Origin of the sequence: Paenirhizobium selenitireducens ATCC BAA-1503, from assembly GCF_000518785.1 — a bacterium.
GTDB classification, from domain to species: domain Bacteria; phylum Pseudomonadota; class Alphaproteobacteria; order Rhizobiales; family Rhizobiaceae; genus Allorhizobium; species Allorhizobium selenitireducens.
Genome location: NZ_JAEG01000018.1, coordinates 1 through 53,195, shown reverse-complemented (window position 1 = coordinate 53,195; position 53,195 = coordinate 1). Strand labels below are relative to the sequence as shown.

At 65.2% G+C, this 53,195-nt stretch carries 65 protein-coding genes and 1 riboswitch (1 of these 66 running past the window's edge); of the genes, 34 read left to right on the top strand and 31 right to left on the bottom strand.

From position 1 onward, the window contains the following. On the bottom strand, positions 1-988 hold the 5' portion of the coding sequence (locus tag L867_RS0119160; RefSeq protein WP_037173911.1) for an MFS transporter. 302 nt of this gene lie to the left of the window's left edge; 988 of the gene's 1,290 nt are visible here — the first part of the coding sequence; its start codon is at positions 986-988; the stop codon falls past the left edge of the window. A gap of 237 nt (positions 989-1,225) precedes the next feature. Here L867_RS0119160 and L867_RS27765 point away from each other — a divergent pair, with 237 nt between their 5' ends. Continuing rightward, positions 1,226-1,372 carry a hypothetical protein gene (locus tag L867_RS27765; protein WP_169734100.1) on the top strand — a complete coding sequence of 49 codons (147 nt, stop codon included), beginning with the start codon at positions 1,226-1,228 and terminating at the stop codon, positions 1,370-1,372. 122 nt (positions 1,373-1,494) lie between these two features. On the opposite strand, the gene L867_RS0119145 is transcribed toward L867_RS27765, so the two are convergent. Then, positions 1,495-2,556 carry a DMT family transporter gene (locus L867_RS0119145; protein WP_028738364.1) on the bottom strand — a complete coding sequence of 354 codons (1,062 nt, stop codon included), beginning with the start codon at positions 2,554-2,556 and terminating at the stop codon, positions 1,495-1,497. A 291-nt stretch (positions 2,557-2,847) separates the two neighbouring features. On the opposite strand from L867_RS0119145, the gene L867_RS27110 reads away from it, so the two are divergent. From L867_RS27110 to L867_RS0119130, 3 genes are all read left to right on the top strand, one after another. Beyond that, on the top strand, positions 2,848-3,012 hold the full coding sequence (locus L867_RS27110) for a DUF3309 family protein (protein ID WP_084638642.1): 165 nt from the start codon (positions 2,848-2,850) through the stop codon (positions 3,010-3,012). 97 nt (positions 3,013-3,109) lie between these two features. Then, positions 3,110-4,003, top strand: coding sequence for a transglutaminase family protein (locus L867_RS0119135; protein ID WP_028738363.1), 894 nt, complete (start codon positions 3,110-3,112; stop codon positions 4,001-4,003). 86 nt (positions 4,004-4,089) lie between these two features. Beyond that, positions 4,090-4,902: a transglutaminase-like domain-containing protein gene (locus tag L867_RS0119130; protein ID WP_028738362.1), complete on the top strand. Its 813-nt coding sequence runs from the start codon at positions 4,090-4,092 to the stop codon at positions 4,900-4,902. 42 nt (positions 4,903-4,944) lie between these two features. Here L867_RS0119130 and L867_RS25780 read toward each other — a convergent pair whose 3' ends face one another. After that, complete coding sequence (locus L867_RS25780; RefSeq protein ID WP_037173910.1) at positions 4,945-6,054, bottom strand: AraC family transcriptional regulator; 1,110 nt, start codon at positions 6,052-6,054, stop codon at positions 4,945-4,947. Positions 6,055-6,206: 152 nt separating this feature from the next. On the opposite strand from L867_RS25780, the gene L867_RS0119120 reads away from it, so the two are divergent. Further along, complete coding sequence (locus L867_RS0119120; protein ID WP_028738361.1) at positions 6,207-6,944, top strand: hypothetical protein; 738 nt, start codon at positions 6,207-6,209, stop codon at positions 6,942-6,944. A 197-nt stretch (positions 6,945-7,141) separates the two neighbouring features. Beyond that, positions 7,142-7,531: a DUF302 domain-containing protein gene (locus tag L867_RS0119115; protein WP_028738360.1), complete on the top strand. Its 390-nt coding sequence runs from the start codon at positions 7,142-7,144 to the stop codon at positions 7,529-7,531. Positions 7,532-8,044: 513 nt separating this feature from the next. On the opposite strand, the gene L867_RS0119105 is transcribed toward L867_RS0119115, so the two are convergent. Continuing rightward, positions 8,045-8,545, bottom strand: coding sequence for a GNAT family N-acetyltransferase (locus tag L867_RS0119105; RefSeq protein WP_028738359.1), 501 nt, complete (start codon positions 8,543-8,545; stop codon positions 8,045-8,047). Positions 8,546-8,572: 27 nt separating this feature from the next. Here L867_RS0119105 and L867_RS0119100 point away from each other — a divergent pair, with 27 nt between their 5' ends. Next, positions 8,573-9,142 (top strand): helix-turn-helix domain-containing protein, encoded by a 570-nt coding sequence (locus tag L867_RS0119100; protein ID WP_028738358.1) that lies wholly within the window; start codon positions 8,573-8,575, stop codon positions 9,140-9,142. A 25-nt stretch (positions 9,143-9,167) separates the two neighbouring features. Here the strand turns inward: L867_RS0119100 and trhA are convergent, their stop codons facing one another. Continuing rightward, a complete protein-coding gene (gene trhA, locus L867_RS0119095) occupies positions 9,168-9,821 on the bottom strand; it encodes a PAQR family membrane homeostasis protein TrhA (protein WP_028738357.1) in 654 nt (217 codons plus the stop codon). 239 nt (positions 9,822-10,060) lie between these two features. Between trhA and L867_RS0119090 the strand changes: the two genes are divergently transcribed. Continuing rightward, the gene (locus L867_RS0119090) at positions 10,061-10,444 is read left to right on the top strand and encodes an MAPEG family protein (protein WP_028738356.1); all 384 of its coding nucleotides are present in this window, start codon (positions 10,061-10,063) and stop codon (positions 10,442-10,444) included. 3 nt (positions 10,445-10,447) lie between these two features. Further along, positions 10,448-10,729, top strand: a complete 282-nt coding sequence (locus tag L867_RS0119085) for a helix-turn-helix domain-containing protein (protein WP_028738355.1) — start codon at positions 10,448-10,450, stop codon at positions 10,727-10,729. 151 nt (positions 10,730-10,880) lie between these two features. On the opposite strand, the gene L867_RS0119080 is transcribed toward L867_RS0119085, so the two are convergent. From L867_RS0119080 to L867_RS0119035, 10 genes are all read right to left on the bottom strand, one after another. After that, positions 10,881-11,111, bottom strand: coding sequence for a hypothetical protein (locus L867_RS0119080; protein ID WP_028738354.1), 231 nt, complete (start codon positions 11,109-11,111; stop codon positions 10,881-10,883). Between the two features lie 43 nt (positions 11,112-11,154). Continuing rightward, positions 11,155-12,015 (bottom strand): hypothetical protein, encoded by an 861-nt coding sequence (locus L867_RS0119075; protein WP_146086596.1) that lies wholly within the window; start codon positions 12,013-12,015, stop codon positions 11,155-11,157. A gap of 398 nt (positions 12,016-12,413) precedes the next feature. Then, positions 12,414-12,704: a type II toxin-antitoxin system RelE/ParE family toxin gene (locus L867_RS0119070; RefSeq protein ID WP_028738352.1), complete on the bottom strand. Its 291-nt coding sequence runs from the start codon at positions 12,702-12,704 to the stop codon at positions 12,414-12,416. Then, positions 12,701-12,949 carry a type II toxin-antitoxin system ParD family antitoxin gene (locus tag L867_RS0119065; RefSeq protein WP_028738351.1) on the bottom strand — a complete coding sequence of 83 codons (249 nt, stop codon included), beginning with the start codon at positions 12,947-12,949 and terminating at the stop codon, positions 12,701-12,703. Before L867_RS0119065 ends, L867_RS0119070 begins: the two co-directional genes overlap by 4 nt. A gap of 251 nt (positions 12,950-13,200) precedes the next feature. After that, complete coding sequence (locus L867_RS0119060; protein ID WP_028738350.1) at positions 13,201-14,016, bottom strand: class I SAM-dependent methyltransferase; 816 nt, start codon at positions 14,014-14,016, stop codon at positions 13,201-13,203. A 10-nt stretch (positions 14,017-14,026) separates the two neighbouring features. Next, the gene (locus tag L867_RS25770; RefSeq protein WP_051439095.1) at positions 14,027-14,953 is read right to left on the bottom strand and encodes a metal-dependent hydrolase; all 927 of its coding nucleotides are present in this window, start codon (positions 14,951-14,953) and stop codon (positions 14,027-14,029) included. 121 nt (positions 14,954-15,074) lie between these two features. After that, positions 15,075-15,467: an MAPEG family protein gene (locus tag L867_RS0119050; protein WP_028738349.1), complete on the bottom strand. Its 393-nt coding sequence runs from the start codon at positions 15,465-15,467 to the stop codon at positions 15,075-15,077. A gap of 24 nt (positions 15,468-15,491) precedes the next feature. After that, complete coding sequence (locus tag L867_RS0119045; protein ID WP_232363971.1) at positions 15,492-16,304, bottom strand: ArsR/SmtB family transcription factor; 813 nt, start codon at positions 16,302-16,304, stop codon at positions 15,492-15,494. Positions 16,305-16,399: 95 nt separating this feature from the next. Next, positions 16,400-16,720 (bottom strand): TraR/DksA family transcriptional regulator, encoded by a 321-nt coding sequence (locus tag L867_RS0119040; RefSeq protein ID WP_028738347.1) that lies wholly within the window; start codon positions 16,718-16,720, stop codon positions 16,400-16,402. Positions 16,721-16,777: 57 nt separating this feature from the next. After that, positions 16,778-17,188 (bottom strand): universal stress protein, encoded by a 411-nt coding sequence (locus L867_RS0119035; RefSeq protein WP_028738346.1) that lies wholly within the window; start codon positions 17,186-17,188, stop codon positions 16,778-16,780. A 226-nt stretch (positions 17,189-17,414) separates the two neighbouring features. Here L867_RS0119035 and L867_RS0119030 point away from each other — a divergent pair, with 226 nt between their 5' ends. Next, on the top strand, positions 17,415-18,380 hold the full coding sequence (locus tag L867_RS0119030; RefSeq protein ID WP_408605996.1) for a VOC family protein: 966 nt from the start codon (positions 17,415-17,417) through the stop codon (positions 18,378-18,380). Here L867_RS0119030 and L867_RS25765 read toward each other — a convergent pair. Continuing rightward, positions 18,367-19,299, bottom strand: coding sequence for an AraC family transcriptional regulator (locus tag L867_RS25765; protein ID WP_037173905.1), 933 nt, complete (start codon positions 19,297-19,299; stop codon positions 18,367-18,369). The genes L867_RS0119030 and L867_RS25765 overlap by 14 nt on opposite strands. A gap of 94 nt (positions 19,300-19,393) precedes the next feature. Between L867_RS25765 and L867_RS0119020 the strand changes: the two genes are divergently transcribed. After that, positions 19,394-20,242, top strand: coding sequence for an SDR family oxidoreductase (locus L867_RS0119020; RefSeq protein ID WP_028738344.1), 849 nt, complete (start codon positions 19,394-19,396; stop codon positions 20,240-20,242). 46 nt (positions 20,243-20,288) lie between these two features. Here L867_RS0119020 and L867_RS0119015 read toward each other — a convergent pair whose 3' ends face one another. Beyond that, positions 20,289-21,140, bottom strand: a complete 852-nt coding sequence (locus L867_RS0119015; protein ID WP_037173903.1) for a LysR family transcriptional regulator — start codon at positions 21,138-21,140, stop codon at positions 20,289-20,291. A gap of 106 nt (positions 21,141-21,246) precedes the next feature. Here L867_RS0119015 and L867_RS0119010 point away from each other — a divergent pair, with 106 nt between their 5' ends. The 3 genes from L867_RS0119010 to L867_RS0119000 all read left to right on the top strand — a co-directional run bounded on the left by L867_RS0119010 (position 21,247) and on the right by L867_RS0119000 (position 24,984). Then, on the top strand, positions 21,247-22,236 hold the full coding sequence (locus L867_RS0119010) for a zinc-dependent alcohol dehydrogenase family protein (RefSeq protein WP_028738342.1): 990 nt from the start codon (positions 21,247-21,249) through the stop codon (positions 22,234-22,236). 155 nt (positions 22,237-22,391) lie between these two features. Beyond that, complete coding sequence (locus L867_RS25760; protein WP_084638638.1) at positions 22,392-23,534, top strand: AI-2E family transporter; 1,143 nt, start codon at positions 22,392-22,394, stop codon at positions 23,532-23,534. 163 nt (positions 23,535-23,697) lie between these two features. Next, positions 23,698-24,984 carry an NAD(P)/FAD-dependent oxidoreductase gene (locus L867_RS0119000; RefSeq protein WP_028738341.1) on the top strand — a complete coding sequence of 429 codons (1,287 nt, stop codon included), beginning with the start codon at positions 23,698-23,700 and terminating at the stop codon, positions 24,982-24,984. 83 nt (positions 24,985-25,067) lie between these two features. On the opposite strand, the gene L867_RS25755 is transcribed toward L867_RS0119000, so the two are convergent. Then, positions 25,068-27,014: a putative bifunctional diguanylate cyclase/phosphodiesterase gene (locus tag L867_RS25755; RefSeq protein WP_169734099.1), complete on the bottom strand. Its 1,947-nt coding sequence runs from the start codon at positions 27,012-27,014 to the stop codon at positions 25,068-25,070. A gap of 489 nt (positions 27,015-27,503) precedes the next feature. Here L867_RS25755 and L867_RS0118990 point away from each other — a divergent pair, with 489 nt between their 5' ends. The 8 genes from L867_RS0118990 (at position 27,504) to L867_RS0118955 (ending at position 34,232) form a co-directional block, all read left to right on the top strand. Continuing rightward, positions 27,504-28,583 (top strand): ABC transporter substrate-binding protein, encoded by a 1,080-nt coding sequence (locus L867_RS0118990; RefSeq protein ID WP_028738340.1) that lies wholly within the window; start codon positions 27,504-27,506, stop codon positions 28,581-28,583. Further along, positions 28,583-29,635: a FecCD family ABC transporter permease gene (locus L867_RS0118985; protein WP_028738339.1), complete on the top strand. Its 1,053-nt coding sequence runs from the start codon at positions 28,583-28,585 to the stop codon at positions 29,633-29,635. The genes L867_RS0118990 and L867_RS0118985 overlap by 1 nt, the downstream gene beginning before the upstream one ends. Continuing rightward, positions 29,632-30,393 (top strand): ABC transporter ATP-binding protein, encoded by a 762-nt coding sequence (locus tag L867_RS0118980; protein ID WP_028738338.1) that lies wholly within the window; start codon positions 29,632-29,634, stop codon positions 30,391-30,393. The genes L867_RS0118985 and L867_RS0118980 overlap by 4 nt, the downstream gene beginning before the upstream one ends. Then, entirely contained in the window at positions 30,390-31,700 is a 1,311-nt protein-coding gene (locus L867_RS28060) for a hypothetical protein (protein ID WP_028738337.1), read from the top strand. The genes L867_RS0118980 and L867_RS28060 overlap by 4 nt, the downstream gene beginning before the upstream one ends. Next, on the top strand, positions 31,693-32,202 hold the full coding sequence (locus L867_RS0118970) for a hypothetical protein (protein ID WP_028738336.1): 510 nt from the start codon (positions 31,693-31,695) through the stop codon (positions 32,200-32,202). Before L867_RS28060 ends, L867_RS0118970 begins: the two co-directional genes overlap by 8 nt. Positions 32,203-32,468: 266 nt before the next feature. After that, a complete protein-coding gene (locus L867_RS0118965; RefSeq protein ID WP_028738335.1) occupies positions 32,469-32,750 on the top strand; it encodes a type II toxin-antitoxin system RelB/DinJ family antitoxin in 282 nt (93 codons plus the stop codon). Beyond that, a complete protein-coding gene (locus L867_RS28145) occupies positions 32,740-33,075 on the top strand; it encodes a type II toxin-antitoxin system YafQ family toxin (protein WP_028738334.1) in 336 nt (111 codons plus the stop codon). Before L867_RS0118965 ends, L867_RS28145 begins: the two co-directional genes overlap by 11 nt. Positions 33,076-33,383: 308 nt before the next feature. After that, complete coding sequence (locus L867_RS0118955; protein WP_028738333.1) at positions 33,384-34,232, top strand: metallophosphoesterase; 849 nt, start codon at positions 33,384-33,386, stop codon at positions 34,230-34,232. Positions 34,233-34,327: 95 nt separating this feature from the next. On the opposite strand, the gene L867_RS0118950 is transcribed toward L867_RS0118955, so the two are convergent. Next, complete coding sequence (locus tag L867_RS0118950) at positions 34,328-35,032, bottom strand: helix-turn-helix transcriptional regulator (RefSeq protein WP_028738332.1); 705 nt, start codon at positions 35,030-35,032, stop codon at positions 34,328-34,330. 129 nt (positions 35,033-35,161) lie between these two features. Between L867_RS0118950 and L867_RS0118945 the strand changes: the two genes are divergently transcribed. The 9 genes from L867_RS0118945 to L867_RS0118905 all read left to right on the top strand — a co-directional run bounded on the left by L867_RS0118945 (position 35,162) and on the right by L867_RS0118905 (position 40,251). Continuing rightward, positions 35,162-35,797, top strand: coding sequence for a LysE family translocator (locus tag L867_RS0118945; protein ID WP_028738331.1), 636 nt, complete (start codon positions 35,162-35,164; stop codon positions 35,795-35,797). 166 nt (positions 35,798-35,963) lie between these two features. Further along, positions 35,964-36,407: a c-type cytochrome gene (locus tag L867_RS0118940; RefSeq protein WP_028738330.1), complete on the top strand. Its 444-nt coding sequence runs from the start codon at positions 35,964-35,966 to the stop codon at positions 36,405-36,407. Positions 36,408-36,508: 101 nt separating this feature from the next. Beyond that, on the top strand, positions 36,509-37,426 hold the full coding sequence (locus tag L867_RS0118935) for a c-type cytochrome (RefSeq protein ID WP_028738329.1): 918 nt from the start codon (positions 36,509-36,511) through the stop codon (positions 37,424-37,426). Positions 37,427-37,678: 252 nt separating this feature from the next. Further along, the gene (locus L867_RS0118930) at positions 37,679-37,933 is read left to right on the top strand and encodes a type II toxin-antitoxin system HicA family toxin (RefSeq protein ID WP_028738328.1); all 255 of its coding nucleotides are present in this window, start codon (positions 37,679-37,681) and stop codon (positions 37,931-37,933) included. After that, positions 37,930-38,268, top strand: a complete 339-nt coding sequence (locus L867_RS0118925) for a type II toxin-antitoxin system HicB family antitoxin (RefSeq protein ID WP_028738327.1) — start codon at positions 37,930-37,932, stop codon at positions 38,266-38,268. The genes L867_RS0118930 and L867_RS0118925 overlap by 4 nt, the downstream gene beginning before the upstream one ends. Before the next feature lie 110 nt (positions 38,269-38,378). Then, the gene (locus tag L867_RS0118920) at positions 38,379-38,603 is read left to right on the top strand and encodes a hypothetical protein (protein WP_037173893.1); all 225 of its coding nucleotides are present in this window, start codon (positions 38,379-38,381) and stop codon (positions 38,601-38,603) included. A 75-nt stretch (positions 38,604-38,678) separates the two neighbouring features. Next, positions 38,679-38,891, top strand: a riboswitch (cobalamin riboswitch). Positions 38,892-39,019: 128 nt separating this feature from the next. Continuing rightward, positions 39,020-39,196, top strand: coding sequence for a CbtB domain-containing protein (locus tag L867_RS27095; protein ID WP_084638636.1), 177 nt, complete (start codon positions 39,020-39,022; stop codon positions 39,194-39,196). Positions 39,197-39,207: 11 nt separating this feature from the next. Next, on the top strand, positions 39,208-39,966 hold the full coding sequence (locus L867_RS0118910) for a CbtA family protein (protein ID WP_028738325.1): 759 nt from the start codon (positions 39,208-39,210) through the stop codon (positions 39,964-39,966). Between the two features lie 6 nt (positions 39,967-39,972). Continuing rightward, positions 39,973-40,251: a hypothetical protein gene (locus L867_RS0118905; protein ID WP_028738324.1), complete on the top strand. Its 279-nt coding sequence runs from the start codon at positions 39,973-39,975 to the stop codon at positions 40,249-40,251. A gap of 9 nt (positions 40,252-40,260) precedes the next feature. Here L867_RS0118905 and L867_RS0118900 read toward each other — a convergent pair whose 3' ends face one another. After that, entirely contained in the window at positions 40,261-40,827 is a 567-nt protein-coding gene (locus tag L867_RS0118900; protein WP_028738323.1) for a DJ-1/PfpI family protein, read from the bottom strand. A 42-nt stretch (positions 40,828-40,869) separates the two neighbouring features. Further along, a complete protein-coding gene (locus tag L867_RS0118895; protein ID WP_181141530.1) occupies positions 40,870-41,445 on the bottom strand; it encodes a GNAT family N-acetyltransferase in 576 nt (191 codons plus the stop codon). A 152-nt stretch (positions 41,446-41,597) separates the two neighbouring features. Here L867_RS0118895 and L867_RS0118890 point away from each other — a divergent pair, with 152 nt between their 5' ends. Then, a complete protein-coding gene (locus L867_RS0118890; protein WP_028738321.1) occupies positions 41,598-43,133 on the top strand; it encodes a cryptochrome/photolyase family protein in 1,536 nt (511 codons plus the stop codon). 17 nt (positions 43,134-43,150) lie between these two features. Here L867_RS0118890 and L867_RS0118885 read toward each other — a convergent pair whose 3' ends face one another. Next, on the bottom strand, positions 43,151-43,609 hold the full coding sequence (locus tag L867_RS0118885; RefSeq protein WP_028738320.1) for a cupin domain-containing protein: 459 nt from the start codon (positions 43,607-43,609) through the stop codon (positions 43,151-43,153). Positions 43,610-43,623: 14 nt separating this feature from the next. Beyond that, positions 43,624-44,037 carry a MerR family transcriptional regulator gene (locus L867_RS0118880; RefSeq protein WP_028738319.1) on the bottom strand — a complete coding sequence of 138 codons (414 nt, stop codon included), beginning with the start codon at positions 44,035-44,037 and terminating at the stop codon, positions 43,624-43,626. An 85-nt stretch (positions 44,038-44,122) separates the two neighbouring features. Between L867_RS0118880 and L867_RS25745 the strand changes: the two genes are divergently transcribed. Continuing rightward, positions 44,123-44,863 (top strand): cation transporter, encoded by a 741-nt coding sequence (locus tag L867_RS25745; protein WP_051439093.1) that lies wholly within the window; start codon positions 44,123-44,125, stop codon positions 44,861-44,863. Between the two features lie 208 nt (positions 44,864-45,071). On the opposite strand, the gene L867_RS0118870 is transcribed toward L867_RS25745, so the two are convergent. Beyond that, positions 45,072-45,386, bottom strand: a complete 315-nt coding sequence (locus L867_RS0118870; RefSeq protein WP_028738318.1) for a hypothetical protein — start codon at positions 45,384-45,386, stop codon at positions 45,072-45,074. Between the two features lie 274 nt (positions 45,387-45,660). Here L867_RS0118870 and L867_RS0118865 point away from each other — a divergent pair, with 274 nt between their 5' ends. Beyond that, positions 45,661-47,577: an acyltransferase family protein gene (locus L867_RS0118865; RefSeq protein ID WP_028738317.1), complete on the top strand. Its 1,917-nt coding sequence runs from the start codon at positions 45,661-45,663 to the stop codon at positions 47,575-47,577. Between the two features lie 60 nt (positions 47,578-47,637). Here the strand turns inward: L867_RS0118865 and L867_RS0118860 are convergent, their stop codons facing one another. The 7 genes from L867_RS0118860 to L867_RS0118830 form a co-directional block, all read right to left on the bottom strand. Further along, positions 47,638-48,147 (bottom strand): hypothetical protein, encoded by a 510-nt coding sequence (locus L867_RS0118860; RefSeq protein WP_028738316.1) that lies wholly within the window; start codon positions 48,145-48,147, stop codon positions 47,638-47,640. Between the two features lie 7 nt (positions 48,148-48,154). Continuing rightward, positions 48,155-48,691 carry a DUF1697 domain-containing protein gene (locus tag L867_RS0118855; RefSeq protein ID WP_028738315.1) on the bottom strand — a complete coding sequence of 179 codons (537 nt, stop codon included), beginning with the start codon at positions 48,689-48,691 and terminating at the stop codon, positions 48,155-48,157. An 11-nt stretch (positions 48,692-48,702) separates the two neighbouring features. Continuing rightward, a complete protein-coding gene (locus tag L867_RS0118850; protein WP_028738314.1) occupies positions 48,703-49,002 on the bottom strand; it encodes an addiction module antidote protein in 300 nt (99 codons plus the stop codon). 1 nt (position 49,003) lies between these two features. After that, positions 49,004-49,291 carry a type II toxin-antitoxin system RelE/ParE family toxin gene (locus L867_RS0118845; protein WP_028738313.1) on the bottom strand — a complete coding sequence of 96 codons (288 nt, stop codon included), beginning with the start codon at positions 49,289-49,291 and terminating at the stop codon, positions 49,004-49,006. A 70-nt stretch (positions 49,292-49,361) separates the two neighbouring features. After that, on the bottom strand, positions 49,362-51,470 hold the full coding sequence (locus tag L867_RS0118840; protein WP_028738312.1) for a S9 family peptidase: 2,109 nt from the start codon (positions 51,468-51,470) through the stop codon (positions 49,362-49,364). Between the two features lie 96 nt (positions 51,471-51,566). After that, the gene (locus tag L867_RS0118835; RefSeq protein WP_028738311.1) at positions 51,567-52,694 is read right to left on the bottom strand and encodes an NAD(P)/FAD-dependent oxidoreductase; all 1,128 of its coding nucleotides are present in this window, start codon (positions 52,692-52,694) and stop codon (positions 51,567-51,569) included. A gap of 169 nt (positions 52,695-52,863) precedes the next feature. Then, on the bottom strand, positions 52,864-53,195 hold a 332-nt coding region (locus L867_RS0118830; protein WP_028738310.1), incomplete at its 5' end, for a transposase.

The window sequence follows — 53,195 nt, the reverse complement described above, 5'->3', positions numbered from 1 at the left end:
GGGCCACCCAGACGGCAACGGCGGACGGAGCCACAAGCGGCACGACGGCCATCAGCAGGCAGGCGGCGATGGCGAGTTTCAGGCAGGCGGACTGACCGAGCCGGCGAATGAACCACTCGCCGAACAGACCGCCGAGCAGGCCGCCGGCCGCGGCACCCGTCAGCAAGAGGCCGTATTGCGCGGAATTGAGGCCGATCACCTCCTGGGCATAGAGCACCAGGGCGATCAGCAGCATGCTTTCCACCGCATTGAAGGCCCCGAGGCCGATCGCCAGGTCGCGCAGCAGCGGTTGGCGGAAAAGATAGGCAGCCCCTTCCCGCAGCTCGGCGACCCAATGGCGCGGCACGGCCCGCTCGGCGCGGAAGCTGCCGGGAATGGACAGGACCAGCAGACCGGCAAAAGCAAAGGCAAGCCCGTAGAGGCCGAAAGCCAGAGGCAGGGCGAGCCCGATCAGCAGGCCGGCAAGCGGCGGCCCTACCATCATGTTCATCAACACTTCAAGGCTGCCCATGCGGCCGTTGGCGGCCTCCAGCCGGTCATGCGGCACGATCGACGGCAACAGCGTCACGGCGGAGTTGTCGCGCAGCACCTCGGCGAAACCGACCATTGCCGCGGCTGAAAGAAGCAGCCAGTAGAGCGGCGCCGTCGGAAAATCAGGATCCGGGCTCTGCGGCAGGAGGCCGGGGATCAACAGCGCCGATGCGAGGGCTGCCAGAACGACGAAACGCACGAGGTCCATGGCGACCACCAGCCTTCGACGGTCGAGCCGGTCGGTGATCACGCCGGAGGGAAGCGCGAAGAGGAACCAGGGAAGCTTCTGCGCCGCGGCGACCACGGCGATCGCCAAGGGATCGCGGGTGATCAGCGATGCAAGCCAGGGCCAGGCGACCACCCCGACGCCATCGGCGAGATTGGCCAGGCCGCTCGATAGCCACAGGCGATAGAAACTGGCGCCCAGTTGCGGCTTCGGCTTGATCTGTCTGTCCATGAGGCTCCCCTTGCAACCCGCAAGGGAGCATCCGGGCCGTCCTATTGCAAGGGGCGAAAACGCGATCGCCGGTCGCACCTCGGCGCCCGGGTCATATCAGAGTCGGTGTCACCTCAGGGCCGGGTGAACAACCGGACCTGTCCACGGAGAAAAACCGAAGGCGAACCTTTCGCCTCCATCAGGACTTTCTCAACCTCCTCGACTATAAGGTCGGAAAAATCGATCAGGAGCGGCCCCATGAGCAATGTCGTCGAATTCAAGAAGCCGCCGAAGGCGCCCGAGCCGAAGAAGCCGAATCCGGGGCTGCGCACCGCGCTGATCGTGCTCGGCGTGGTTGCCGCCTTCGCTGCCGCCTGGGCCTATTTCCAGTTCATCGGCGGCTGAGGCCTCCGGCCTCCTCCCGAAACCATCCTCGGCCCTGCGCCTGCCCCGTCGCTTTCCGGGTGGCGTTCCCCTTTTGCCCTCCTGAGTCATCGAAGGGCCGTGGCTGTGGTCTCCGCGACCCGTCACCCGTGGCTGTGGCCGTGGTGCAGGTCGGGATAGTGCGGGTGCTTGTGGCTCAAGGGCTCGTGGCGGTGCCAGTGGGAATGCGGCTCGGTGACCGGACCGTCGTGGCCGTGCCGGTGGTGCTCGTCATGCACATGGACGTGGTCGTGTTCCAGCACGCCGTGGCTGTGCTCGTGCTCGTGGCGTTCGCTCAGATGCAGCCAGAGGCCGAGCGCCATCAAGAGGCCGGAAAGAACCAGCTGCAGCGTCACCGCCTCGCCGAAGATCACCACGGCCAGCACCGCGCCGATGAACGGGGCGAGCGAGAAGTAGGCCCCGGTGCGGGCCGTGCCGAGATGACGAAGCCCCAGCATGAACATCACCAGGCTGACGCCGATGCCGAGGAAGCCGACGACGGCGCCTGAGCCGACAAGGGCGGCGCCCGGCCAGGCGGCGCCGAAGGCGAGCGCCAGCGCCAGATTGGTGCAGCCGGCGACAAGGCCCTTGATCATGGCGATCTGCACCGGATCGGCAGAGGAGAGCTTGCGGGTCAGGTTGTTGTCGATGCCCCAGCAGAGGCAGGCGGCGGCGACGAAGAGACCGCCCGCGTCGAGGCTGAGGCCCGCGCCGTTCCACGACAACAGGACGGCGCCGGCCAGGATCGCGGCGGCGCCGAGCAACAGGCGCCGGTCGACGTTTTCGCGAAAGACCAGCCAGGCGATCGCCATGGTGGCCAGCCCCTCGAGATTGAGCAGCAGCGAGGCGGACGAGGCGGAAGTCAGCGACAGGCCGAGCATGAGGAAGAGGGGGCCGAGCACGCCGCCGAAGGCAACGACGGCGGCAAGCCAGGGCAGATCAGCCCGCTTCAGCGGCGCTTCCGTGTTGGGCAGGCCGAGCACGGCGCGGCCCGCATGGAGCAATCCGAGCCCCGCCCCCGCACCCAGATAGAGGATGCCGGCCAGAAGCCAGGGATCGATCGCGCCGATCAGCAGTTTCGACAGCGGCGCGGAAAGCCCGAAGAGTATGGCGGATCCGAGCGCCAGCGGCACGCCGGGCCAGAGATGGGTATGCGATTGCGCCATGATGGCATCCTCCCGAACAGGGGGCCGAGACTAGGGAGAATCGGCGGTGCGTGCAATGCGCACCGCCGGCTCGGCTTTGTCGCGACGATCGAGCCCAGGGCTTCAAGGGCCGGTCTTTCGCCCTTTCGTTGCACGCTGAATCGCTTCGACAACTGTACAAAGACACCGCGCCCCTGTAGTTAATGGGTTCGGAAGCCGATCTTGGCCTCCCCGCCGTGCCGTCATCGATCAAACTCTTGGCCTGCTGCGTCAATGCTCAGGTCTTTGCGAATAGCAACGGAGATCAAGTGCATGTCGCTCGGAACAATTCTCGTCATCATTCTCATCATTGCCCTGCTGGGTGGCTTTAGCGGTCGCTTCGGCGGCTATGGCTACGGCTTCGGCCATGGCGGCGTCGGCGTGCTCGGCGTCGTGCTGATCGTCCTTCTGGTTCTGGTTCTCACCGGCCGGCTCTGATCCCAATCCAATCCTGCACTCGGCCAACCGATCCCTCCGGTGAGGTTTGGTCCGAGTGCGGGAGACATTCCCTCGCTTGCCGGGGGCGGGAAACATCGTGACCATATTCTCGGTTCGCCACATCACGGACTATCAGTACAAGCGGCCTGTGAAGCTCGGCGAGCACCGGATGATGTTCCGTCCACGCGACAGTTTCGACCAGACGCTGCTCAATGTCAGCCTCGTGGTCGAGCCGCCGCATGACCAGACCCGCTGGATCCACGACCCCTTCGGCAATTGCGTCGCACTGCTGAGCTTTACCAAGCCGACCCGCACGCTGCGCTTCGAAAGCAATATCCGGCTCGACCACACGCCGCATGCGGCGCTTGATTTTCCCATCGACAACACGGCGGTCGACTACCCGTTCGCCTATGACGGCGAGGAACTGCCGGATCTGGCACCGACCATTGCCCGGCACTACCCCGATCCGAACGATGTCGTCGGGGCCTTCGCCCGGCAGTTCCTGCACAGCGGCCGGCCGACGCGGACCAGCAGCATGCTGATGAGCCTGTGCTACATGATCCACGACAGCTTCGCCTATGTGCGCCGCTCCGAACACGGCGTGCAGACGCCGCTAGAGACGCTCGAACTGAAAAGCGGGACCTGCCGGGATTTTGCCCTTCTGATGATGGAGGCGGCCCGGTCGCTCGGCCTCGCCGCCCGCTTCGTCACCGGCTACATCTACGTGCCCGACCGGGACGGCTCGACGACACTCGGCGGCGGCTCGACCCATGCCTGGTGCCAGATCTATGTGCCGGGCGCCGGCTGGGTGGAATTCGACCCGACCAACGGCATCGTCGGCAATCGCGACCTGATCCGGGTGGGCGTGGCGCGCGACCCGCGCCAGGCGGTGCCGCTATCCGGCAGCTATGATGGCCGCGCCTCCGATTTCAAGTCGCTGACCGTACAGGTCAACGTCACATCCGACGCAACCGGGGAAATGCCGCCCTGAGCGGCGGCCCCGGAACACCCATGGCTCCAGTGCGTTCACCCGATGCCGGCGCCCCGGCGAAGAGGCTTTCCTCCGAAGGATCAAAGATGAAGATACGTGCCGGCTTCCAGATTGGCTATCAATGCGAGCGCGATACCGCGATGCTGCTCGTTCTCAACATCCACCCGTCGCGCCGGCCTGACCTTCTGACCGAGCAGGTGCTGAGCTTCGACCGGCCGATCGAGGCGCGCGACTATATCGACGGCTTCGGCAATGCCTGCAGCCGGATCACCGCGCCGGCCGGGCTCACCACGATTTCCACGCAGTTCGAGATCTACGACAACGGCCAGCCCGACGTGCTGCCGGAGGGTGCCTTCCAGCACGACATCAGGGACCTGCCGAACGACGTCCTGGTCTTCCTGCTCGGCAGCCGCTACTGCGACACCGACCGGTTGGCCGATTTCGCCTGGGCGACCTTTTCCGATACACCGCTCGGCTGGCCGCGGGTGCAGGCGATCCTCACCTTCGTCCACAACCACATCAAGTTCGACTACATGAAGGCGGATTCGACGCGCTCCGCCCATGACGGCTTCATCGCCCGCACCGGGGTCTGCCGCGACTTTGCCCATCTCGCCATCACGCTCTGCCGCTGCATGAACATCCCGGCGCGCTATTGCACCGGCTATCTCGGCGATATCGGCGTGCCGCCCGACGGCAATCCGATGGATTTCAGCGCCTGGATGCAGGTCTATCTCGGCGGCCACTGGCACACTGTCGACGCCCGCCACAACAGGGCGCGCATCGGCCGCATCCTGATGGCGACCGGCCGCGACGCCACCGATGTGGCGCTGTCGACCGCGTTCGGGCCGGCGCTTCTGGCCCGTTTCGAGGTGGTGACGGACGAGATCCAGGCGGCTTGAGGCGATCCAGCCCGAAACAATGCCAGGAAGGTCGGCAGGCCCTCAGCCTGCCGGCTCGATCATTGACGCGGTCGCGCCGTGCATCGCCCTGAAGGCGGTCGGGCTTGATCCCGTCACCCGCAGGAATTCGCGGTTGAAGTTGGACTTGGTCATGAAGCCCGCCTCGAACACGATGCGGGTCACCGGCATGTCGGTTTCCGCCAGCAGCCGGCAGGCATCGGCCACGCGGAAATTGTTGACATATTGCGAGACGCTCATGCGGTGTACGCGGTTGACCGCCTGCGAAACGGTGCGCGCCGGCAGGCCCATGCGCCGCGCCAGCTTGCCGAGGTTGAGGCCGGTATCGCCATAGAGCCGGCGCTCGGCCATCAGCCGGTCGAGGCTTGTCGCCACCGCCTCGTGCTCACCCGACAAGGCTTGCGGCAGGCGTGAGGCCGACGCGTCGACCGATGCACGCGCGTTCTCTTCCCCAACCTCTTCCTCTTCCTTTTCCCCGACCCCATCCCCTTCCCCGTCGCCTTCCTCGGCGCCGGCCACCACGGCGGCAATGCCGAGCAGCAGCAGGATGGCGGTGGTCGCGGCCGAGACCATCAGCGCCGAATGGCGCCCCTCGCCCCACAGCAGATCGAGGCTGATGGCAATATCGGTGAAGGCCGAGGCGACGAGGGCGAGAGCCGCGAGCAACAGCGAGCGGTGGGACCGCAGCGTGCCGTCGAGGCGCGCGGCGACCAGACCGTCCGGCCCCAGCCGGGCAAGCCAAAGCAGCCGCAATCCATAGGCCAGAAATTCGGCGATGATCAGCAGGTCGATCGGATCGCGCCAGACGAAATGCAGGACGACGATGGCGGCGGTCGGCAGAAGATGCGGCCAGTCGCTGAGCGACAGCCCGACGCCGTCCTCGCGGGCGAGGTCGCGAAAGGCGAGATAGGTCAGCGGCGGGATGGCGGTCGCCAGCAGCGACAGCAGCGGAAGCACCGCCGTCAGGCCATAGCCCCAGCGCAGGCCGACCAGCGTGGTCTGAACCGCATAGAGGCCGATCAGCAGGACGAACAAGTGGTTGCGCATGAGGCTCTCGCGCCCCTGGAGCAGGAGCCGCAGCAGGAAGGCGACGAGAAACAGCGATACGGCGAAGGACAGCGGAATGAAGATCATGGGCGGATTTTTTTGACAAGGGACTGGTGAGGGCTTTGCGCCACCATGACCGCAAGCGCGTTCGAGGTCGACCTGAAACGCGTTCAAGGTCGCGGGTAACCGTATGCCGGTGCTGGATTGCGCCATCGTCATCCAACACCTGGAGCATCCCCATGAAGACCCGCACTATCCTTCTTTCCATCGCCGGCACCATTCTGGCGCTCGGCTTACTCGACGCCGCCGTCGCCTTCGTCGCCACCCGCGACAGCGTGGCGGGTCCGCTCGATTTGAGCCATGTCGCCAGGATAAGGGTCGAGGGAGCCGCAAGCGACATCGTCATCACCGCCCGGGCCGACGCGCCGCTGGTGGCAGAGATGAAGGGCGAGCGGCGCGGCTGGGGTGCGGTGTGGCATTCCGGATGGTTCTCCGGCGGCTGCCCGGCCCAGGGCAGCATGCGCATCGACGGCGATACGCTGATCGTCGACGTCGGCCGGGCCGCACGCTTCTTCGACTGGTCGGACTGCACCATGGAGATTTCCGCCAACCTGAAGCCCGAGGCCGCCGTGATCATCGACCAAAAGGCGGCGCGCGCCCGGCTCGCCGGCGACTTCTCGGTGGTCGACATCCGCAGTGATGCCGGCGACCTTTCCTTCGAGGGCCATGCGACGGACGTCTCGATTTCGGGCGCGGCGCTTCGCGCCCGCCTCACCTATGACCGGGTGATGCAGGACGAGACCATCGCCATCGCCGGCAAGATGCTCGACGCCTCGGTCAAGTTCCTCGTGCCCACACCGGTCAGCTACCTGGTCGAGGCGGTCGCCTCCTATGTCGACAGCGCGCTGCCCAACACGCCGGGGGCAAAACCGGCGATCACCATTCGCGGCGAGATGGTGCGCACGCGGATCGAGTGAGATGCCAGCCGCGTGGGGACGGGCCCTCGAGGGGCCTGTCTGCCGCAGGCGCCACTGCGGCCGCGCATGTTCCCGACGATCCGGACCGCGCCATACGGAAGCCGGGATTGGCGTATCCACTGGAGGGACGGACCGCACAGCCTTGCGGCAGGGTACCGAGCGAACGCAGGGCGGCCGCGAAAACAGGAGAACGGGACATGAGCTACACGATCGACAGGACGTTCGAGGGCACGGATTTCGACAGCGTTGTCGAGAGAACCCGCGCAGCACTCGCCGCCAACGGTTTCGGCGTCTTGACCGAGATCGACGTCAAGGCGACGCTGAAGAAGAAGATCGACCAGGATATCGACGACTACCTGATCCTCGGCGCCTGCAACCCGAAAATGGCGCATCAGGCGATCGGCATCGAGCCGAAGGTGGGCGCCATGCTGCCCTGCAACGTCATCGTGCGCCGGACCGGCGGCCATTCCGTCATGGTCAGCGCCATCGACCCGCAGGCCTCGATGGAGGCCATCCCGAACGATCGACTGACATTGGTGGCCGGCGAGGTGCGCGACATGCTCCGGAAGGCTGTCGAGGCGATCTGAGGGAGAGACAACTGGCCATGGAATGGGATTGGTTGAGGGAGGTTTCCGGCCCGCTGGACGCGGATTTCGTCGCGGCGGCACTGGAGGAATGCGCGGAGCAGCCGCGACCCGAACTGGACTACTTCGAGTGAGGCAACGGGCCGAACCTGCGAGCGCCGGCACGCGGCGCCCGGACCCTGCGAAAAGTCGGGGTTATGAAGACCCGCCCGGCGTGGGCTAAAGTTAAAACGATTTGATTCGTTTGGCCCCTCGGTTTGCACATGGTCCTTTTGCTGCTTGCGCTCTGGCTCTTGCCTGCTTCCCTCTTCATGGGGGCGAGCTTCGTCGAGGGCATGGCCGACGGCAACCGCTGGGACGGCGGACGGATCGTCGGGTTAATCGCCTGCATGCTGTGGCCCGCCACATTGCCGGCGGTGCTGGTGCTGGCGCCGATCCATCACCGGAGAAACAAGGGAAAGCCTCCCGCGCTGCGCCGCCATGACGACCCGCCGGAAACCGCCGGCTTAGACGGCCTCAGAGCTTCAATTCCATCATCGCCAGATCGAGCCAGCGCCCGAACTTGATGCCGACCTCCTGGTGGATGCCGACCAGGCGGAAGCCGAGGCGCTCGTGCAGCGCGATCGACGGCTGGTTCTTGGCCTCGATCGCGGCAATCATCACATGCTTGTCGTTGCCGCGCGCATGGTCGATCAGCGCCTGCATCAACAGCCTGCCGATGCCCGCGCCGCGGCAATCCTTGTCGACATAGACGGAATGCTCGACCGTATGGCGATAGCCGTCGAAGGCGCGCCAGTCGCCATAGGAGGCATAGCCCGCCACCGTGCCGGCGCGCTCCGCCACCAGCACCGGAAAGCCCTTGGCGCGGCGCAGTTCCAGCCAGGCGCGGCGGTTGTCGACGTCGATCAGCACCTCGTTCCAGATCGCTGTCGTATGCTCGACGGCGTGGTTGTAGATGTCGCGGATCGCGGCGAGGTCGGCCTCGGTCGCGTCGCGGATCAGAATCGGTTGCGTCATGGTCAACTGTCCAATATAGTAAACTCTATGTCGAACATATCAGACAATCTCGATCACTGTCTAGGGGAGAGAATCCGTGCGGAGCGGCTGGCGCGCGGCTGGTCGCTCTCCGAGCTCGCCGAACGCGCCGACGTCTCCCGGGCGATGATCCACAAGGTGGAGCGCGGCGAGAGCAGCCCGACGGCCGCCCTTCTCGGCAAGCTCGCCGGCGCGCTGTCGCTCAGCGTTTCGACGCTCGTCGCCCGGGCGGAAGCCTCCGGACGGCGCCTGCTGCGGCGCGGCGAGCAGCCGGTCTGGACCGATCCGGCGACCGGCTACCGGCGACGCCATGTCTCGCCCATCATCGACCTGCCGCTCGAGATCGTCGAGGTCGAGCTGCCGCCGGGGGCGGAGGTGCCCTATGGCGCGGCCGCCTTCGCCTTCCTGCGCCAGCTCGTCTGGGTGATCGAGGGCGCCCTCACCTTCGTCGAGGGCGAGACCATCCATCAGCTCGCCGACGGCGACTGCCTGGCGCTGGGGCCGCCGACCGACTGCTGTTTCAGGAACGAGAGCGACAGGCCCTGCCGCTATGCGGTGGTGCTCGCAAAGGCCGGCTGAGGCCGCGTCCCGGGAAAGGCGCCGTTCAGTGGCCGATGGCGGTGACGACGGCGGAATAGTGTACGGCGGCAGCGGTGACGACGAAGCCGTGCCAGATGGCGTTCTGGAAACGCAGGCGTTCCCAGACATGAAAGACCACGCCGGCCGAATAGATGCAGCCACCGACGATGATCAGAAGCAATGTAATGCTCGGCAGGGTCTGCGAGATCGGCCCGAGCGCCAGCGCGCCGCTCCAGCCCATGGCGAGATAGAGCAGGATGGCCAGCCGGTCGTAGCGGCCGGGATAGCGGCATTTGAGCGTGATGCCGACGGCGGCGGTGACCCAGATGCCGATCAGAAGCGCCAAGATCGTCCAGTCATGCGCGCCCTTGACCAGGAAGGGCGTGTAGGTGGCGGCGATCAGCACGAAGATCGCCGAATGGTCGAAGCGGCGCAGGATCCACTTGGTGCGCGAATGCGGCCACATATTGTAGGTGAACGAGACGGCCAGCGCGATGACGAGGCCGAGGCCGTAGATCCAGGCGGCGGCCATTTCGGCATAGCTCGTCCAGACGGTGGCATAGAAGATCAGCGCGGTGGCGCCGATCAGCGCGAAGACCACGCCGATGCCGTGGACGATGCCATCGGCCACCAGTTCATGGAAATCATAGGGCCGCCCGAAGCGGAACTGGTCGGTCATGTCGGTCGAAAACCCCTGGAAGACGATCGTCGCGGCGATCCTGCACATCATGTGTAAATTTGCCGTCATCTTCAAGGGTGGGCGTGGCGATTGTAGGGCGGCGGCGCCTGACTTGCACGCCTGTCTTGCGCGCTTGCCGCGCGCGGTTGTCTTGCACGGTTGTCTTGCACGCCGGGCGGCCTTCGCCTAGCATCGCGCCCATTGCCGGCCATTGCTGTTTGCCCCCAAGGAATTTTCCGATGCGCTTTACCGTGCTTGCCACCTTCACCGCGCTGATCGCCTATATCTGGTTTCTCCTCAAAGTCGCCCGCGCCCGCCAGCAATTCGGCGTCCAGGCACCGAAGACCACCGGCAATGCCGATTTCGAGCGGATCTTTCGGGTGCAGCAGAATACCGTCGAGCAACTGGTGCTGTTCCTGCCCTCGCTCTGGCTGTTCGGGTTTTACGTCTCCGACGCCATCGCCGGCCTGCTCGGCCTCGGCTGGACGGCATCCCGCGTGCTCTACGCCTCGGAATATTATGCCGACGCCAAGAAGCGCGGGCCAGGGGCCGCGCTGACCTTTCTCATCGGCATCGTGCTGCTGGTGGGGGGCACGATCGGGGCGTTGTTGAAAATGGGGTGAGTGATGAGCGACGAGACCTTTGCAGGCATTTGGGACGCCATCGAAGACCGTCCGGCCGATGCGGAGACCATGAGGCTTCGCGCCTCCCTGATGATGGCGCTGGACCGGCAAATCCGAACCAAGGGCTGGACCCAGGCCGAGGCCGCGCGCCGGCTCGGCGTCACCCAACCGCGCATTTCCGACCTCTTACGCGGCAAGATCACCCTGTTTTCCATCGACACGCTTGTCGGCATGCTGACGGAGGCGGGGTTGCGCGTGGAGATGCGGATTGGGGAGGCGGCCTGAGGATGTGGGTGGTAAAGGCCAGGGAGGCCGTTTCTGGCTGCTATGGGGCCGATACTGGACTGACCCGGTTCCGGCGTCCACCATCGACGGGAATTGCTGAAGCGTTGGTGAGGCGTTGGTGAGGCGGTGAACGCCGCACCACCGCTTGTGCTCACTTGGCGATGGGCTTTGTCGAGCGGACCAGTGTGTGGGTCGCTTCGCCGCCGATTGCAACGCAATCGTCGGCGGACTGAGCCAGAACAACAATGGTCTTTACCTTGCAAACGGTGCCGCCGGCGACGTCTTCAGTGCCCAACCAGGCGTCGGTAATCCACTCTCCGGTGTGGGCAAATGCCGAGGCCGCAGAGGCGGTCAAAAATAGTCCGATCAGAATGGTCTTCATTTCATTTTCTCCTTGGTTTGAAGGTTATAGCTGCCCATTGCGGTCAGTCATGCAGGACTATCCGGGTCAGCAGAGCTTCAGGATCATGCGTCGTCGGCTGCTGCGCGCACGACAGCGGATCCATTCCCGCCTGCTCAAGCGCCGATTTCTGAAGATCGCAGATAGGGATCGCCGCAGTATGTGTTCGCGATGCAGCAAGGTCTGCGGCTTGTTGAAATGTGCCGCGGCCGTCAGCAATCGACTGCGCCAACTGCTGGGAATAAAGGGCGACCGATCGGTCCGCGGTGAAATTGGCAAACTGGGAGGCCGCGGCGGAGACGATGACCGCTTCCGCGCGGTTCGCGTTGTTCTGCGGATGAGCTTCGATGAACAAGGGCGTGACGGCGTCGGAGTCGCAGGCGTCGAGAATGAAGATCACTTCGCCGGCCGCCAAGGCGTGCACCCAGCCGGCGAAATCGCTGGCCATGATCCAGTCTCCCTCAGCGACAGCAAACGGTATCGCGGCCGGCTTTTCCTTCGTCCACAACACGAACACGTCGTTGTCAGGCCCCGCCTCTGCGGTTGGTTCGAGAGCGCCGGCGTGCATGTTTGCATAGATAATCAGCCGGTCGTTGGCGCCAAGGCCGCTCAAGCCCGCAAAAGCCGCCTTCAGACCTTCGGTCGTGGCCGCGGCATTCACAAGGGTGGTCACATTCCTGTCGTCTATGTCGAGACGCTCGGCCAAGGCCGCCTCGATGGCATCCACGCTGCGGCGGCATGCCTGTGTATCCAGCCGTTTCCACGGAGGGCAAATGCCGATCGCCATCAGATGCGTCGTCTTGGTATCTATACCTTCGGCCCGCACCCCAGTCATCGGAATGACTGCTACGGCCGCGCCGACAATTAGGCCGAATACCGCTGCCAATCGAGGGTTCATACCTGAAAAAAGCATTTAAAACATTCTATTTTCTTGCGAATTTCCACATGAACCCTGCGCCGAAAATACTAACAAATCGATTTGCGTCGATTTTTGCCGCTGACCTTTTTTGACGGAGAGAACTCAGGGTGGGGTCGGTGAGCATCGGCCGTTCGATCTCGCCCTAGATCCCTTTCTGATGTTCTCGCCTGATCCCGAACTTCGAGCTGCGCTTAGCTTGGGAACTTATCGAGGCCACCAACCGGATGCTGGAGGCGGCGGCCTGGGGACGGTGTCCGGTTTTGGCGGCCAACCTCAATGGCTGGTAATGACCGACTTGAAGGCGCAAACCAGTCTTTGCCTTCCTCTCGTCATCCGCCTGCCGACACACAATGCCTTCCTCCCACCTATCCGAACAGCCCCTGCCAATCCTGCCGGCCGTGGAGGACGCGCACGATCAGAATGTCGCCATCCCGAACGAGATAGGCGATCAGATGTGCGTGATAGGGATACAGCCGCATCGGCGGGTTCAATTCGCGGCGTTCGCGCGCCATCTGCGGATTTTCGGCAAGCAGTTCAAAACTGTCGAACAACTCATCGACGTATCGCTCGGACTGCGCCACGCCGAACTGCTGTGCACCGAGAACATAGATCTCGATGATGTCGCGATCGGCCTCGACGGTCGTGCGATAGGTCATCGCCGGGTGGCGGCAAGCCGTTCGCGGGCGGCTTGAAGAATGTCGTCCTTCGAGCGGTCGCTGACGCCGCTGTCGAGCCCCTCGGTGACAAGGCCTTGCAGTTGCGCCAGCGAGTCGGCGCGCTCCTGGTCACGGCGGATCAGGGCACGCACATAGTCGCTGGCATTGCTGTAGCGCCCCGTCCGGGTTTGCGCGTCCACCCATTCCTTCATCGGATCGGGCAGGGAAACATTCATCGTCGCCATATCGGTCACCTCGCCGGGATGAAAATGGCATAATTTGGCAAAGTTTGCCAAATTAATTTGAAGGTGGCGACTGCCCCTCATCCGCCTGCCGACACCTTCTCCCCGTGAACGGGGAGAAGGGCGACGGGGTTGTCGCCCTGCCCGGCCCCTGGCTTTGGCGCCGGGTGTTGGTCGTTCGAAGCGGCCATCGGATCGTTTCGTCGGCTGCGCCGACCATGCCTCACCCCCGTGAGAGGGGAGAGGAAGAGCAGTCAGGTCTTCCGATACCGCCGCGCCTGGTAGACCACGCTGCCGCCCGTGAGCGCCTTGTAGAGCACCGAGCCCTTGGAGCCGGAGAATTCGGTCATGAAGCGGCGCAGCAGGAAGGCCTTGCCGATGCGGGCCTGTTTGCGGGCTTCGGCCGCGTTGAGGGCGGCGACGACGTTTTCGGAAATATTGCGCTTGTCGATGAGTTCCAGGCCGGGAGCGGCGAGTTGTTCGTCAAGGGCCGCTAGCTGGCTCTTCGGGCGCATGTCGGCGAAGGTGAAGATGCCGCCGGGTTTCAGCACCCGGGCGACCTCGCGGGCAAAGGCCGGTACGTCGCCATAGCAATGCGACGATTCGATGTTGACGACGATGTCGAAGGCGGCGTCGGGAAAAGGCAGGTTCTCGGCGTCGCCCTGGACGAAGGAAAGCGCCGGCGTATCGGCATTGAGCTTCTGCGCCCGGCGCACGGTTTCCGGCGAATAGTCGAGGCCGGTGACGGCAGCGGGGGCGTGATAGCGGGCGATGTAGCGCGAGCCGCCGCCGCGGCCGGAGCCGACCTCCAGCACGCGGGCGCCCTCGACGGCAAGGCCCTCGACCGCCTGCTGGTAGAGGCCGATGAAGGCGCGCTCGGCCTCGTCCTCGGCTTTCAGCGCAAAGGGCGCGCCGCTCGGCACGTAGCCGTAGTTCATGAAGCGCCAGTCCTTGTCGCCCCAGAAGCGCGACAGCATGTTGTAGATGCGCCGCCAGACCCATTTCTGGGTGCGCGGAAACTTGCCGAGGGTGGCAACGTCGAGGACGTTGGAAAACAGGCGGCTGCTCATCGGGGCTCTTTCACTCGGCGGCCGGGGCGGCCGCGGGGGCGGACTTGGCGGCCTCCAGCGCCATGAATTCATCGTAGAGCCAGGCGCGGCCCTTGTGGATCAGGTCGTGATCGTCCTTGTTCACCGGGTTGAAGCCCGGCAGGTAATATTTCAGCACCAGCGGCGCGCATTTGCGCCAGTAGCCGGGATTGCCGAACAGCACCCAGACGAGGCGCGCCCAGAAGCGCGGGCCGGTCTTGACGCCGTCGGTCCGGGCAAAGCGCATCAGGTTGGCGAGCACGATCTTGAGGAAGGTCCAGGCCACCGCGTTGAACGCCATGGTGCGCAGCATGTAGCGCTTGAAGGGGGAATATTTCGGCGTCGCCGCAGCGAAGACGTCGAGCGCCACCGCCTTGTGTTCCAGCTCCTCCAGCGCATGCCACATCCACAGGCGGCGATAGGCCGGCGAGGCATCGTCGAGAAATTGCGGATTGCGCAGCGTCACCGACGACAGCGTCGCCGTCAGGTGCTCGATGGCGCAGGTGACGGCCAGGCGGAAGATCGGGATCTTGTCGGAGCGCAGCGTCTTGATCACCGGCGCTTCCATGGCCTCGACGTCATAGCCGAGCTTGGCGAGCGCCCGGTTGTAGTCCTCGTGCTCGCGGGTGTGAAAAGCCTCCTGCACCGAATAGCCGTTGATCTCGGCGGCGAGATGCTTGTCCTTCAGCTTCGGCGCGTAATATTTCAGCGAGCGGATGAAATAGCGCTCGCCTTCCGGCAGGAAGATGGACAGGCCGTCGATCAGGGCCGTCTTGTGGAAATCGCCGCCGAGCCAGTGGCGGGTCGGGTTGTCCAGGATGCCGAAACGGATGTCGCGGGGAATGATCTCCTCGTCGTCGGAACCGGGGGCTGCATCCTTCCACCGCGCCGTCTGGCCGGCCGCATCTGCAATCGCCATGTGTCGCACTCCGCCTTGGTGCGCCGCAATGTTGCAGCGCGATCCGTATGGGATGATGTTTAGCCAATTCCGTGCGGCGGGGCAATCGGGCGGAACAATATCGCCCGCCGCCGAAGCCCCGTCAGCGCGCCAAAAGCAGGACGGCGGCCACCGCGATGACGGCCCAGGTGGCGAGCATGGCCGGCGCTCGCAGCGCATATTGCCGGACCGACCCCTCCAGCGCGGTCATGCCGAAGGGATGGGCGAGACGGGCAGCGACCAGCACGGCCAGCAGCGCCTGAACGGTCGTGCCGCCCACGCCCGCCATTTCGGCAAGGCCGATCAGCAGCAGCGCGAAGGGCACGTATTCGGCGAAGTTGGCGTGGGCGCGGATGCGGCGATTGAGCGCGACGTGGCCTCCGTCGCCGTGGTGTACCCGCATCTTCGCCCGCCCCATGGAGACCCAGAGCGACAGGGCGACGAAGATCAGGGCGAGGATCGCCGCATACTGCATCGTGTGGACAGGTAGAACCATGCGTCTTTTCCCCTTGGCAAAGGTTCAGCGGCCGGGTGCGGCGATGTAGAAGGGTTCGCCGGTCTCGGCCAGCGTCTTCAGACGCGACAGTGCTTCCGGCCAGCCGCCGCCGACCGCGCGGCTGGTCGCCGTATCGCCGCCGAAATCGTCGTGGGTGAGGATCAGCTTGCAGGCGCCCTCGCCGACCGGCTCCAGGCTCCAGGTGACGCGCGAGGCCGGATCGACGGCGACATCGGGCGACCACTGCGCGCTGAAGGAATGGACGAAACGATGCGGAGGCTCGATCTCCAGCACTTTGCCGACGATCATCGGCGTGTCGCCGACGAAGAAGGTGATCGCCCCGTCCTTCCGCCATTCGGTGCGCGACGTCATGTTGAAATGCTGCCAGAGCGGCGTCTTCTCGTCGTCGGTGAGGATCGCCCAGACCGCGTCGGGCGTGGCGCGGATATAGGTTTCCCAGACATGTTTCGGCGCGGCATTGCTCATCTTGTCGTTCCTTCCTTCGGCGACGCTTGCAAGATCGCTCAGCGTGCGGGCGAAGGGGGCGGCAAAGCGCGAGATCCACCGGTCCGCCACGTCCTGCAGGGGCAGCGGATTGAGATAATGCAGCTTTTCCCGTCCGACCTTGCGGGTCACGATGAGATGGGCGCCTTCCAGCACGCCGAGATGCTTCATCACGCCGAAGCGGGTCACCGGCTGATCGCGCTCAAGCTCGCTCAGCGTCTGGCCGTCGCGTTGCCGCAGCCGGTCCAGGATTCCGCGTCGAATGGGATGCGCCAGGGCATCGAAGATGTCGTCCATGGCCGGAGAATACGTGACTTTTTTGTCACGTGTCAATAGGGTCACCTATTTATGCGGCGCGCCGGAGTCCGGGCAGCAAAAAGCCCCCTCTCCGCATCAGGAAAGGGGGCCAAGACCTGTGTGGCGGACGGTCAGAGACCGGTGGCGCATTCCTGGCAGAGCGGGGCGTAGGGCACGGCCGCAAGCCGCGCCTCGGAGATCGGCTCGCCGCATTTGGCGCAGGTGCCGTAGGTGCCCTTGGTGATGCGGTCGAGGGCGGCGTCGATCGCCTTCAGCTCCTTCTCGCCGACTTCGCCCAGTTCGTCGAGCACCTCGTCGTTTTCGGCCTCGGTCGCCTGCTCCTCGCTGTCGGCGTTGCGGCCGGTGGCGATGTCGGCATTGATCTTGTGCAGCCGGGCGAAAAGCTCGCGCTGGCGATCCCTGAGGATCTGCTCGTATTTTTCAGTGTTCATCCGGGGTGTATCCTCGTTGTTTCTTCTGTTTGAGCCTGGAGTGTGGTCCGCGCCGGCTCACCGGTCAACGAGAACCGAGCACTTGGCATGGCGCACGACGCGATCGGCGGTGGCGCCGATCAGGTAGTTGCCGAGGTCGGGAACGTGCGAGGCGACCAGGATGAGGTCGGCGCCGTGCTCGTTGGCGGCGGCGAGGATTTCGCGGGCCGGCGCGCCGGTACGCAACTCGACGCGGGCGGCAATGCCGGTCTTTTCCTTGAGCTCGACCAGCTTGGCCTTGCCGTCCTTGATCGCGTCCTCGACGACGTTCACCGGCAGTTCGATGGTGATGTAGCCGGGCATGTCCTCAATCACCGTCATCAGGATGATCTCGCCGCCGGCATCGAGAAGCTGGGCGGCCTTGCGCAGGATCTTCTCGCCCTTGTCGAGCGCGGCGCAATCGACCGGAACCACGATTTTCTTGTACATCTTGCTCTCCTTGTGACGCGGTCTCTGCGGACCCGCCTCCCTAATCCATGGCCTCACAATCGATCCTCGGCGGACGCCCTGCATTGATCAGGATCAATTTTTGCGGCGCCGACCGTCAACATTCAGCGAACGATACATCTCCAAGATCCGATCTTTCGTGAACGATGCGAACGGCGCATATTCTGGCCCTGAAGACAGAAAACCACAAGGACCGACGATGACCCGGATCAGCCGCCGCACCATGCTCGCGCTTGGCGCCAGCCTCGCCGCCGGCGCGACACCGGCCCGCTCGGCCACAGGAGCCCATGCGATGAATTCCACCGGCAAGACAGACACGGCGCAGAGCTTTGCGCTGACCCGGCCGATCCATGTCGGCACCGCCCATCTGGTGGTCTCCGACATCGACCGGGTGCGGCAGTTCTACGAGACCATGCTCGGCCTGAAAGTGATCGAGCAGGGCATGAGCGGCGTGGTGCTGGGGGCCGGCGCCCGCCCGCTTCTGACGCTGACGACCCGCGCCGATGTGCGGCCGGCGCCGCGCAATGCCGCCGGCCTGTTCCACACCGCCTTCCTGATGCCCGACCGCACAGAGCTCGGCCACTGGCTGGCGCATGCCGTGGCGCAGGGCGTGCGGCTCGACGGCGCCTCCGACCATCTGGTGTCCGAGGCGATCTACCTGAGCGACCCGGAAGGCAACGGCATCGAGGTCTACCGCGACCGCGCGCCGGAAGACTGGGATTTCCGCGCCGACGGCACGGTGGAGATGGCAACGCTCGGCCTCGACCTGCAGGGCCTCTACGACAGCGCACCGAAGACCGCCTGGGCCGGCATGAGCGACAAGGCGGCGATCGGCCACATGCATCTGCAGGTCGGCAATATCCCGGAAGCCGACCGCTTCTACGAAGGCGTGCTCGGCCTCAAGAAGATGGCGACCTATCCGGGCGCCAGCTTCTTCGGCGCCGGCACCTATCACCACCACATCGCCGCCAACATCTGGAACAGCCGCGGCGCCACGGCCCGCCAAGGGGCAATGTCGGGCCTCTCCGACTATTCGCTGACCTTCAACGACCAGACGGCCCTCGACACGGCGCTGACCACGCTGGAGAGCCTGGAGATCCCGGTCACCCGCACGGCGGAAGGCCATGCGCTGAAGGACCCCTGGGGCATCGGGCTCACGCTCAAGGCGGCGTGAGGGCGGCCGAGACCGAGACATATTCGCTGGGCGGGCAGCCGACTCGCCGGCTGAAGGCGGTGCTGAACGCGCTGGCCGACCTGTAGCCGACCGCCTCGGCGATTTCGTCCAGCGAACCGCCGCGGCGCAGGAGAGTGTCCTTGGCCAGCGCCATGCGCCAGTTCAGCAGATATTCGACCGGCGCGACACCGACGGCCTCGCAGAAACGCCGCGCGAAGACCGAGCGCGACATGCCGACGCGGCGGGCAAGTTCGCCGACCGTCCAGCCGCGGGCGACGTCGGCATGGATGTGACCGAGCGCCTGGGCGAGCTGCGGATGGGCCAGGCCGCCGAGCAGACCGACCGGCGGCGACCAGGCCGCCGCCGCGCGTCGCAGGATCTCGATCAGCATCACCTCGATGAGACGGCAGAGGATCGCATCGCGACCCGGCCGGCCATCGGCCGCCTCTTCGCGCACGATGGCGACGAGCGTGTGCAGCCGGGAGGCTGCCTGCTCGGTGGCCCTGACGCAGACCAGGCGCGGAAGCAGGCCGATGAGCAGGTCGGCATTGGCCGGGTCGCAGCGGATGAGGCCGCCGAGGATGCGGGTCTGCGGGGCAAGGCCCGGATCGCCGACCCGCACTTCGCCATCCACCCAATGGGCCGCCTTGAAGGCATCGTCCGACAGTTCCGTCCTGACGCCCGGCGCACTGACGAACGAGTCCTCGCGCGGCCGGGCCGAGAGAACGTAGTCGCCGGCGCCAAGCTCGAGCGGGCCGCCCTCCTCCGCCTGGAACCAGCAGCGGCCTTCGGTGACGAGGTAGAAGGTCGGGCCCGGCTGCTCGGGCACGCGCACGCCCCAGCGTCCGGCGCCGGCCATGCCGCCGAGCAGCACGGTCTCCGGGCGCAGCAGGCCTATGACATCGGTCAACGCATCCATCGGGACGATCCATAATGATATTCGGACTTGGCATTATAGAAAGCGGCAATTGGACGAAGTAGTCAAGCCTGGCAACCAAAAAGGAGCCAAGCACATGACCAAGACCAAGACCATTCTCATTACCGGCTGCTCGTCGGGCCTCGGCAAGATCACCGCCCGGCATTTTGCCGCAAACGGCTGGAGCGTGATTGCCACCATGCGCAAGCCGGACGGCGCGCTGGCGGGCGAATATCCCGAGCGGATCCTGGAAGCCGCCCTCGACGTCGCCGACCCTGCCAGCATCGAGGCGGCGATCCAGGCCGGCGTGGACCGTTTCGGCGGGCTTGACGCCGTCGTCAACAATGCCGGCATCACCATGGTGTCGGTCTTCGAGGCGACGCCGGACGAAGCGATCCACCGCATCTTCGAGACCAATGTCTTCGGCACGATGAACGTGATCCGCCAGGCCCTGCCGCATCTGCGCCGGCGCGGCGGCGGTACGATCGTCAATGTGAGCTCCGGCGTGGGCATCGCCGCAGTACCGCTGCTGTCGATCTATGTCGCCTCGAAACAGGCCGTGGAAGGCCTGACGGAATCGCTGTCCTACGAGCTGGAATCGCAGAATGTGCGCGTCAAGCTGATCGAGCCCGGGGCGATGCTGGCCACCAACTTCGTCGGCACCGGCATGGCGGCATCGCAGGCGGCGCCCGTACCGGCCGGCTACCAGGCCTATTTCGACCACGCCCTGCAGTCGATGGTCGACTATCCCTTCCCCTCGACCGCGGAGCAGTCGGTGGTCGAGGCGATCTTCGACGCAGCCAAGGATGAGTCGGATCGCCTGCGCTACGTGGTCGGGCCGGACGTGGAGGAATATGCCCGGCTGCGCTGGTCGACCTCGGAAGAGCAGTATCTGGCGGGCATGCGGGCGCTGACGGGCCAGACAGCATGGCGCGGGAAGGCATGAGGCCGGGGCTCGAAACGGCCCCGGGCCGCCGCCGGGCTGCCCTCACTCAGCCTGCGGCGATCAGGTGGTCGATGAGGGCGCGCAGTCGCGGCAGCCGGCGCATGTCGCGGTGGTAGCCGAGCCAGGTGTCGCGGCCGGGCGGCGGCGAAGGCAGGGCAACGCGGCGGATGCCGGGCGTGCTGTCGCCGAGCGGCACCGGCAGGACCGCCATGCCCGCCCCGCCGGCGCAGAGGCGCGCCTGCACGTCCCGGCTGTTGCTGCGCAGGGCGACGACGGCATGGGGGAAGGTTTCGCGGAGCCAGGAGACATCCGGCATGTCGCCGAAGACCTCGTCCATCGTCACGAGGCTCAACCCCTCCCCGTCGCCGACGCACGGATCAGGAGAGTGCTGCGGCACATAGAGCGCATAATCGACATGCATGAACTTGCGGGAGACGACGTCCACCTCGGTGAAGGGGCGGATGCGGAAGACGAGATCGGCCTCGCGCCGCGACAGGTTCAGCAGGCGGGAATCCGTCAGCAGTTCGACCACCACCTTGGGATGCCGCAGCGAGAAGCCGGCGAGCAGCGGCGAAAGGACATGGACACCGAACCAGTCCGAGCTGGAGATCCGGACCAGCCCGTCGAGCTCCTTCGCGCTGCCGGCGAGGCCGCGTTCGACGGCGATCGTCTCCTCCTCCATGCGTTCGGCATGGGAAAGAAGCAGCCGGCCCTCGTCGGTCAGCACGAAGCCGTCGGCGGTTCTCTGGAACAGCACCGTGCCGAGCGCGCCTTCCAGCGCCTTCAGCCGCCGGCCCATGGTCGGCTGCGTCAGCCCGAGCCGGCGGGCGCCGGCGCCGAGCGTGCCGGCCCGGGCGATGGCAAGGAAAATGCGAAAGTCGCTCCATTCCGGCGTCATGAGGCCCCCATACAAGACTGCATGGAGATCATGCCACCTCTATGATTTCCATTCAATCCACTCAGGCGCACTCTTTGCCCATCGCAAATCCAAAGGAGTGATGGCAATGACCCAGATGAAAGCCCTTGTTCTCGAAACCCATGGCGCGCCCTTCCGCCTGACCGAAGTCGCCCGGCCGGTGGCCGCGGAAGGTCAGGTGCTCGTGCGCATCCGGGCCAGCGGCGTGAACCCGCTCGACACGAAGATCCGCGCAGGCCAGGCGGCGCATGCCCGCCAGCCGTTGCCGGCCATCCTCGGCATCGACCTGGCCGGCACGGTGGAGGAAATCGGCCCGGGCGTCACCGGCTTTCGCCGCGGCGACGAGGTCTATGGCATGACCGGCGGGGTCGGCGGCAACCAGGGATCGCTGGCCCAATATGCCGCCGTCGACGCCCGGCTTCTGGCCGTGAAGCCCGCGACGCTCAGCCTGCGCGAGGCCGCCGCGCTTCCGCTGGCCTTCATCACCGCCTGGGAAGGCCTGGTCGACCGCGTCGGCGTCAAGGCCGGCCAGACGGTACTCGTGCTCGGAGCGGGCGGCGGGGTCGGCCACATCGCCGTGCAGATCGCCCGGGCTTTTGGCGCCACCGTCTACGGCGTCGATACCGCCGGCAAGGCCGATGACATCAGAAGCCTCGGCGCGGTGCCGATCGACTATGCCTCCGAAGAGGTCGAGGCCTATGTGGCGAAACACACCGGCGGACAGGGTTTCGACGTCGTCTACGACACGGTCGGCGGCGCCTCGCTCGACGCCGCGTTCAGGGCCGCCAAGCGCTTCGGCCATGTGGTGAGCAGCCTCGGCTGGGGCACGCATGCGCTGGCGCCGCTGTCCTTCAAGGCGGCGACCTATTCCGGCGTGTTCACGCTCCTGCCGCTTTTGACCGGCGAAGGCCGCGACCATCACGGTGCAATCCTGCGGGAAGCGACCGGGCTCGCCGAGGCAGGCAAGCTGTTGCCGAAGCTCGATCAAAGGACGTTCGACCTGTCGACCGCCGCCGAGGCGCACGATCTGATCGAGACCCGCGGCGCGGAAGGAAAGCTGGTGATCGACGTGGATTGACGACGGCCGGGGATGCCGGCTTCTTGCCCGGCATCCCCGATCCCTACTGACGGACGGGCTTGTGGAGCCGTCGAGGCACCATGGACGCAGCCCCCCCCGATGGAACACTCCGCCCCGTGCCGCGTTGTGGCGCAGATGCATCGGGGACTTTCTAAATGAACGACAGGGCGCACGGACCGGCGAGCGGCCGCGAGGCGATGGAGAACGCCGCCTGGGCCGCCGAACGCGCGCGCCGCAAGACGCCCCACCGGATCAAGGTGCGCAAGACCGCGCTCGACCTGGCGCTGATCTGGGCGGTGATCGGGATCTTCCTCATCCTCGCCGTCGCCGCCGTCTATCTGACGGCCAGCGTGCTGATGCCGATCACGCTCGCCATCGTCGTCGGGCTGATCCTCGGGGTGGCGGCCGACCGGCTGGGCAGGCTCGGCATTCCGCCGATGGCAACGGCGGTGATCCTCACCTCGCTCTTTGCCTTCCTGCTGTTCTTCATCGCCAACACGCTGGCAACGCCGCTTGCCGAACTGGCGGCCGAAGCCCCGGCCATGCTCGAGCGTACCATCGAGCGCATGTTGCCCTATCTGGAGCGCTTCGAGTGGCTGAACGTCACCGCCGCGACATTCCGCTCCGGCCCGCTGACCCCGGAAGCGCTGATCGAGAACATGGGCGCCGTGCTCTCGACACTGGCGACGCGCGTGACGCCGGCGCTGGTGCAGGGCCTGATCTTCTTCGGCGCGCTGGTCTTCTTCCTCGGCAGCCGGCTGGCGCTGCGCCGCGCCCTGATCATTGCCTTCAACGATCGCGGCCGGCGTCTTTCGGCGATCCGCATCCTCAATTCGATCGAGCAATCGCTTGGTTTCTACTTCGCCACCGCGACCCTGCTCTATGCGGCGGCGGGCGTGGTGATGACGCTGATCGCCTGGGCGGGCGGCTTGCCGATGCCGGGGCTGTGGGGCCTGTTCGCCTTTCTGTCGAGCTTCGTGCCCTATCTCGGCATCGCAGTGATGACGCTGTCGCTGGCGATCTCGGGCCTGCTCACCCATGACGGGCTGCTGGTGGCGCTGGCGCCTGCCCTCGCCTTCTTCACCGTGCATGCGATCATGGAGAACCTGGTGACGCCAGCGGTCATGGGGCGCCGGCTGGAGATCAACCCCTTCATGGTGTTCGTCGCCATCGTCTTCTGGACCTGGATGTGGGGCGCGGTGGGTGCCGTGCTGGCCGTGCCGCTGTCGCTGATCGCCATGACCATCGCCAACGAGATGTTGCCGCAGAGCCGCGTTCAGCCGAAACTCCCCGGATAACGCCCTTCCCGCCCCGATTTCTCAACCCTTCTGCTGCCATTGGCCCCGCCCGACAGCGAGGCATAATATTTCTACAAAAATTGACAAACATCAAATTATATCTACGAAGCTTCGTATATACTGTTTAATATATATTTTTCTGCAGCAAATGGGAGGTTGCTTCATGGCGCATGTCGTCGTTCTCGGTGCCGGTCTTGGCGGTACCATCATGGCCTATGAATTGAGGGACAACCTGTCGCAAGGCGACAGGGTCAGCATCATCAACAAGGGCTCGAAATATTCCTTCGTCCCGTCCAACCCGTGGGTGGCCGTCGGCTGGCGCGACCGCGCCAGCATCGAAGTCGACCTCGAGCCGGCCTGCAAGAAGCGCGACATCGGCCTCTATCCGCAGGGTGCCAAGCGCCTGCACGCCGCCGACAACCGCATCGAACTCATGGACGGCACGTTCGTCGACTACGACTACCTGGTCATCGCCACCGGCCCGGAACTCGCCTTCGACGAGATCCCCGGCTTCGGGCCCGCGGCCAACACCCAGTCGGTCTGCCATATCGACCATGCGCTGTCGGCCAAGGACGCCTTCGACAAGCTGGTCGCCAAGCCGGGTCCGGTCGTGATCGGCGCCGTGCAGGGCGCATCCTGCTACGGCCCGGCCTATGAATTCGCCTTCATCCTGGAAAAGGCCCTGCGCGACGCCAAGGTGCGCGACAAGGTGCCGATGACCTTCGTCACCTCCGAACCCTATATCGGCCATCTCGGCCTCGACGGGGTGGGCGACACCAAGGGCCTGCTCGAAAGCGCGATGCGCTCCAAGCACATCAAGTGGATCTGCAATTCCAAGGTGCAGAAGTTCGAGGCCGACAAGGTGACGGTCGAGGAGGTCAACGAGGACGGCTCGACCAAGACGATCCACGAGGTCGCATCCGCCTACACGATGATGCTGCCGGCCTTCCGCGGCGTCGAGGCGGTGCGCGACATCGAGGGGCTGACCAATCCGCGCGGCTTCATCCTGGTCGACAAGCACCAGCAGAACGGCAAGTACCAGAACGTCTTTGCCGTCGGCGTCTGCGTGGCGATCGCGCCTACCGGCAAGACGCCGGTTCCGGTCGGCGTGCCGAAGACGGGCTTCATGATCGAGAGCATGGTGACGGCGACCGCCAAGAACATCGCCAGGCTGGTGCGCGGCGAAAAGCCGAATGCCGAGGGCAGCTGGAATGCGGTGTGCCTGGCCGACTTCGGCGACGGGGGCATCGCCTTCGTGGCCCAGCCGCAGATCCCGCCGCGCAACGTCAACTGGTCGTCGCAGGGCAAGTGGGTGCATGCCGCCAAGATCGGCTTCGAGAAATACTTCCTGCACAAGATCAAGAGCGGCATGGCCGAGCCCTTCTACGAAAAGCTGGCACTGCAGGTCCTCGGCATCGACAAGCTGAAGGCCGTCAAGTTCGACGACTGATGTCTTTGCCTGCCACGTCTCCCCCTCGGGAGACGTGGCGCACGGTGAAGATGCCGACCGGCCGACGCGGGCCGGCAATCGGCTCAAACGGCGCCACGTGCGCCGAGTGCGGCCTCACCGGCCAGGCGTTCGCCGGCCTCGGCCGTGCTCATCGGCTTGCCAAACAGATAGCCCTGGATGTAGCGGATGCCGGCCGACTGCACGGTCCGCAATTCCTCTTTCGTCTCGACTCCCTCCGCCAGGCATTCCAGCCCCAGATCGGCGGAAAGGTCGGCGATCGCCTTCAGGATGTTGTGGCCGACGGCATCGTCCTCGGCAAGTCGGGTGACGAAGCAGCGGTCAGTCTTGATCCGGTGCAGCGGGAACCGGTGGATATAGGCAAAGCTCGAATAGCCGGAGCCGAAATCGTCGAGCGCGATGCGGCAGCCCATGCCCGCCAGCACCACGAGCGAAAGCCTTGCGCGCTCGAAATCGGTCATTACGGCCGTCTCCGTGATCTCGAAGGTCAGGCGCTGCGGATCGATGCCGCTTGCGCGGACGATGCGGGAAATATTGTCGATCGAACGACTGGAGACGAGGTCGAGGGCCGAGAGGTTGAAGGACAGCGATACGTTGTCCGGCCAGGTTCGCGCCGCGGCCAGTGCCTTTTCCAGGAGAATGCCGGTGATGCGTTCCATCAGGCCGGTGCGTTCCGCAGCGGCGATGAACAGGGTGGGGCTGACCGTGCCGAGTGCCGGGCTGTCCCAGCGCGCCAGAGCCTCGAAGCCCGATATGCGTTGCTGCATGACGTCGAATTGCGGCTGGAAGGCCACCGAGAATTCCCGCACGAGATCGACGCCGCGCAAGGTCTGCTCGATCCGCCCGAGATCGTTCATCTCCGCCTCGTGCCGCGCCGAGAAGATCATGACATCGCCCCGGGTCGAGCGCTTGGCCTGGTAGAGGGCATGGTCGGCCCGCTCATAGATCTCGCGCACGGTCCGGCCATTCTGCGGATGGCGAGCAAAGCCCACCGAGGCCGAGATCGAAATGCTGATGCCGGAAATGACGAACGGCCGGCGCAGCGCGTCACAGATCGATGAACCGAGAAAGACGAGCCCATCTTCGGAAAACGGTCGGTTGACGGCAAGCGCGAACTCGTCGCCGCCAAGACGGGCCACCAGATAATCGGGCGGACAGGCGCGGCGGATGCGCCGGCCGACCTCGACCAGCAGGTCGTCGCCAACCGCATGGCCGTAGAGATCGTTGACCGGCTTGAAGCCGTCGAGATCGATGATCCCAACCTGCACGCCGGCGCCAGGCACGGGATTGCCGCCGATCAGTTGCTCGAGGGTGGCGAAGAAGTTGCGGCGGTTGGGCAGTCCGGTCAACGCGTCAAAATCCGCCTGCTGCTCGGCGCGTTCGCGCAGGCGCTCGGCCAGCAGGCGCGAACGAACCGCCTTCAGGACCGCACCGCGCATCAATATGGCCAGGCCGACCGCGCTGAAGGCTCCGGCGAGACTGACGAAGGAATAGTAGAAGAAAGCCTCGCTGCCGAGGGCGTAGGCGAGTGCCAGCATCGTGGCCAGCGTAATGAAGCTCACCCCCGTCACCACGCGGATGCTGATGCCGACCGCGGAGGCCAGCATCATCAGCAGCAGGAAATAGATCAGGTTCGCCGGGTGGAAGTCGACGTAGAGCAAGGCGCAGGTGTTGAGATAGATCAGCATCAGCACGACGAAGCCGATCAGCTCGAGCCTTGAAAAGCCAGCGTCCTTCAGCCGCAGTGACCGGCGAAAGAAAAACGCGACCGCCGCCGTCGCTGCCGACAGCGAGAACAGCAGGGCGGCGTCCGCAGGCGATCGCAGCATGAGATGCGGTATGCCGATGCTCACATAGAAGACGAAGACCGGAACCAGGAAGCCGCGGATGATCGGGCCGAAGGCGCGCGCCATCCCGTCGCGGATCGACTCCGGCGGAAGTTCCGCGATATCGGCATCCGATCCAGGGATCGCTGCCGCCGCCGGGCGTCGGGTATGGGGCATGAGAGTCATGACGGTCCACAAGGTGACAGAAAGATCGAAAGCACCGTGTCTTGAACCAGCCCTCATGCCACGCGGGATCGCAACCGGATCCATTCAGACACGCCAGATGTAGCAGTCATGCGTTTAGGAATCATAAACGCATCAGGAAAGGCTGTTTGAGCGCCTTCGAACGAATCACGCGCAGCATCACATCAGGATGCCGTCCCTGGGCTCCCGCAGGGACGGCAGGTCCCGCGCGCCGAACGCCCAGCGCATGTTGATCTCTATCGTCTCGGCCGGCGCACCGATCGGCAGGTCGTTGGGCTGATCGAAACAAGCTCCGAACGGGCCATCCTGTGGCCTTTGGCGCCGCCACTCCCCGGCTCGACCCGGGACGTCGGGATACCCACAAATTCGCGGGGGGATCCGTCGAGTTTATATCTTGACACATGCAGTCATGTTTGCGATCTGAGCGCATCGAATTAAGACTTTTTTACTCCACTTTGCGAAAGGCTTCCGATGCCCCTTTATCGCCTCCCCCTCAGCCTGGCAGCCGTTCTCGGCCTTGCCGGCGCGGCATTTGCCGATCCGATTACTCTCACCGACCAGGCCGGCCGGACCGTCACGCTGCCGAAGGCGGCCGAACGCATCGCCTCGATCCCGATCCCGATGGCTTCCACCATCATCGCCATGGACGGCGGCACTTCAAAGCTGGTGGGCATGAACCCGACCGCCAAGTCGGCAATCGTCGAGGGCGTGCTGGGCAAGATCTTCCCTGAGGCCAAGGACATTCCCTCCGACATCACCGCGCCGAACTTCATTCCGAATGTCGAGGAACTGGCGGCGACCAATCCGGAGCTGGTCATCCAGTGGGCCGATTACGGCGCCGATCTGGTCGATCCGATCACCAATGCGGGGCTCAACGTCGCGCTCATCTCCTACGGCACCGAGGAGAAGGCCCGCTACTACCAGAACATGGTGGCGACCGCGATGGGCAAGGCGGACCGGGCCGCCGAGATCAACGGCTGGCGCGACGTCGTCGCCAAGGATCTGGCGGACAAGGCCAAGGCCGTTCCGGCCGACCAGCGCCCGAAGGTGCTCTATCTCGGCCGCGCACTGGAAAACCTCACCGCCTCCGGCAACAAGGGCAACTACAATGCCTGGTATATCGACCTCGTCGGCGGGGTGAACGCCTCGGCCTCCGTCGAGGGCAACGGCACGACGATCAGCCCCGAGCAGATCGCCGAATGGAACCCGGACGTCATCCTCCTGAACAGCTTCGAAGCCAAGCTCGGCATCGACCGGATCTACAATGATCCGATTCTGTCGCTGACCAAGGCCGCGCAGGAGAAAAAGGTCTACAAGATGCCGCTCGGCGGCTATCGCTGGGATCCGCCGAGCCAGGAAAGCCCGCTGACCTGGATGTGGCTGGCCAATCTCCTGCATCCGGACGTCTTCCAGTACGACCTGCGGGCCGAGATGAAGAAGGCCTACAAGGCGCTCTACAATTACGACCTCGGCGAAGACGACATCGACGGCATCCTGTGGACGCAGATGCAGGGCGACGCCACCAACTACGCCCAGTTCAAGGCCAAGTGATGAGTGCGGTGGTGGCGGAGCCGGTTCGGCGCGGCGTCTCGGTGATGCGGATCGGCGTGTTCGGCGCCCTCCTCATCGCGCTTGTGGCCTCGATGCTCTTTGCCATCGGCGCCGGCCGGTTCTCCGTCAGCGTGCCGCGCATCATCGACATTCTGGTGGCCGGGGCCCTGAACCCCGGCCTCGCACCGGCCCAGATGGACGAGCGCATCGTGCTTCTGGTGCGCCTGCCGCGCGTGCTGCTCGCCGCCCTTTCCGGCGCAGCACTCGCTGTCGGCGGGGCGGCCCTCCAGGGCGTGTTCCGCAATCCGCTCGTCTCGCCGCAGGTGCTCGGCATCAGCCAGGGCGCGGCCTTCGGCGGCGCGATGGCGCTGCTGTTCGGCTATTCCGGCGTCGTGCTTCTGGGGCTTGCCTTCGTCTTCGGCCTCTCCGCGCTGATCCTGGTCGGCGCGCTTGCCCGCATCAACGGGCGCACCGAAGTCATCACCGTCATCCTCTCGGGCATGGTGATCGGCGCGCTGTTCGGGGCGCTGGTTTCGATCATCCAGTTCATCGCCGACCCCAATACTTCGCTGCCGGCCATCGTCTACTGGCTGATGGGCTCGTTTGCCACCGCCACCTGGGCCAGACTCGGCCTTGCCATTCCCGGCATGGCGATCGGGCTCGTCATCGTCTTTGCGCTGCGCTACCGGCTGAACCTTTTGGCGCTCGAAGACAGCGAGGCGCGGTCGCTCGGCGTCAATCCCGACCGCGAACGCTGGTACATCTTCATCGCCATCTCGCTAATGACCGGAACCTCGGTCGCGGTCGCCGGCATCGTCGGCTGGATCGGTCTCGTCGTGCCGCATGCGGCACGCATCCTCGTCGGCGAGGACCACCGCGCGCTGATCCCGGCCTCGGCGATCATCGGCGCGGCCTATCTCACCTTCATCGACACGCTGGCGCGCACGCTGACCTCGGCGGAAATCCCGCTCGGCGTGCTGACCGCGCTGATCGGCGCGCCGGTCTTCGCCGTGTTGCTGCGCAAGCATTTCAAGGAGGCGAACCGCCCATGATCGGCCTCGACAAGGCATCCGTCGCCTTCGGATCCCGCACGCTGTTCAAGGACATCAGCTTTTCCGTGCCGGTCGGCCGATCCATGGCGATCCTCGGGCCGAACGGCCGCGGCAAGACCACGCTGCTGCGCGCGCTGCTCGGCTTCCAGCCGCTCGCCTCGGGCAGACGCCATGCGCCCAAGGTCGCCGGCTATGTGCCGCAACACGGCGCCTCGCAGGCCAAGCTCTCCGGCCTCGAGGTCGTCGTCATGGGGCGCGCGGTGCAGCTCGGCCTGTTCGGCCAGCCGTCCGCCGCCGACCGCGAGGCGGCCGAAGCAGCCCTCGTGCAGGTCGGCGCCTGCTCGCTCGCCAATCTCCGCTACGACCGCATGTCGGGCGGGCAGCGGCAGATGGTGCTGATCGCCCGAGCGCTCGCCACCGGATCGCCGGTGCTGGTGTTCGACGAGCCGACCTCGGCGCTCGATCTCGGCAACCAGGCGAAGACGCTCGAACTGCTGGATACGCTGAGGCTCCGGCGCGACTTCGCGATCATCTTCACCACCCACGACCCCAACCACGCGCTGGCGGCTTCCGACGACGTCCTGCTGATGATGCCGGGCGGCGGCGGCGAGATCCACGGCCCGGTTTCGCAGATGATCGAGCCGGACAAGCTCTCCGAGCTCTACGGCGTGCCGATGCGCTGGGTCGAGGTCAACGGTCCCACGGGCGAGACACGCCGGGCGATCCTGCCCGCCTTCGCCGGAACAGAGGCAGCATGAGCACGATCTACCTGAAATCCGCCTATGGCAAACCATCGCCGGGCATCTTCGAGGCCGTCACGCGTGGCGAGGCCGTGATCGTCGAGCAGAGCGACCTGACGGCGGAAATCCTCGCCGCCCATGGCGGCCTGATCACCGGCCAGCAGCTCGACCAGGATGCGATGCTCGCGCTGAAGCCCGCGCTTGCGGCCTTTCTCGACCGGGGCGGCCGGTGGTTCTTCAACGGCCACATGGTGCGCCCACTCATCGACGGCATGGCGCAGTACCGGCCTATCGCCGCGCCGAAGCGGGCCGACTTCGACCTTGCCACGGTCAATCCGCACCCGATCTATGACGGCATCGATCTCAAGAAGCTGGAGACCAACAAAGGCGTCGCCGGCTTCTACGGGCGCGGTTGCAACCCGCTGCCAGAGGGTGCCGTCGCCGTCAATGGACTGGGCGCCGCCAGGGTCCCGGTCGACTGGGTCTGGGCGCGGCCGAACGGCGGGCGGATCTTCTCGCATTCCGGCAACGACCTCGCCGGCATGGGCCTCGAATGGGGCCTGGCCCCCGAGCTTTCCGCCCGCATCCTCGCCTGGACGAATGGCGGCCCCTGCTTCGACCCGTGGCCGGCAAACCCGGCCAAGCCGGCCGAGGTGCTGCCGCTCTCGGAGCCTGAGGCCTATGGCGGCCATCGCACCTCGACCCGCTCCGGCCGGCGCATCGTCGCCCCCTCGTCGGGCACCTATTACAATATCCGCAGCCTCGAAGGCCCGCGCTATACCCATGCCTTCGACGTGATCTGCAGACCGGAACAGCTCGGCGACGTGCTGCGGCCGGACGACATTCTCTGGGTGCCCTGCCGCACCCCGGCGCAGCGCATGATCGCCCAGAAGCAAATCGTCGCCCGCCATCTCGACGCCGGCGGCACTGTCGTGGCGCTCGGCGAGAGCCGGTCGGACCTCTGGCTGCCGGCGGTGGATTTCACCGAGACGGAGACGAACTGGTGGTGGTGGCTCGATCCGTCCGCCGATCTCGGCGTCAGGGCCTCCGAAGCGGCGGCAAAGCATCCGTTGATGCAGGACATCGGCGACAAGGAGGTCACCTGGCACCTGCACGGCTGGTTCGTGCCGCCGGAAGGCGCGACCGTTCTTGCCCGCGACGGCGAAGGCCGGCCGATCCTCTACGAGGACAAGGTCTCGACGCCGGGCACGATGATCGTCTCTTCGCTCGATCCGATGTTCCACCACGGTTCGCATTTCATGCCGGCGACGACGCGCTTCCTCGACCGGTTCGTTCCCAACCTGAAGGCCTTCGCCCATGTCTAATACGATCACCGTCCTCGACGCCGGACACCCGATCAGCTTCACCTTCGACAGCATCAATGCCTATCACGGCGGCGGTTTCCCGGGCGGCGTCGCGCATGGGCTGAAGGCCATGCAGGCGGCCTTTCCGCTTTTGTCGGACACGCCGCTGGAGCGGCGCGAAGTGACGATCCTCACCGCATTTTCCGGCCCCGGCGGCCGCGACGCGCTGGAGATGGTGACGCGCGCGCTGACAGAGGGGCGGCTCACCGTCGACAAGTCGATCGGCGGCCGCGACGTGATCTCCGACCCGCCGGGACCTTACGTCTTTCGCTTCAGCTATCGCGGCAGGACGGTCGAGGCGGTGATCAAGCCCGGCCACGTGCGCGAAGAATTCGTCACGCTCGGCGCCAAGGCCGACAAGACGCCTGAGGAAATCGCCCGCCACGAGGAACTGAAAGCCGAAATGGCCAACCGCCTGCTGCCGCTCGCGGGTGGGGAAGTCTATGCGGTGAGGGTGATCTGAGGGAGAGCTGATCAGCTCGCGGTGGTGCGGCCCTCTCCCGTGGCCGTGGCCTTGCCCCTCACCCTGACCCTCTCCCCGCAGGCGGGGAGAGGGGACGGCCACGACGGTGCCACGCGTCCCTTCTCCCCGTTTACGGGGAGAAGGTGCCGGCAGGCGGATGAGGGGTAATTGCTGCCAGACACTCGCGGCGGAAACGCCCATAGCTCCGTCTTGAAATTGATGCCCATTTGAGCTACATGCTTTCGAAGAGAAGAAGGATGCTCACAATGGCCGCAAATGCTTATGTCCGGGCACGGATCGATGCCGCATTGAAGGATGATGCGACCGAAGTGCTCGACAGTCTCGGACTGACTGTTTCCGATGTGATGCGCATGATGCTGACGAGGATTGCCCGCGAAAAGGCTCTCCCGATTGAACTGACCCGGCCGAATGCGGAGACTGTCGCCGCGATCGAGGAAGCGCGCGCCATTAAAGCCGCGCGCCGAAACCATTTCGGCACCGCCGAAGAGCTGATCGGTTCAATCGAGGCTGGAAACGGTGCGCCATAAGCAAGGCAAGAGCAAACCGGCTTCATCGAAGCGGGCTTCGCTTCCTCGCTGCTCGGACCACACGAAGCAATTCGTCAGAGACTGGAGAAGTCTCAACGATTCTGGGCGCTACGATATGGTCAAATTGAAGGAGGTCATGGGCCTTCTCGTCGCGAACGACGCGCCTCTGCCGGCGGAATGGAAAGATCACGAGTTGACGGGGGAGTGGGCAGATCATCGGGAGTGCCACATTGGCGGCGATTTTCTCTTGATCTACACGCTGGATGAAAAGCAGAACCTGGTTGTTTTTACGCGAACCGGCACCCATTCCGAGCTGTTCAGGTAAGACCTGACACGGAGCAAGCATAGATCCAGCCCGGTTGCATCAGGGCTGCAAGAGCAGCACCGGATCCTTCATTGCGTGCCGAAGCTGGACGCGTCGTGGATCCTCGGGTCAAGCCCGAGGATGACGGAGGAGCCAGATGATCCGGGCATGCCACCCCTCCCCCTCATCTGCGAAATCTGAGGTTTAGCCTACGGCTAAGCCCTCGATTTCGCTTCTTCTCCCACCAGGGGAGAAGACCAACCTCCCCTGTCACACGACTGTCATGCGTTCGGCCTATCTGCGGCCATTCCTTTCATGACGTGTCGAAAATGTCCTCCCAGCAGTCCTCCCCCCTCCTCCGCTTCGGCCTGATCGCCGATCCGCAATATGCGCCGATCGAGCCGAACGAGCGCCTGAACCGCCACTATGCGCAAAGCCTCGGCAAGCTCGAGGCGGCGATCGCGCGGTTCAACGGCGAAGATCTCGACTTCGTCGTGACGCTCGGCGACGTGATCGACCGGGACTGGGAGAATTTCGACCGCGTGCTGCCGCTCTTCGAGACGCTGCGCCATCCGCATCACTTCCTGCCCGGCAATCACGATTTTGCCGTCGCCGCCGACAGGCTGGCAGACGTCCATGCCAGGCTCGGCATGCCAGCGCCCTATCACGACTTTGTCGTCAACGGGGTCAGGCTGATCCTGACCGACGGCAACGAGGTTTCCTTGTTCGCCCCGCCGCTCGACGATCCGCGCCGGGTCGAGGCGGCCGAGCGGCTGGCCTTGCTGACCGCGGCGGGTGCGGCCAATGCGCAGACGTGGAATGCCGGCATGAGCGCACCGCAGGTCGCGTGGCTCGGCGAGCGGCTGCGGCTGGCCGATGCGGCCGGCGAGCGGGCGATCGTGTTCGGGCACTATCCGCTCCACCCGGCGAGCGACCACAATCTGTGGGGCGCCGAAGAGGTTTCGGCGCTGATCGCCGCCTCGCCCGCCGCCATCGGCTATTTCTGCGGCCACAATCACGCCGGCAATTACGGCCTGCTGAGCGGCACCCATTTCGTCAACATCAAGGGCATGGTCGACACCGCCGACGAGAACGCCTTTGCGATCGTCGCCGTCCATGCCGACCGCATCGAGATCACCGGCTTCGGCCGCGAGGAAAGCCGGGATCTCGCCCTCTAGGATTTGCCACGATCCCGGTTTCGCGCGGGACGCCTTTCGCGCGCCAGCGTCACCACGATCCTGTGCTTCCTCACCGACCACTGCGGGCACCATGCTTATTGGGCGGGTGCGGCCACCGTGCCGCTCGTCCAGCCGGCGGTCCACAGTTCACGCAAAGCGTTGCCTTCGCCCAGAAAGAAATCCTCGAGCGGCTGGCAGTCCTCGACCCGGTCGGCGCGGAAATTGCGGATGGCCATACGCAGCTCGCACCAGGCGACGATGACGGCGGTGGCCGAGTAGTAGACCAGCGCCAGCGGCCGCACCGTGCGCTCCGTCGCATTGGCCCATTCGTCGCGATAGTCGATGAGCAGCTTGCGCTCGTCGCGGATGGCGGCGCGGACCATGGCGAGATCGACCCCTTCGGGTGCCGGCGCGACAGAGCCCCAGGCCTGCAGCGCATTGCCTTGCAGCACCTGGCGCAGCGGTTCCGGCACGGCTCCGGCGATCTTGGCATTGACCCGCCGGGCTGCCTGTTTCAGCCCGGTATCCGCCGTGCGCTCCAGAAGTGCCAGGCCGAGCACGATCGCCTCCGTCTCCTCCACCGAAAACATCAGCGGCGGCAGATCGAAGCCGGGGCGCAGGATATAGCCCAACCCGCGCTCGCCCTCGATCGGCACGCGCATGGCCTGGAGGGCGGCGATGTCGCGATAGATCGAGCGCGGCGTTACCTCCAGCTGCCCGGCAATCTCGGCCGCGGTGACGACGCGGCGCGACAGCCTGAGGATCTGGATGATCTCGAAGAGCCGCGACGCCTTTCGCATAATTGCCTCCCCGCCCGAAACGCTACTGACACAAGCATGTCAGTTGGCCCCGCTTAAGGAAAGAACAAACCGGCTGATTTTTCGCCGGAAAATGCGCAATCGCCTTTCACGACGACGAAGGATACTGACATGAGCTATGCCGACAATCTCTGGCTTTTCCTGGTGCTGATCGCCGGCATCATCATCGTTCCCGGCATGGACATGCTCTATGTCCTGGTGAGTGCGCTTTCGGGCGGACGGCGCGCCGGGCTGGTCGCCACCTCCGGCATGATGACCGGCGGCGTGGTGCACACGCTCTACGGCACGCTCGGCACCGGGCTCCTGCTGGCGCTCGCGCCTAGACTCTTCACGCCGATCCTGATGGCCGGCGCGCTCTACATGATCTGGATCGGCTACACGCTGGTCAGAAGCGCGATCACCGTCGATGCGGTGGAGCGGAAGGACAGGGGCGCGCTGTGGCAGACCTTCCGCCGCGCCGTCGCCACCTGCCTGTTGAACCCCAAGGCCTATCTGTTCGTCATCGCCGTCTATCCGCAGTTTCTCAAACCCGCCTACGGGCCGATCTGGCTGCAGGGGCTGGTGCTGGGATTGATGACCATCGTCACGCAGGCGCTCGTCTATGGCGGCGTGGCGCTGGCCGCCGACCGGGCGCGGGCGACGCTCACCGGCAATCCGACGGCGACGATCTGGGTCGGACGGGCGGCGGGCGGACTTCTGATCGCCGCGGCGGCGCTGACGCTGTGGCACGGGCTGGCCAAAGCCTGAACCCGGGAAGCCCGGCAATTCGTGATGTTTATCAAAACTTTGGACGAAGGCCGCAACTTCACCTGAATGTGACTTCATTCCTGTCGCACAATTTTGCAAACATCATCGTGCGCATTCTTACCATCCAACCGCCGGTCCGTCCGGCCCGCCATAATGGAGATACCCGATGAAGCTCAAACTTGTCCTGGCTGCCGCCATCGTCACCGGACTGGGCCTGACCGCCGCGATCGCCGCAGACGAGCCGCAGGTCGTGCGCCAGGAGATGATGAAGAAGGTCGGCGGCGCGATGGGCGCCATCGGCGGGATCGTCAAGGGCGAAAAGCCCTTCGACGCGGAGGTCGTCAAGGCTTCGCTGACCACCATGGCCGAAGCCGGCAAGGACTTCCCCAACCATTTCCCGGCCGGCTCGGAAGTGGGTCTCGATTCGGAAGCAAGCCCGAAGATCTGGGAAGCCATGGATGACTTCAAGGCGAAATCCGCGGAACTGACCAAGGTGGCCGAAGCCCAGCTCGCCGCCATGCCGACCGACCAGGCCAGCACCGGCGCCGTGATGAAGGCCGTCGGCGCGACCTGCTCGAGCTGTCATGAGACCTACCGCCTGAAGAAGTAAGACCGACGAGACGATCCACCGGCGCCGGCCCCTCGCATTCGCCTTGAGGACAGCCGGCGCCGCGTATCCGCAAGCAGAAGACATCGAGGTTGGAGGCCGCCATGGCATCGAAATGGCTGAAACGGCTGGGCGCGCTGGTGGCGCTCGGCGTGGTCGGCGGCGCGGGCTTCCTCATCGTCACGGCGCCCGAGCGGCAGGACGCTTCGGTCTGGGCCGATCTCGGCCAGCCGGACCTCGACAACGGCCGGCGCATCTTCTTTGCCGGCGGCTGCACCAGCTGCCATGCGGCGGCGAAATCCGAGGGCGATGCTCGACTCGTCCTGTCCGGCGGCGCGCCGCTGAAAAGCCCGTTCGGCACGTTCCATGCGCCGAACATCTCCTCCTCGCCCACCGCCGGCATCGGCGCCTGGACGCTGGCCGAATTCGGCGATGCGATGACGCGCGGGGTGGGCCGCGACGGCGAGCATCTCTACCCATCCTTCCCCTATGGCTCCTATGCCCGCATGGCGCCGAAGGACATCAACGACCTGTTCGGCTTCCTCAAGACGCTGCCGGCGAGCGAGGCGGTGGCGCCCGCGCACGAACTGCCCTTCCCGTTCAACATTCGGCTTTCGCTCGGCGGGTGGAAATTCCTCTATTTCAACGATGCGCCGCGTGTCGAACTCGCCGATGGCGACGACCAGGTGAAACTCGGCCAGTATCTGGTCGAGGGCCCCGGCCATTGCGGCGAATGCCATACGCCGCGCGACATGCTCGGCGGCTTCAAGTCGGGCCAGTGGCTCGCCGGCGGGCCGAACCCGGAAGGTCAGGGCACCATCCCCAACATCACCCCCGGCTCGAAGAGCATCGGCGCCTGGTCGCAAGGCGACATCGCCAGCTATCTGGAAACCGGCTTCACCCCCGACTTCGACAGCGTCGGCGGCTCGATGGTCGAGGTGCAGAAGAACCTGGCGGAACTGACGCCCGCCGACCGCGATGCGATCGCCGCCTATCTGAAGGCCGTGCCGGCGGTGAAGTGAGCGATCGATGGGGCGTGGAGTCAGACGGCCCCTCACCCTGACCCGACCGGGGTCGAGCCGCGTGTCTCGACCCGTCCTTCGGACCCCCGTAAACGGGGAGAGGGAGTGGCCACCGCGGTGCCGCTTGTCCCTTCTCCCCGCCTGCGGGGAGAAGGTGCCGGCAGGCAGATGAGGGGCGAGTGTCGCCGATCTCGAGGCCGATCTGCTCGCGACGTGATTGCAAAAAGCGCTAGCATGATTTAAGGTTCGTCGATGAACAGTCGGCAGAAGAAGACGCTGCATTCGATCTTCAGCGATCCGGTGTCAGGCTCCATCGCCTGGGCGGACGTCGAAAGCCTGCTCGTCGCCGTGGGATGCGTAGTGATCGAAGGCAACGGGTCCCGCGTTCGGTTCGAAAAGGACGGACGCCTGGCCTTCTTCCATCGACCACACCCGGAAAAAGAGGCGAAGCGCTACCAGATACGCGATGCACGACGCTTCCTCGAAGACCTTGGAGTGAGACCATGAATGTGATGACCTACAAGGGTTTCTCGGCTCGCATCGCCTTCGATGCGGAGGACGAGATCTTCTTCGGCAACATCGCCGGCATCGCCGATGTCGTCGGATTTCACGGCGAGAGCGTCGATGAACTCAAGCAGGCCTTCCACGAGGCCGTGGACGACTATGTCGAGACGTGCCGCAAGCTCGGACGCGAGCCCCACAGGTCCTATTCCGGCAAGATGATGTTTCGCGTTGATCCCGACGTGCATGCGCGCGCCGCAAAGGCAGCTGAACTCTCCGGCAAGAGCCTCAATCAATGGGCCGAGGAAGCACTCTCCAAGGCAGCCGAGGAGACGGCTTAGGCGTTTCCTGCCCAGATTGAAGCCCGCGGGCTGCAGCCCCCCGCCCCTCCAGCATCGCGCAAGGCTGCCCGGCCAGAGTGCGTTTCGTCACAACGGCCAAGGACTGAAGCATGAGCATCGAACGCCGGCGAATGGAAAGCGCGCTCCGCTCGCTGCTGGACAGCTATCCGGATCCCGCCCTGCACAGCTGGGTGGACGAGACCGTCCGGGCCTTCGAGAAGCGGCTTTCCAATATCGTCGATCCGCGCGAACGCGATCATGCGCAGCAGGCCGCCCTGGTGCTGATCAAGACGACGCTGCAGCAATGGTCGCAGCATCCGCCGGTCCGGCACTGAGCCGGCACCGGCCAAGACCACGACTTTCTCCCGCCGCGATCCTTTCGCCGTCATTGACATGGTCGGCCGTCGTCGTAATAGTGGCCGAGATGGTTCCCCAGAAGCGGCGCTTCGGGGATTAATAGGGAACACGATAGGGACGACCCTGACGGGGCTCGATTCGTGGCTGCCCCCGCAACTGTGAGCGGCGAACGCCTGGACGACATGGCCACTGGAGACAATCCGGGAAGGCTGTCCAAGGTGTCATGACCCGCAAGCCAGGAGACCTGCCATCATCTGTCGTCGCCTGCCGGGCGGGGTTGTCCGGAAGACAGGGAGATTGTGCGGCCTGGATCGTCGATCCGCAGCCGTCCCTTTGTCCCCGTTTTCTTCTCCTCCGGCCGTCGATATCCATCGTCACTTGTTCGGAGGGAACCATGTCCATCAACACCATCACCGCATCCACCTCGTCCGTCGCCGGCCGCATCGCGCCGGCACTGCTCAGCGTCTTCTTCGGCCTCTTCGTCGTCGGCTTTGTCGGCTTCTCGCCGATGGAAGTGGTGCACAACGCCGCCCACGACGCGCGCCACGCCAACGCCTTCCCCTGCCATTGAGGGGAGCACCGATGTCTCTCTTTCGTTCGCTCGTCTTCACTTCGGTGCTGGTCGGGCTGATCGTCGGGACGGTGGTGACGCTGGCGCAATTTCTCGGAACGACGCCGCTCATCCTGGCGGCCGAAGTCTATGAAACCGGGGAAACGGCCGAAAGCCACGACGCCGGCGCGGTTGCGGGCGCTACCCATGATCATGACGCGGGCGTCGCCCACGACCATGACGCGGCAACCGCCACCGAAGCGCACGACCATCACAGCGCCGATGCCTGGGCACCCGCCGACGGCATCGAACGCACCGCCTATACGCTCGCCGCCAACATCCTGACGGCCATCGGCTTTGCGCTGGTGCTGAACGGGCTGATGCAGATCTCCGGTCGCCACAGCGACTGGCGGAGCGGCCTCATCTGGGGCCTGTGCGGCTTCGTCGTGGTGATGCTCGCACCGGGCTTCGGCCTGCATCCGGAACTACCGGGAACGCCCGCCGCACCGCTCTTTGAGCGTCAGGTCTGGTGGGTGGGAACGGCGCTGTCGACGGCGGCCGGTCTGGCGTTGCTGTTCTTCCAGCGCAAGCCCTGGGCTGCGGCGGCGGCAATCGTGCTGATCGCCCTTCCGCACGTCATCGGCGCACCGGTTCCGCCGGAGGGCGAACAGGCGCTGGCGCCCGACGCGATGTCGCATCGCTTCGTCATCATCGCGACGCTGACCAGCCTGCTGTTCTGGGCGCTGCTCGGTTCGCTCAGCGGCCACCTGCGCCGCCGTTTCGAAGCCTGAGGCCCCATGGCAGGCACCCCCTGCCCCGAATTCGACTGGCGCATCGATCTCGATGCGCTGGTCTTTTTCCACCGGCCGTCCGGCTGCCGATGCTTCGTCCACCGGCTCGCTTTTCGCAGCCTCACCGAAAATCCCACGCCGAGCGTCGAAGACTGCCTCGCGTGGTTTTCCATCCATCACGCCGCCTTTGACGCGGCCGCTGCCGCGAAAGCGGCGCGCGGACCAAATGCCGGCCTGGCCTTCAACCTCAACAGCCGCGACATCCGCCGGGCGCTGAAACCCTGAGACCCGAGGTCAGCGGTGCTCGGCAGCAAAGGCCGAGAGTTCGGCTTCGGCCTCCGGTGTCCACAGATCGAGCGCCTTCAGAACCTCGGTCGCAAAGGTATCGGGCGCCGATCCGGGCGCGGTGACGATGCCCCTGTCGGAGACGGCCTGCGGCTGATCGCGATAATGGTCCGCCCCGTGATAGCCGGGATATTTGCCATGCGAGGCGAGCGAATTGCCGGTATGGGCGACGTTGTCGAGCAGGCCGGTGGCGGCAAGCGCGCTTGCCGCAGCACAGATGCCGGCGACGACCTTGTTCTCGGCCCGGAAACCCCTTGCCATGTCGGTGAAATCGAAGGCCTGGCCCTTTTCCCAGGCATAGCCGCCGGGGATCACCAGCGCATCGAAGCGCTCAGGGTCGATCTCGGCAAAGCCGATGTCCGGCGTGACCTTGAGGCCGCCCATCGAAACGACGGGCTGGCCGTCCGGCGAGGCGGTCAGCACCTCACAGCCGAGATAGTAGCGGGCGGCGGCCATCAGGAGCGCGGGCTCCCAGTCAGCGAAATCGGATTGCAGGGCGACGGCGATGCGGGGCATGGGCAATTCTCCTTGAAACGAAAAAGCCAAGCGTGGCCGCGCTTAAGACAGCGCCTGCATGTAGCGCATGCCGGTGACCGGACGCGGCACGAAATCCATGTGTTCGTAGAAGCGATGGGCGGCGAAATTGCCGGTCGCGGCACTGACCGAAAGGTAGTCGCAACCCGACTGGCGGGCAAGCTCCCGGGCGCGGGCGACGAGGTGCTGGCCGATGCCGTTGCCGCGCTGGCCGTCTCGCACGTAGAGATGATGCAGGTCCATGCCGCGCTTGCCTTCCTGCGCCCTGTAGAGCGGCACGAGGATGGCGTAGCCGATCAGGCCCTCGCCGCCGTCGGCGACCAGCGCGGTGATCCACGGCAGCGGGCCGAACAGGTCGCGCTCGAGCTTTTCCGGCGTCATCGCCGAGGCGTCGCCATGGTGCAGGGCGAGCGCCGCGATCATGGCGTTCAGTTCCGGCAGGTCATGGGGTTTGGCGGCGCGGATGACCACGACGGGTGGTCGCGGCAGGGTGATATCGGTATCTTCGGTCATTTTTCGCTTCCCTTTTTCGTTTGCGCCGTCAGGGGAAGCTTTTGTCCTGGAAAACAACAAGGCCGCCTGACGGCGGCCTGTTGACATGATGATCTGTCGAGCCGCCGGTTACCGGTAGGCCCAAAAATACGTGCAGGAGATGGGTGCGCGTGCGATGATCATGGCGGCTTCAATGCGCCGATTTCAATCGATTGTCAAGGCGGAGTGATCCGGCGGAACGCGCATGACGTTTCCCGTTCATGACCCTGCTTCACCTCGTTCTCGGCGACCAGCTTTCCCATTCCCTCTCCGCGCTTGGCGACGCTACGCCGCATGGCTCTCTGGTACTGATGGCCGAGGTCATGGCGGAGGCGAGCTATGTGCGCCACCACCAGAAGAAGATCGCCTTCCTGTTTTCCGCGATGCGACACTTCGCCGAGGAATTGCGGGGGCGCGGATTTGCCGTGCGCTACGTGACGCTCGACGACCCGGACAACCGCCAGTCGTTGATGGGCGAGGTGGAACGTGCGCTTGCCGAGACCGGTGCAGAGGGTCTGGTGGTCACCGAGCCGGGCGAATACCGGCTGATGGACGAGATGCGCGGCTGGCAGGCAAAGCTCGGCGTGCCGGTCGAGATCCGCGAGGACGACCGCTTCCTCATCACTCGCGCCGGCTTCGGGCGCTGGGCCGATCGCCGCCGGGAATTGCGCATGGAGTATTTCTACCGCGACATGCGCCGGCATTTCGGCGTGCTGATGCGGGGCGCAGAACCCGAGGGCGGGCAGTGGAACTTCGACAAGGAGAACAGGAAATCGCCGCCCAAAGGGCTGAAAGGCCCGCGACGCCTGTCATGGCGGCATGACGCGATCACGAGCGAGGTGCTGGACCTCATCGAGGCGCGGTTTCCCCATCACATCGGCCGGCTGCGGCCCTTTCATTTTGCCGTGACGGCGAGAGAGGCCGAGGCGGAGTTCGAGCAGTTCGTCACCGAGATCCTGCCCTCCTTCGGCGACTGGCAGGACGCCATGGTGGCGGGCGAGGCCTACCTCTTCCATTCGATGATCGCCGCCTATCTCAACGCCGGCCTGCTGCTGCCAGTCGACGTGATCCGCCGGACCGAGCGCGCCTATCAGGAGGGCGCGGCGCCGCTCAACGCAGTCGAGGGCTTCATCCGCCAGATCCTCGGCTGGCGGGAATATGTGCACGGCATCTACTGGCGCTTCATGCCCGACTATGCCGGCCGCAACGCGCTTGATGCGCATCGTCCCTTGCCGGCCCTCTACTGGAGCGGCGGGACCAAGATGCGCTGCATGGCGGCGGCCGTTCACGACACGATCGAGCATGCCTATTCCCATCATATCCAGCGGCTGATGGTGACCGGCAATTTCGCCCTCATCGCCGGGCTGTCGGTCGAGGCGGTGTGCGAATGGTATCTCGCCGTCTATGCCGATGCCTATGAATGGGTGGAACTGCCCAATACGCTCGGCATGGCGCTCTACGCCGATGGCGGGCTGATGGCGAGCAAGCCCTATGCGGCGAGCGGCAAATATATCGACCGGATGAGCAATTTCTGCGGCGGCTGTTCCTATGACGTGAAGGACAGCACCGGCGAAAACGCCTGCCCGTTCAACTCGCTTTATTGGCGCTTCATCGCCGTCAACGAGGACAAGCTCCGCGGCAATCATCGCATGGCCAATATCCTCGCCGGCTGGCGGCGGATGGACGAGGGCAAGAAGACGGCTCTGCTGAAGCGAGCCGAAGACTGTCTAGCGCTGCTGGAGAAGGATGTTCTTTAGGACTGCTTTCCGCTGGCCTAACGGCTGACCGGATTGCCGGCCCGGTCGGTGAGTGTCTTTTCGAAGTTCACCTTGGTGAGCCGCAGGTCCCGGTCGGTGTAATGCACCACGTCGTCCGGCGAGCGGGTGCCGACCACGAGATAGGTGGCCGGTTCATTCGAGTGGTTTTCCAGCCGGTGGCCGACCGGTACGCCGGCCTTGAAGGTCGCGGCATCGCCGGGTCGCATTTCGGTCAGCCTGTCGCCCTCGTTCAGCGTGACGGTGCCGGATAGAAGATAGACGAATTCGTCCTCCCGCTCGTGCCAGTGCTTGTGCGAGGAGAAGGAGCCGGGCGGCAGGGTCTCGATGAAGGCGCCGAACTGGGTGAGGCCGCCGGCGTCAGACAGGAGCCGGGCCGTATAGGCGCCGAGTTCGGCATTGATCCCCTCGGCCTTGCCCTCCTCCAGCGGCGCGTCCTGCTGTCTGATGACCGGCATCGCCTGTTCTCCCCTCAATGCTCGTGGTCGCACAGGCCGTGGTCGGACAGCGCCCGGATGACATAGCAATCGCCGACCGTGTGGCTGCCGCAATGGGAGACGATGCGGTCCAGCTCGTGCTCCAGCTTCTGCAGCCGGGCGATCTTCTCGCGCACCTCGACCAGCTGCTCGCGGGCGATATGGTCGGCGCGTGCGCAGGGCTCGTCGGGATGGCGGCTCAGCGCCAGAAGCTCGCGGATCGCCTCGATCGGGAAGCCGAGATCGCGGGCATGGCGGATGAAGGTCAGGCGCTCCAGCTCGGCGCGCTCGTAGCGCCGCTGGTTGCCCTCGGACCTGTCGGGAGCGGCGATCAGCCCCATCTGTTCGTAATAGCGGATGGTCGGCACCTTGACGCCGGCGCGGCGGGAAAGTTCGCCGATCGAGTACATTTTGTCAAAAACCCTCTTGAACCTCTAGTCGCTATAGAGATTAGGTAAGACGTCGAACGAGAGCAAGACGAAAAGGAAAGACAGAATGAGCGCCAGCCACGGCCACGAGCACGCCCCCTTCGACGGCATGTCCGACACCTACAAGCGCCGGCTCTGGCTGGTGATCTTCATCAACGCGGCCATGTTCCTCGTCGAGATGACGGCGGGCCAGCTCGCCCGCTCGCAGGCGCTGCAGGCCGACGCGCTCGACTTCTTCGCCGACGCCGTGACCTACGGCATTTCCTTTGCCGTGATCGGCGCGTCGCTGAAGGTGCGCAGCACGGCCGCCGCCGCCAAGGGCATCAGTCTTTTTCTCATGGGGCTCTGGGTGTTCGGCTCGACCGTCTGGCGGGTGTTCTACGACGGCATGCCCGAAGCGCCGGTGATGGGCGTGATCGGCTTCATGGCGCTGGCTGCCAATGTCACAAGCGTCCTTCTGCTGATGAACTACAAGGACGGCGACGCCAATGTGCGCTCGGTCTGGCTGTGCTCGCGCAATGACGCGATCGGCAATGTCATTGTCATGATCGCGGCGCTCGGCGTCTGGGGCACGGCGACCGCCTGGCCCGACCTTGCCGTCGCCTTCATCATGGCCGGGCTGTTCCTCAATTCCTCGGCGCAGATCCTCTGGCAGTCCTGGCACGAGTGGAAGGCCGGCGGCGCGGAGGCCTTCGTCAAGGCGGCGAGCCAGAGCGTGTGCGGCTGCAGCCATGACCACGAGACCGAAGCGAGCCATGCGCACGACCACGACCATGGCAAGGCCGGCCGGCACGACCACGCCCATTGAGGACCAGACTCCGACGCGCGGGACGGTGGGGCAAAGCATGCTGCGCTTCGCTCCCCCTCATCCGGCCCTGCGGGCCACCTTCTCCCCGCTGGGGAGAAGGGAGAAGGACGGCCGGGGGCACGGGATCATCGGATTGGATACGGTCTTCGGCAACAAAAATGGGCGCCAGCGGCGCCCTTGTTCATGTCCAGCGGCGTGTGCCTGCCGATCAGCCGTCGTCGCCCGGCAGTTCGTATTCGCGGTAGAGGGCTTCGACCTTCTCGGCGACCGAGGGCGCGGCCGCTTCTTCGGCAACCGTGGTCAGATCAGGCTGCAGGCTTGCCGAAGCCTTGCGGCCGCCTTCAACGATCCACAAGGCGGTTGCGAGGTTGGACGACAGGAGCGTGCTGCTGAAGGCGCCGTTGGTCGAGGCACGCGGCTTCGCGGTGGCTGCGGCGTCCGCCGAAGCATCTTCGTTTTCAGTGGCGCTCGGTATGTACCGGCTCTGATATGAATAACTGCTAAGGCCGCTATCGATCCTCATGGCAGACACTCTCGTTCCAATAATTAACGCTTTATTAACCATTGAAGCTTGCGCGAAGCTTGCGTCCGCAACCTTTTCCGTTGCATCGCAGCAAAGGTACACGTCGGCCTGACGAGAGCACCGGGGTCCACAAGTCCGCCAGGAGCCGCCGCGCGGCGCCATTCGGCCCGATTGAGCAAGTTTATCGCAGCGCAGCAACTTGCAGACAGAACGTCTCGCCAGTAGTGTGGGTCAATATTTCCGTCTATTCCGCCGTACCGATCTGTGGTGACACTTGAAATATAGACCCGATATTGACGGCCTGCGCGCCATTGCGATCATTCCCGTGGTCCTGTTTCATGCGGGATTCGACTTATTCTCCGGCGGCTATGTCGGGGTCGACATCTTCTTCGTCATATCCGGCTATCTCATCACCAAGGTGATCTGCGACGACATTTCGGCCGGCGGCTTCTCCTATGCGGTGTTCTACGAGCGACGGATCCGGCGCATCTTCCCGGCCCTCTTCGCCGTCTCGCTGTTCACCGCCGTCCTGGCGGCCGTGCTGCTGCTACCCGACGACCTGGCGCTGTTCGGCAAGAGCCTGCTGGCGACCGTGGTCTTTGCCTCCAACATCTTCTTCTACAAGATCAGCGGCTATTTCTCGCCCAATGCCGAGCTCATGCCGCTGCTGCACACCTGGTCGCTCGCGGTCGAGGAGCAGTTCTACATCGTCGCGCCGATCGTGCTGGCCGTCTCCTTCCGCCTGAAACTCGGCTGGCGCATCGTCATTGCCGCCGGGCTGGTCACGAGCCTCGCGCTTAGCGCCTACAGCGTCGAGGATTATGCGACCGCGACCTTCTATCTCCTGCCGACCCGGGCATGGGAGCTGCTGGCCGGCTCGCTCGTCGCCGTCGGCGGACTGCCGGTGATCCGCAATCGCGCCATCGCCGAGGGCCTGTCGCTGCTCGGGCTCGGCCTCATCCTCTATGCCATCTTCGCCTATGACCGCGAGACCGTCTTTCCCGGGCCGGCCGCCGTGCTTCCGGTGCTGGGCGCAGCACTTCTGATCTATGCCGGGCCGGCGCGGCCGCTCGCATCGCGGCTCCTATCGACCCGCCCTTTCGTCGGTATCGGGCTGATCTCGTATTCGCTCTATCTCTGGCACTGGCCGCTGATCGTCTTTGCCAACTATTACCTGATCGAACCGATGACGCCGGTTCAGGGCGCGGCCGTCGTCGTCGCCTCGCTTCTGGCCGGCTATCTCTCCTGGCGCTTTGTCGAGGCGCCGTTCCGCCGCCCACCGAAGGGTTCGCGGCTGGCCAGCCGACGCACCATCTTCGCGATGGCCTGGGCGGGTGGTGCGCTGCTGATCGGCGGGTCGCTGGTGCTGTGGCTCAATTCCGGTTTTCCCGGCCGCGTTTCCCCGCAGGTGATCGCGATTGCCGCGGCGGCCGACGACACCAGCCCCTTCCGGCAGAAATGCCATGTGAAGGAGGCGCGGCGTTTTGCTCCCGGCGAGGTCTGCATCTTCCCCGACGGTCTTTCGCCGGACCGCCCGATCGTCGCCGTGATCGGCGACAGCCACGCAGTCGAACTGAGCTACGCGCTGTCGCAGGCGCTCGCCGCCCGTGACATCGGGGTGGCGCAGCTCTCCTCCTCCGCCTGCCCCGCCATGCTCGGCGAGGAAGTGCCGCGAGTCGTAAAATGCCTGGCGCAGAACGACGAACGCTTCCGCTACGTCATCGACAATCCGCGCATCCGGGACGTCGTGCTGGTCGGCTATTACCAGAGCGTCATCGGCAAGATCGGCGCCGAGCGCTACTATGCCGCGCTGGAACGCGCCGTGTCGACGCTGACGAAAGCGGGCAAGCGGGTGATCATCGAGGGACCCATTCTTGTTCCGGGCGTCGACCATCCGCTGATGCTCGCCCGCGCGACGATGTTCGGCCGGCTGGCAGAAGTCCCTGCCCTCTCCGGCGCGCCGGCCCAGTCGCTCGACGCAATCAAGACGGCGATCGCCGCCATCGCCGGCCGCACCGGCGCGGAGGTCTACTATCCCGACCGGACGCTCTGCCAGGACGGCACCTGCGCCTTCCTCCGGGACGGCATGTCGCTCTATTTCGACAGCTACCACCTGACGATGTCGGCAACGCGCCTGATCGCGCCGGGGCTTGCGGGCTTGATCGCGACGCAGGCTGGCGGGGGCCTTTGAGGGCGGGTGGACGTCGGGCAGCGGGCAGGCCGGCCCTTAACGGCGGCGCGCACCGCCGAGCTAGGCATCGATCGCCGCACCGGTAAGCCGCTGGTTGTTGCGATACCAGGGATCGGCGGCGTGGAAGACCGGCTCGCGCTCGTCCCAGCCGCTGCAGGAAAAATCAGACTGGCGAGCGAAGAAGGCGACAAAGTCGGTTTCGTCGCCCCAGGTGGCGATCGGATCGCCGGTATATCCGCCGCCGTCGAAGATGTCGCAGAGCACCACCCGGTCGGCGCGGCGGACGAGGCCATGGCCGCAGAAGTCGCGGTGGAATTCGACGATCAGCCCTTCGCCCTCGCCGACCGAGGCCAGCTTGCGCCAGAGCGCCGTTGCGCGCACATCGCCGAAGGGTTTTCGGGACAGCCGGTCGCGGAGATCCATCGCACGGCGCTCCATCTCTTCAGGGCTCGCATTGATGAGCTTATAAGGCGGTTGCCAGGCCTTTGGCCGGCGCATCGACCGGATCGCGGTGACGAGCACCGTGACGATCGCCGCGAGCGCCAGCAGTGGAATTATTGTCGCCAGCATTGCGTCGCTACCCCCCACCAGCGCTACGGGCTTCGAGGGCCAGCGCGATGTCGCGCAGCTTCTCCACGCTGTTGATGTTGCGCGACGTGCCGGTCTTGAGGATCGGCAGCTTGAGCCGCGAGCGGCCGGAGCCGATCGGATAGTGGACGAAGATCTCGCGGCCGAGCACCACCACTTCTTCGCCATCAGGGGCGACGAGGCCGTAAAGGGCATCCTCGGGAACCGGTTCGGCGAAAAAGCTGACCAGCACGCGGTTCGGCTCCATGGCGGCGAAGGGATTGGCCTTGGCGATTGCGGCCAGTTCGCCGGGCCGGCGCAGGAGGACGCCCGGGGGCTTGCCGAGCCTTTCCGCCAGCGCGGCGTCGAGGCGGGCGGCGATCTCGGCCGGATCCCCGTCGTCGCGAAAGATCACGTTGCCGCTCTGGATGAACGTCGTAACATCGGCAAAGCCGAGGCACTCGCACAGGCTCTTCAGCTCGGCCATCGACAGCTTGCCGGTGCCGCCGACATTGATGGCGCGCAGGAGGGCGACGTAGACGGGCATCGGCCTGACCTCTATTCCGCCGGTTCGGAAACAGGCGTCACCGTCAGCTTGAGGCCGAGGGCTCTCGCGACACCAAGAACGGTCGAGAATTTGGGATCGCCACGCTCGCTCAGGGCCTTGTAGAGCGCCTCCCGGGTCACACCCGCCTCGCGGGCGACGCTCGTCATGCCCTTGGCCTTGGCGATGATGCCCAGCGCATTGGCGATATGCCCCGCATCGCCACTTTCGAACGCGTCGGTCAGAAGCGCCGCCTGGGCCTCGGCATCGGCAAAGAACTCCGAAGCATCGAAGGGGATGGTTTCCGTCGCCATGTCACACGTCCTTTGCCAGTTCGATTGCGCGGCGGATGTCCCTGTCCTGCGTCGCCTTGTCGCCGCCGCACAACAGGATGACGATCGTTTCGCCGCGCTTGACGAAATAGAGCCGATAGCCCGGTTCGTAATCGATCCGTATTTCGCCGATGCCGCCGAAATACTTCACGTCGCCCATGAGCCCGGATTGAATCCGCACCAGACGTATGGCGATACGCGTTTGCGCCTGCCGATCCCGCAGCTTGCGGAGCCAGACGGCAAAATCGGGATGCTGGCGGATCTCGACCATGTGTGAACTATAGTTCACAACACAGCCGGCGTCAACTTTCGCTGTGAACCGCAGTTCACAGCTGGATTGATCACATCCTCCCCGCCACCTTCACCGCAAAGGCATATTCAAAGGCGATCTCCTCCAGGCGCTGGAAGCGGCCGGACTTGCCGCCGTGGCCGGCGGCCATGTTGGTCTTGAGGAGATAGGGGCCGGCTGCCGGCGCCTTTTCGCGCAGCCTGGCGATCCACTTTGTCGGTTCCCAGTAGGTGACGCGCGGGTCGGTGAGGCCGGAGAGGGCGAGGATCGGCGGATAGGGTTTTTCCCCGACATTGTCGTAAGGCGAATAGGCGGCGATCCAGTTGTATTCCTCGAGCGACTCGATCGGATTGCCCCACTCGCCCCATTCCGGCGGGGTGAGCGGCAGGGTGTCGTCGAGCATGGTGTTCAGCACGTCGACGAAGGGCACGGCGGCGATGATGCCGGCGAATTTTTCCGGTGCCATGTTGGCGATCGCGCCCATCAGCATGCCGCCGGCAGAGCCGCCCTCGGCAATGATGTTCTCGTAGGACGTGAAGCGCTCCTTCACCAGATGGTCGGCGGCGGCGATGAAGTCCTTGAAGGTGTTTTCCTTCTTTTCCATCTTGCCGTCTTCGTACCATGCAAACCCCTTGTCCTTGCCGCCGCGGATATGGGCGATGGCATAGACGAAGCCGCGATCGGCGAGCGACAGGCAATTGGTGTTGAAGCCGGCGGCGATCGAAATGCCGTAGGCGCCGTAGCCATAGAGCAGGCAGGGGGCGGAACCGTCGAGGGGCGTATCCTTGCGGTAGAGCAGCGTGACCGGCACGTCCACGCCGTCATGGGACGGCGCAAGCACGCGGCGGGTGACATAGTCGTCGGGATTGTGACCCGAGGGGACTTCCTGGGTCTTCAACAGAACGCGCTCGCGGGTCGCCATGTTGTAGTCGAAGAGCTGGGTCGGCGTCGTCATCGACGAATAGGAGAAGCGGATGACGTCGGTGTCGTATTCGGCAGCACCCTGGAGGCCGAGCGCATAGGCCTCCTCGGCAAAGGCGATCGAATGCTCCTCGCCGCTCACCCGGTCGCGGATCATGATTTCCGGCAGGCCGTTGCGGCGCTGCAGCCAGATGAGATGGCGGGCAAAGGCCATGTGGTTGAGGATCAGGCGGCCCGGCACATGGGCGACAACCTCTTTCCAGTTTTCCTTGCCAGGTGCCGTCACCGGGGCTTCGACGATCTTGAAGTCCTTGGCGTCGCCGTCATTGGTCAGGATGTAGAAGACGTCGCCGCCCTCGGTCAGCGAGTATTCGATGCCCTCGACCCGCTCGGCGACCAGCATGGGCTCGGCGGTCAGATCCTTCGTGGACAGGATGCGGTATTCCGAGGTCTCGTGGTCGTGGATGTCCAGGTAGATGAAATCATCGAGCAGCGAGCCGCCGACGCCCATGAAATAGCCCGGGTCCTTCTCCTCGTAGACCAGCCGGTCTTCCGATTGCGGCCGACCGACCACGTGGTGGAAGACCTTGGAGGGGCGGTGGTTCTCGTCCTGGAGCGTGTAGAAGAAGCTCTTGCCGTCCGGCGCCCAGGCGCCGCCGCCGCCGGTGTTCTCGATCACGTCGGCGAGATCCTCGCCGGTTGAAAGATCGCGGATGCGCAGGGTGAAATATTCCGAGCCCTTGTCGTCATAGCCCCAGAGGCCGAAGGCATGGTCGGGGGTGTGGTCGATGCCGGCGAGGCGGAAATAGTCCTTGCCCGTCGCTTCCTTGTCGCCGTCGAGCAGCAGATGGCGCTGGCTCTCGTCCTTGTGGTCGGCGTCGCGGGGAATGCGGAAGTAGCGCGGCTGTTCGCCGCCGGTGACGAAGGCCGTGCCATAGGCGAAGGGGCCGTCCTTCATCGGGATGGAGCTATCGTCTTCCTTGATGCGGCCCTTCATCTCGGCGAAGAGCTGCTTCTGCAGCGCCTTCGTGTCGGCCATGGCCGCTTCCATATAGGCGTTCTCGGCCTCCAGATGGCGGCGCAGCTCCGCGTCGAGCAGGGTCGGATCCTTGAACATGGCCTGCCAGTTTTCGGCGCGCATCCAGGCATAGTCGTCGGTGCGGGTGATGCCGTGGCGGGTGTCGGAGACGGGCTTTTTCGGCGCGACGGCGGGCTTCGGCAGATTGGCGAAAACGGACAAGGGGGGAGGCCTTCCTTCTTCGAGGACATCGGAAACGATCCTTCGAGAGATAGAGAGGCCAGGGCATCGGATCAAGCCGCAATCGCGCCGGAGGCGTCACCGATAGGCGCGCAGGTAATGGCCTTCGAAATAGCGCTTCAGCCAGTGGAAGATCTTCATCTTCGGCCCGAGGAAGCTGCGCGTCTCGCTGCGATAGACCAGCATGGCCGTGTCGAGCATGTCGACGATGCAGATCAGTTCCGCCTTGAAATTGGACGTGGGCGCCCTGCCCTTCAGCACCGCGGCGATGTTTTCCGCCGCGGCCTTGGCCTGGAGGTCGGCCTGGTGGGCCTGTTTCGGCAGCCAGTCAGGGCCGGGAAAGCTGCCGCTGTCGCCGACCACCCAGACGCCGTCGCGATCCCTGACCCGGCATTTCTCGTCCGCCGCGATCATGCCGCCCGGCGAGAGCGGCAGGTCGGCATTGGCAAGCCAGGCGGGGCCGGTAAGGCCCGGCATGAAAAGGATGAGGTCGGCGGAAAACTCGCCGCCTTCGGTCACCACCTTGTCGGCGTCAAGCCGGACCATCTTGTGGCCGAGCTTCGTCTCGATGCCGCGCTTCGCCATTTCGTACAACAGGCCGTCGACCGCCTTGTCGCCGAGCCGCTGGCCGGGCCTCGGCGACGGATTGAAGAAAATGAGCTTGAAGCGCTCGCGCCTTCCCTGGCGGCGCAGGAGGCTGTCGATGATGAAGAGGAATTCGAACATCGGCCCGCCGCGAACGGCGCCCTGTTCGTTGGGGTTGGTGGCGAAACCGACGGCGATCGTGCCGCCGCTCATCGCCTCCAGGCGACGGGCGATCTCCTCGCCGACGGCAATGCCCTCGCAGGGGATGAGCGCATGCTCGATGCCGGGCAGCTTGCGGAGGAAGCGTGCGCCGGTGGCGATCACCAGCTGGTCGTTGCGAAACTCGCCGGCATCCGTCAGCACCACCCGGCCATCGGCGGAAAGCCCGGTGACCGACGCCTTGACGTGGCGCACGCGATGCTCGGTGAAGAAATTCGACAGCGGGATCTTCAGCTCGGCGCCCTTGCGCAGGCCGGCGGGCAGCCAGATCGAGCTCGGCAGGTAGTGCAATTCGTCGCGCGGCGAGATCACGGTGATCTCGTCCTCGACGCCGTTGCGGCGCAGTTCACGGATGGTGGTCAACGCCCCGAAACCGGAGCCGAATACGGTGATATTGGTCACGAGGACCTCCAGAGAAACAACGTTTCTTCATATATATGAATATTTCACTGTTCTGGAAAGGGGCGCTTCGCCGCAGGTGCGGGAGATGGGAAGGTGCAGGTGGCGGCACCTCTTCTCCCCAGCGGGGAGAAGGTGGCGCGTAGCGCCGGATGAGCATCTGTGTTTGTTGTCAAGGCGGATTTGGGGTCCAGAGGCGATCCTGAGCGAGCAGGCAGTTGGCAAGTACGACGAGTTTGCGCATGACGGCGACGAGGATGACTTTGGGTGGCTTTCCGGCGGCTTGGAGGGTTTTGGCGAAGCGGGTGAGCGCCGGATTGTAGCGCCGAGCCGACAGGGCGGCCATGTAGAGGGCGCGCCGTGGTGCGGGCCTGCCGGCCCGGATGGAGCGGCGGCCGGTGCGGGCGCCGCTGTCGTTGGCGATCGGCGCGAGACCGGCCAGCATGGCGGCCTGCTTGCCCGAACAGTTGCCCAGCTCGTCCATGCCCGCCATCAGCGCCCAGG

What these genes read in the sequence shown, in the direction of transcription:
- L867_RS0119000 (WP_028738341.1), top strand. Translation starts at nt 23,698, where the DNA reads ATGGCGCATGTCGTCGTTCTCGGTGCCGGTCTTGGCGGTACCATCATG.
- L867_RS0119085 (WP_028738355.1), top strand. Translation starts at nt 10,448, where the DNA reads ATGAGCGACGAGACCTTTGCAGGCATTTGGGACGCCATCGAAGACCGT.
- L867_RS0119130 (WP_028738362.1), top strand. Translation starts at nt 4,090, where the DNA reads ATGAAGATACGTGCCGGCTTCCAGATTGGCTATCAATGCGAGCGCGAT.
- L867_RS0118890 (WP_028738321.1), top strand. Translation starts at nt 41,598, where the DNA reads ATGACCCTGCTTCACCTCGTTCTCGGCGACCAGCTTTCCCATTCCCTC.
- L867_RS0118950 (WP_028738332.1), bottom strand. Translation starts at nt 35,032, where the DNA reads ATGCGAAAGGCGTCGCGGCTCTTCGAGATCATCCAGATCCTCAGGCTG.
- L867_RS0119080 (WP_028738354.1), bottom strand. Translation starts at nt 11,111, where the DNA reads ATGAAGACCATTCTGATCGGACTATTTTTGACCGCCTCTGCGGCCTCG.
- L867_RS0119035 (WP_028738346.1), bottom strand. Translation starts at nt 17,188, where the DNA reads ATGTACAAGAAAATCGTGGTTCCGGTCGATTGCGCCGCGCTCGACAAG.
- L867_RS0119070 (WP_028738352.1), bottom strand. Translation starts at nt 12,704, where the DNA reads ATGACCTATCGCACGACCGTCGAGGCCGATCGCGACATCATCGAGATC.
- L867_RS0118910 (WP_028738325.1), top strand. Translation starts at nt 39,208, where the DNA reads ATGTCTCTCTTTCGTTCGCTCGTCTTCACTTCGGTGCTGGTCGGGCTG.
- L867_RS0119050 (WP_028738349.1), bottom strand. Translation starts at nt 15,467, where the DNA reads ATGGTTCTACCTGTCCACACGATGCAGTATGCGGCGATCCTCGCCCTG.
- L867_RS0119060 (WP_028738350.1), bottom strand. Translation starts at nt 14,016, where the DNA reads ATGAGCAGCCGCCTGTTTTCCAACGTCCTCGACGTTGCCACCCTCGGC.
- L867_RS0118860 (WP_028738316.1), bottom strand. Translation starts at nt 48,147, where the DNA reads ATGCTGGCGACAATAATTCCACTGCTGGCGCTCGCGGCGATCGTCACG.
- L867_RS25745 (WP_051439093.1), top strand. Translation starts at nt 44,123, where the DNA reads ATGAGCGCCAGCCACGGCCACGAGCACGCCCCCTTCGACGGCATGTCC.
- L867_RS0118955 (WP_028738333.1), top strand. Translation starts at nt 33,384, where the DNA reads ATGTCCTCCCAGCAGTCCTCCCCCCTCCTCCGCTTCGGCCTGATCGCC.
- L867_RS0118920 (WP_037173893.1), top strand. Translation starts at nt 38,379, where the DNA reads ATGAGCATCGAACGCCGGCGAATGGAAAGCGCGCTCCGCTCGCTGCTG.
- L867_RS0118945 (WP_028738331.1), top strand. Translation starts at nt 35,162, where the DNA reads ATGAGCTATGCCGACAATCTCTGGCTTTTCCTGGTGCTGATCGCCGGC.
- L867_RS0119065 (WP_028738351.1), bottom strand. Translation starts at nt 12,949, where the DNA reads ATGGCGACGATGAATGTTTCCCTGCCCGATCCGATGAAGGAATGGGTG.
- L867_RS28060 (WP_028738337.1), top strand. Translation starts at nt 30,390, where the DNA reads ATGAGCACGATCTACCTGAAATCCGCCTATGGCAAACCATCGCCGGGC.
- L867_RS25760 (WP_084638638.1), top strand. Translation starts at nt 22,392, where the DNA reads ATGAACGACAGGGCGCACGGACCGGCGAGCGGCCGCGAGGCGATGGAG.
- L867_RS25755 (WP_169734099.1), bottom strand. Translation starts at nt 27,014, where the DNA reads ATGACTCTCATGCCCCATACCCGACGCCCGGCGGCGGCAGCGATCCCT.
- L867_RS0119105 (WP_028738359.1), bottom strand. Translation starts at nt 8,545, where the DNA reads ATGACGCAACCGATTCTGATCCGCGACGCGACCGAGGCCGACCTCGCC.
- L867_RS0119040 (WP_028738347.1), bottom strand. Translation starts at nt 16,720, where the DNA reads ATGAACACTGAAAAATACGAGCAGATCCTCAGGGATCGCCAGCGCGAG.
- L867_RS0118925 (WP_028738327.1), top strand. Translation starts at nt 37,930, where the DNA reads ATGAATGTGATGACCTACAAGGGTTTCTCGGCTCGCATCGCCTTCGAT.
- L867_RS0118940 (WP_028738330.1), top strand. Translation starts at nt 35,964, where the DNA reads ATGAAGCTCAAACTTGTCCTGGCTGCCGCCATCGTCACCGGACTGGGC.
- L867_RS0119015 (WP_037173903.1), bottom strand. Translation starts at nt 21,140, where the DNA reads ATGACGCCGGAATGGAGCGACTTTCGCATTTTCCTTGCCATCGCCCGG.
- L867_RS0118930 (WP_028738328.1), top strand. Translation starts at nt 37,679, where the DNA reads ATGAACAGTCGGCAGAAGAAGACGCTGCATTCGATCTTCAGCGATCCG.
- L867_RS25765 (WP_037173905.1), bottom strand. Translation starts at nt 19,299, where the DNA reads ATGGATGCGTTGACCGATGTCATAGGCCTGCTGCGCCCGGAGACCGTG.
- L867_RS27765 (WP_169734100.1), top strand. Translation starts at nt 1,226, where the DNA reads ATGAGCAATGTCGTCGAATTCAAGAAGCCGCCGAAGGCGCCCGAGCCG.
- L867_RS0119145 (WP_028738364.1), bottom strand. Translation starts at nt 2,556, where the DNA reads ATGGCGCAATCGCATACCCATCTCTGGCCCGGCGTGCCGCTGGCGCTC.
- L867_RS25780 (WP_037173910.1), bottom strand. Translation starts at nt 6,054, where the DNA reads ATGATCTTCATTCCGCTGTCCTTCGCCGTATCGCTGTTTCTCGTCGCC.
- L867_RS0118980 (WP_028738338.1), top strand. Translation starts at nt 29,632, where the DNA reads ATGATCGGCCTCGACAAGGCATCCGTCGCCTTCGGATCCCGCACGCTG.
- L867_RS25770 (WP_051439095.1), bottom strand. Translation starts at nt 14,953, where the DNA reads ATGGCGATTGCAGATGCGGCCGGCCAGACGGCGCGGTGGAAGGATGCA.
- L867_RS0118895 (WP_181141530.1), bottom strand. Translation starts at nt 41,445, where the DNA reads ATGTCAACAGGCCGCCGTCAGGCGGCCTTGTTGTTTTCCAGGACAAAA.
- L867_RS0118870 (WP_028738318.1), bottom strand. Translation starts at nt 45,386, where the DNA reads ATGAGGATCGATAGCGGCCTTAGCAGTTATTCATATCAGAGCCGGTAC.
- L867_RS0118880 (WP_028738319.1), bottom strand. Translation starts at nt 44,037, where the DNA reads ATGTACTCGATCGGCGAACTTTCCCGCCGCGCCGGCGTCAAGGTGCCG.
- L867_RS0118855 (WP_028738315.1), bottom strand. Translation starts at nt 48,691, where the DNA reads ATGCCCGTCTACGTCGCCCTCCTGCGCGCCATCAATGTCGGCGGCACC.
- L867_RS0119020 (WP_028738344.1), top strand. Translation starts at nt 19,394, where the DNA reads ATGACCAAGACCAAGACCATTCTCATTACCGGCTGCTCGTCGGGCCTC.
- L867_RS0118900 (WP_028738323.1), bottom strand. Translation starts at nt 40,827, where the DNA reads ATGCCCCGCATCGCCGTCGCCCTGCAATCCGATTTCGCTGACTGGGAG.
- L867_RS0118970 (WP_028738336.1), top strand. Translation starts at nt 31,693, where the DNA reads ATGTCTAATACGATCACCGTCCTCGACGCCGGACACCCGATCAGCTTC.
- L867_RS0118885 (WP_028738320.1), bottom strand. Translation starts at nt 43,609, where the DNA reads ATGCCGGTCATCAGACAGCAGGACGCGCCGCTGGAGGAGGGCAAGGCC.
- L867_RS0119120 (WP_028738361.1), top strand. Translation starts at nt 6,207, where the DNA reads ATGAAGACCCGCACTATCCTTCTTTCCATCGCCGGCACCATTCTGGCG.
- L867_RS27095 (WP_084638636.1), top strand. Translation starts at nt 39,020, where the DNA reads ATGTCCATCAACACCATCACCGCATCCACCTCGTCCGTCGCCGGCCGC.
- L867_RS0118905 (WP_028738324.1), top strand. Translation starts at nt 39,973, where the DNA reads ATGGCAGGCACCCCCTGCCCCGAATTCGACTGGCGCATCGATCTCGAT.
- L867_RS0118935 (WP_028738329.1), top strand. Translation starts at nt 36,509, where the DNA reads ATGGCATCGAAATGGCTGAAACGGCTGGGCGCGCTGGTGGCGCTCGGC.
- trhA (WP_028738357.1), bottom strand. Translation starts at nt 9,821, where the DNA reads ATGACCGACCAGTTCCGCTTCGGGCGGCCCTATGATTTCCATGAACTG.
- L867_RS0118845 (WP_028738313.1), bottom strand. Translation starts at nt 49,291, where the DNA reads ATGGTCGAGATCCGCCAGCATCCCGATTTTGCCGTCTGGCTCCGCAAG.
- L867_RS0119010 (WP_028738342.1), top strand. Translation starts at nt 21,247, where the DNA reads ATGACCCAGATGAAAGCCCTTGTTCTCGAAACCCATGGCGCGCCCTTC.
- L867_RS0119090 (WP_028738356.1), top strand. Translation starts at nt 10,061, where the DNA reads ATGCGCTTTACCGTGCTTGCCACCTTCACCGCGCTGATCGCCTATATC.
- L867_RS0119100 (WP_028738358.1), top strand. Translation starts at nt 8,573, where the DNA reads ATGTCGAACATATCAGACAATCTCGATCACTGTCTAGGGGAGAGAATC.
- L867_RS27110 (WP_084638642.1), top strand. Translation starts at nt 2,848, where the DNA reads ATGTCGCTCGGAACAATTCTCGTCATCATTCTCATCATTGCCCTGCTG.
- L867_RS0118985 (WP_028738339.1), top strand. Translation starts at nt 28,583, where the DNA reads ATGAGTGCGGTGGTGGCGGAGCCGGTTCGGCGCGGCGTCTCGGTGATG.
- L867_RS0118850 (WP_028738314.1), bottom strand. Translation starts at nt 49,002, where the DNA reads ATGGCGACGGAAACCATCCCCTTCGATGCTTCGGAGTTCTTTGCCGAT.
- L867_RS0118965 (WP_028738335.1), top strand. Translation starts at nt 32,469, where the DNA reads ATGGCCGCAAATGCTTATGTCCGGGCACGGATCGATGCCGCATTGAAG.
- L867_RS0119115 (WP_028738360.1), top strand. Translation starts at nt 7,142, where the DNA reads ATGAGCTACACGATCGACAGGACGTTCGAGGGCACGGATTTCGACAGC.
- L867_RS0118990 (WP_028738340.1), top strand. Translation starts at nt 27,504, where the DNA reads ATGCCCCTTTATCGCCTCCCCCTCAGCCTGGCAGCCGTTCTCGGCCTT.